Genomic DNA, 57,671 nt, shown 5'->3' on the forward strand with positions numbered 1-57,671 from the left:
ATTTCGGCTCAATCCTTCCTTATGCGGCCTTCCGCTGGTGGGGGCTGGATCGCTCGGAGGCATTGTCGGCCTGGCTAATGCTGGGGGGCGTACTCAACTACGCATGCGCCTACGTCGCCGCCCGTAGTTTGGGGCTGCGTCCTTCCGGCGCGGGAGCGGCGGCATTCGTATTTGCGTTTTCCCTTCCCGTTCTGGCACAGCAGGCGCATGCGCAGTTCGCATTCCGGATGTTCGTCCCTCTGCTGTTCCTAACCTTCTCCCGATGGCTGCAGCACGGCCGCCCCTCATCCCTGGCCTGGAGCTCCCTGCTGTTCGCTGCCCAAGTCTACTGTGCCATTTACACGGGTGTCTTCGCGGCCTACCTACTGCTGGCGATGACGGCCGCTTGGTTGCTGTTGGGGCGTGGCCGAACCCTAGCAGCGCAAGTCCGGGCCAGTTTCGGCAGGAACGAGTTGGGGCGCACGTTGGCCAGCCTTGCCGTCGTGCTCGCGTCTGCCATCGCAGTACTCGCCCTGCTGCGCAGCTATCACGCGGTAACTGAGGTACAGGGGTTCGTCAGGCCGCGCGACGAAATCCTGGGGATGTTGCCGCGGGTGTGGAGCTACCTGATCGCGGACTTCTCACCGCTGACGCGGTTCATCGGCGGCTCGATTGGTGACATCTCGATGCGCCACGAGCACCAGCTCTTCCTGGGCCTGGGCGTCCTGCTGTTCGCCGTCGTGGGGCTGCTCCTCGCCCTGCGGCGCATCGCCGATGCAGAACTGGGCATGCTGGCCGGCTTGGCCACGCTGGTGCTGGTGATCTGCACGCTCAACGTCAGCAATGTGTCGCTCTATCGTGTCTTCCTGCATCTTCCCGGCATTGATTCCATCCGTGCCGTTACACGCGTGATGCTCGTCATGGTGATGCCGATAGGCCTGCTTGCCGGCATCGGATTCCAGCGTGTCCTGCTGCTGGCCTCGCGTCGCGGTACCTGGACGGGCGCCCTGGCCTGTGTGGTTGCCTTTGTGTTGCTGACTGCCGAGTCCGTGACCTTCCAGGCTGGCCATGCGACCTTTGCCCAATGGCAACAACGGCAGGTAGCGTTCGCTGCCCGCGTTCCCGCTTCTGCACGGCAGGGTGACGTCCTATTCGCCGACAGGTCGGCCGAGGCCCCGTATCTTGACGACCTAGATGCCATGATTTACGCGCAGGACCACGGGATGTTCTCCGTGAACGGCTATTCGGGTTACGTGCCGAAGGGCGCGGGCGTGTCGGGCCCCTGTGAGTCGCCCGAAGGGTTTGCGCGCGCGTTCGGCGCCGTCAACGGCCTCGCTGCTCCTGCCATCGAAGCGCTTAGCCACCGCCTAGTACTAGTGCCGCTCGGGGACTGCTCCGGTGGCCGCATGAGCAGGATGTCCGGGCGAGTGGCGTCCGGTGTTGCAGAACACCTGCGCTTGGACATCACTGGCACCACGATCCAGCCGGGTCAGGTTGCGTTCACGCTCACGTTGGCCAATGGCTCGGATGGCGTCCTCTCGACCCGCGAGGTCCTGGGGCGCGACGTGCTGCTGTCGTGGCGGTTCATCCCCGACGGTCGCGACGAACGAGCCGTCGACTGGGATGCACGCCAAGCGCTGGTGTTGGAGTTGGCGCCCGGTGACCAGGCGGAGCTGCACGTCAAGGCGCCCGTCGCATCGGGGAGCTACACCCTGGAGGCGTCGCTGGTCCAAGAGACGATGTTCTGGTTCCACGATGAAGGCATGCGGATCCCGTCAGTCCACGTCGAAGTTCCTTGAATCCATTCTCCCCACAGAAGACACACGGATGAAGATCGCAATTGCAGGTACCGGGTACGTAGGCCTATCCAACGGCGTGTTGCTTGCGCGGAAACATGAGGTTGTCGCTGTCGACATCATGCCCGCTAAGGTAGAAGCGCTCAATGCGCGCAGGTCTCCCATCGCGGACGCCGAGCTGGAACAGGCATTGGCACACGACGCGCTGGATTTCCGCGCGACGCTCGAGCCCCGGGAGGCTTACGAAGGCGCGTCGTTCGTCATCATCGCCACGCCCACCGACTACGACCCCGACACCAATTACTTCAATACCCGTTCGATCGAGTCGGTCATCGCTGACGTGCTGGCCATTAATCCATCGGCCACGATGGTGATCAAGTCCACTATCCCGGTCGGCTACGTGCTCAAGGCACGTGAGAAGTTCGGCGTGGACAACATCATCTTCTCGCCGGAGTTTCTGCGCGAGGGCCGCGCGCTGTACGACAACCTGCACCCGTCCCGCATCATCGTGGGCGAGCGTTCGCCCCGGGCCGAGGCGTTTGCACGCCTGCTCCAAGAGGGCGCCATCAAGCAGGACGTGCCCGTCCTGTTTACTGAACCGACCGAAGCCGAGGCCATCAAGCTCTTCGCCAATACTTACCTTGCCATGCGCGTGTCCTACTTCAACGAGCTGGATAGCTACGCGTTGACGCATGGGCTGGACTCGCGGCAGATCATCGAAGGCATCAGCTTCGATCCACGCATCGGCGGGCACTACAATAATCCATCCTTCGGATACGGTGGCTATTGCCTGCCCAAGGACACCCGGCAGCTTTTGGCCAACTACCAGAGCGTCCCTCAGACGTTGATCCGGGCCATCGTCGATTCGAACACTACGCGGAAGGACTTCATCGCGGCCGATATCCTGCGGCGCAATCCCCAGGTGGTGGGTATCTATCGCCTGATCATGAAGGCCGGTTCGGACAACTTCCGCTCATCCAGCATTCAAGGGATCATGAAGCGCTTGAAGGCTAAGGGCGTTGAGGTGATCGTGCACGAGCCGGAACTTCATGAAGACGCGTTCTTCCGCTCGCGGGTGGTAAACGACCTGGAATCCTTCAAGCAGCAAGCGGACCTGATCATCAGCAACCGGATGGCCGACGCCCTGCTGGATGTGAAGGACAAGGTGTATACCCGCGATCTTTTCGGCGACAACTGAAAAATGATCGAACAAGGCAGGCCGGTGACAGACCGGCCTGCCTTGTTGCTTCAGGCCAGCGCCTCTTCCAGCTCCGGCAGGATCGCAAACAGATCCCCCACAAGGCCGATATCGGCAATCTCGAAGATCGGCGCGTCGCCGTCCTTGTTGATCGCGACAATGGTGCCGGCATCCTTGATGCCGGTCAGGTGCTGGATCGCACCACTGATGCCAACGGCCACGTACAGTTCCGGCGCGATGATCTTGCCGGTCTGGCCGACCTGCAGGTCGCTGGGCACGTAGCCGGCATCGACCGCCGCACGCGAGGCACCGACGGCAGCACCGAGCTTGTCGGCCAGCTGGAAGATGACCTTGAAGTTCTCTTCCGAACCGACGCCACGGCCACCCGAAACCACGCGCTTGGCGCTCTGCAGGTCCGGACGGTCGCTGGCACCGGCGGCCAGGCCGACGAAGCGGGTATGGGTCGGCAGGGCAGCGTCGACGCTGGCTGCTTCAACGGCGGCATTGCCACCTTGGGCGGCTTCCGGCCACGAGGCGGCACGCACGGTGGCGACCACGATCTGGTCGGCCGGGGCTTCCACGGTGATGATCGCGTTGCCGGCGTAGATCGGGCGCTTGAAGGTGTGGCTGCCTTCAACGCTCATCAGGTCGGAGACCTGGTTGACGCCGAGCAGGGCGGCCACGCACGGCATCAGGTCCTTGCCGAAGGTGGTCGACGGGCCGAATACGTGGGTGTAGCCCTTGGCCAGCTGTGCGATCTGCGGCGCCAGCACCTGGGCGATGGCCTGCGCGTTGGCCGCGTTGGCGACGGTCAGGACCTTGGCGACCCCAGCGATCTTCGCGGCTTCAGCGGCGACAGCGGCCGGATCGGCGGCCAGCACCAGCACGTCGATGCTGGCACCGCTGATGGCGGCGGCGGCGCTGACGGTCTTGGCGGTGGCGGCATTGAGCTTGCCGTCGTGGTGCTCGGCGATGACGAGAATCCTGCTCATTACAGCAACCCCTTCTGCTTGAGTGCGGCAACCAGTTCGGCCGCGTCCTTGACCATCACACCCTTGCTGCGCTTGGACGGCGCGGCGTACTGGGTGGTCTTGAAGGTGTCGGCGGCTTCAACGCCGAGGTCGGCCAGCTGCAGGGTCTCCAGCGGCTTGGCCTTGGCCTTCATGATGTCCGGCAGCTTGATGAAGCGCGGCTCGTTCAGGCGCAGATCGGTGGTGACCACGGCCGGCAGATCCACTTCCAGCGTTTCCAGGCCGGCGTCGACTTCACGGGTCACCGTGGCCTTGCCATCGGCAATTTCGAGCTTGCTGGCGAAGGTCGCCTGCGGGCGGCCCCACAGCGTGGCCAGCATCTGGCCGGTCTGGTTGGCGTCGTCGTCGATGGCCTGCTTGCCGAGGATCACCAGATCTGGCTGCTCCTTTTCGATCAGCTTGAGCAGGGTGCGCGACGCGGTCAGCGGCTGGATCGCCTGGTCGGTGACGACGTGGATGGCACGGTTGGCGCCCATGGCCAGGCCGTTGCGCAGGTGCGCCTGGGCGTCGGCCGGGGCGATGGTGGCAACCACGACTTCGCTGGCGATGCCCTTGTCGCGCAGGCGCAGGGCTTCTTCCAGAGCGATTTCATCGAAGGGGTTGGGGGACAGCTTGACGCCGTCGGTGACCACGCCGGAACCGTCCGGCTTGACCTGAATGCGGACGTTGTAGTCCACCACGCGCTTGTACGCGACGAGGATTTTCATCTGGTACGGGGTCCTTCAATAACGGAGAGAACGTCCGGTCCTGGAGCAGCAACCGGTTCGGGGGTGGGACCCCGATTCTAGCTGGCTTGGGGTGACCATGCGAATGCGTATGGTGGGAGCTCCGGCTGTTGCGATGCAGCAATGCAGTCGGCCTGAGTTCACTTGTGTGATCGCGTGTTACCGGAGGCCCGTTGTATCCTTCAACGTTGCATTGTCGTGGCCATGAAGGCCCCGTCCCACGAATCTCGATCAGGAGAACAGGTAGTGCCCACATGGCTTGTCACCGGCGGCGCCGGATTCATTGGCGGTAACTTCGTTCTCGAGGCCGTCGCGCGCGGCGTCAAGGTCATCAACCTCGATGTGCTGACCTACGCCGGCAACCTGAAGACCCTGTCCAGCCTTGATGGCAACCCGAACCACCTGTTCGTGCAGGGCGACATCGGCGACCGTGATCTGGTCGCCCGCCTGCTGGCCGAGCATCAGCCGGACGCGGTCGTGAACTTTGCAGCTGAAAGCCACGTTGACCGCTCCATCGATGGTCCCAGCGCCTTCATCCAGACCAATGTTGTGGGCACCCTGGGCCTGCTGGAAGCGGTCCGCGACTACTGGAAGGCGCTGCCGGCCGAACAGGGCGCGGCGTTCCGTTTCCTGCACGTGTCCACCGACGAGGTGTACGGCACGCTGGGTGAGACCGGCAAATTCAGTGAAACGACCCAGTACGCGCCCAATTCGCCGTACTCGGCGTCCAAGGCTGCGTCGGATCACTTGGTACGTGCGTTCCACCACACCTATGGGCTGCCGGTGCTGACCACCAATTGTTCGAACAATTACGGCCCCTACCACTTCCCCGAGAAGCTGATCCCGCTGGTGATCGCCAAGGCGCTGGCCGGCGAGCCGCTGCCGGTGTACGGCGATGGCAAGCAGGTGCGCGACTGGCTGTTCGTGTCCGACCACTGCGAGGCGATCCGCACCGTGCTGGCCAAAGGCCAGGTCGGCGAGACCTACAACGTCGGCGGCAACTCGGAAAAGCAGAACATCGAAGTGGTGCAGGCCATCTGCGCGCTGCTCGATGCGCGCCGCCCGCGTGAGGATGGCCTGCCGCGCAGCAGCCAGATCACCTACGTCACCGACCGCCCGGGCCATGACCGCCGTTACGCAATCGATGCGTCGAAGCTGAAGAACGACCTGGGCTGGGAACCGGCCTACACCTTCGAGCAGGGCATCGCCTTCACCGTCGACTGGTACCTGGACAACCAGAACTGGGTCAACGGCGTGCTCGACGGCAGCTACCGCCTGCAGCGCATCGGCACTGCAGCCTGAACCCAGGAGACACCATGACCCAGCGCAAGGGCATCATCCTCGCCGGTGGTTCCGGCACCCGCCTTTATCCGATCACCAAGGGCGTCAGCAAGCAGCTGTTGCCGGTGTACGACAAGCCGATGATCTACTACCCGCTCAGCGTGTTGATGCTGGCGGGCATCCGCGAAGTGTTGATCATCAATACCCCGCACGAACAGGCGCTGTTCCAGCAGTTGCTGGGCGACGGCTCTCAGTGGGGCATGGACATCCAGTATGCGGTGCAGCCGAGTCCGGATGGCCTGGCCCAGGCCTACCTGATCGGCCGCGACTTCGTGGCCGGCAAGCCGAGCTGCCTGGTGCTGGGTGACAACATCTTCCACGGTCACGGTTTGCGCGAAGTATTGAAGCGCGCCGATGAGCGCGTGGATGGTTCGACCGTGTTCGGCTACTGGGTAAATGATCCGGAGCGCTACGGCGTGGCCGAGTTCGACACGAGCGGCAAGGTCATCGATCTGGTGGAGAAGCCGGAAAATCCCCGCTCGAACTATGCGGTGACTGGCCTGTACTTCTATGACGGCAAGGCCAGCGATTACGCGGAGGAACTGAAGCCGTCGCCGCGCGGCGAGCTGGAGATCACGGATCTCAACAAGCGCTACCTGGAGGAAGGCAATCTTCACCTGGAAGCGCTCGGCCGTGGCTATGCCTGGCTGGATACCGGCACCCATCAGTCGCTGCTGGAGGCATCCAACTTCATCGAGACCATCCAGACCCGCCAGGGCCTGCAGGTGTGCTGCCCGGAAGAAATCGCGTTCGGTCAGGGCTGGATCAATGCCGAGCAGCTGGAGGCGCTGGCTGCGCCGCTGATCAAGAATGGCTACGGCCAGTACCTGCATAAACTCGCGCTGCGTGGAGTCGTTCCGTGAAAGTGATTGAAACCAAGCTTCCCGGCTGCAAGATCATCGAGCCGGCCGTGTTTGGCGATGCGCGTGGCTATTTTTTCGAAACCTGGAATGCCGAGCGCTTCGCTGCACTGGGCCTGCCGGACCGTTTCGTGCAGAGCAACGTATCGACGTCCGCACAGGGCGTGCTGCGTGGCCTGCATTACCAGTGGCCGCGCCCACAGGGCAAGCTGGTCAGCGTGCTGGAGGGCGAGGTCTATGACGTGGCCGTGGACATCCGTCGTGGCTCGCCGACCTTCGGCCAGTGGGAAGCGGTGGTGCTGAGTGCGGAAAACAGGAAGCAGTTCTGGATTCCGGAAGGCTTCGCGCACGGGTTTGCCGTGCTGTCCGAACGTGCGCTGTTCAGCTACCTGTGCACCGATGTCTACGTCAAGGAGGCGGATGCGGGTATCCGCTGGAACGATGCTGATATCGCGGTGGACTGGCCGGTCAGCGCACCGACCTTGTCGGCCAAGGACGAGAACGCGCCGTTCCTGAAGGACATTGCCGAAGACCGCCTGCCGGTCTACATCCCGTGACGGTGCTGGTGTTCGGCGGCAATGGCCAGGTCGGCCAGGAGCTGCTGCGCGCGCTGGCGCCGCTGGGCAAGGTGGTCGCAACGACCCGCAGCGGGCAACTGCCCGACGGAAGTGGCTGCGAAACCGCCGATTTCGGCCAGCCCGACAGCCTGCCGGCATTGCTGGATCGCCTGCAGCCATCGGTGGTGGTCAACGCGGCCGCCTATACGGCGGTTGATCGTGCCGAGCAGGATGCCGAGGCCGCCTTCGTCGCCAATGCGCAGACGCCGGGCATGATCGCGCGCTGGTGTGCGGCGCACGGCGTGCCGTTCGTGCATTACTCCACCGACTACGTGTTCGATGGACAGGGCAGCGCGCCCTACCGCGAAGACGAGCCGACCGCGCCATTGGGCGTGTACGGCACCAGCAAGCGCGATGGCGAGGATGCGGTTCGCGCGGCCGGCGGTCGTCATCTGATCTTCCGCACGGCGTGGGTGTATGCCTCGCATGGCGCCAATTTCCTGCGCACGATGCTGCGGGTGGGCGCCGAGCGCGACCAGTTGCGTGTGGTGGCCGATCAGATCGGCACGCCGACACCGGCCGCGTTGATTGCCGATGTCACCGTGCAGGCGCTGCAGCATCCGCGCGCGCTGTCGGGAACGTGGCACCTGACGGCGTCGGGGCAGACCAGCTGGCATGGCTTTGCCGAAGCGATTTTCGCTGAAGCGCTGGCGACGGGCGTGCTGGCCAAGGTGCCGTCGGTTGAAGCCATCCCCAGTTCCGAATACCCGACCCCGGCCAAGCGCCCGGCCTGGTCGGTGCTGGACAACCGCAAGCTGCAGCAGGATTTCGGCATCGTGCTGCCGAACTGGCAGGACGGCCTGAAGCGGGTGATGGCGGAGATTGCCTGACCCGGCAGGCGAAGTGCCGACCAACGGTCGGCACCCGCCGCAGGTCGTCGGATCAACTACGCCCGTACGTGTCCTCGAAACGCACGATGTCGTCTTCACCGAGGTAACTGCCGGACTGCACCTCGATCAGCTCCAGCGGCAGCTTGCCCGGGTTGCGCAGGCGATGGGTCACGCCCAGCGGGATGTACGTGCTCTGGTTCTCGCTGAGCAGGATCACCTCGTCGCCGCGGGTCACCTCGGCGGTGCCGCTGACCACGATCCAGTGCTCGGCGCGATGGTGATGCATCTGCAGGCTGAGCGTACCGCCGGGCTTGACGGTGATGCGCTTGACCTGGAAACGCTCGCCGTTGTCGATCGAATCGTAGGCGCCCCACGGGCGGTAGACCTTGCGATGCCAGGTGGCCTCGCTGCGACCGTCGGCCTTCAGCTGCGCCACCACGGTCTTGACCTCCTGCATGCGGTCGGCCTTGCCGACCAGCACCGCGTCGTCGGTCTCGACCACGATCACGTCATCCAGACCGACCAGTGCCACCAGGCGCTGTGCATAGGCATAGGTGTTGCGGCAGTCGATCGCGATCACGTCACCCTGATGCGCATTGCCATCGCCATCCTGATGCGAGACATCGCGCAGGGCTGTCCACGAGCCGACATCGTTCCAGCCGGCGTCCAGCGGAATCACCACGGCGTCTGCGGTTTTTTCCATCACGGCATAGTCGATGGAATCGGAGGGAACGGTTGCGAACGCCTCCTTGTCGAGACGGGTGAAATCCGAATCGCGACGGGCCTGCTGCCAGGCCTGGCGGCTGCCGGCCATCATGTCGGGCTGGAAGCGCTCCAGTTCCTGCAGGTAGCGCGAGGCCTTGATCAGGAACATGCCGCTGTTCCAGTAATACTGACCGCTGCTGACGTAACCGGTGGCGGTCTCAAGGTCGGGCTTTTCGACAAAGCGCTCGACCGCACGCAGGCCCTGCCCAGTGGCGGCCTTGATATAGCCGTAGCCGGTTTCCGGACCGGTCGGCACGATACCGAAGGTCACCAGCTTGCCGGACTCGGCAGCGCTGGCTGCAGCCTGCACGACTGCACGGAATGCAGCCTCATCGGTGATTACATGGTCCGAGGGCAGCACCAGCAGCAGCGCATCGGCGCCGTCGCGGGTGGCCTCCAGGGCTGCGACCGCAATCGCCGGCGCCGTATTGCGGCCAACCGGTTCCAGGATGATGGCAGCCGGCTCGGCGCCGACCTGCTGCAGTTGCTCGGCAGCGACGAAGCGGTGCTCTTCGTTGGCGATCACCAACGGGCCGTGGGTGGCGATGGGCGCGACGCGCTGCCAGGTGGCCTGCAGCATCGTCAGTTCGCCTGCCAGCGGCAGGAACTGCTTCGGATACGCCTCGCGCGACAGTGGCCACAGGCGGGTGCCGGAACCACCGGACAGGATGACGGGCTGGATGTTGCTCATGGTCTTCCTTGATTACTGCTGGAGGAGATGGGAGATTTCGTCGGTGCGCGCCTGCATCAGCGCTGCGTCGCCGCGGGCTTCAACGTTCAGGCGCAGCAGCGGCTCGGTGTTGGAACTGCGCAGGTTGAAGCGCCAGTCGCCGAAATCGGCGCTGATGCCATCGGTATGGTCCAGCGCGGGCGACCGCGCGGCGAAGTGCTCCATCACGCGGGCCACGGCGGCCTTGGCATCGGCCACCTTGAAGTTGATCTCGCCGCTGCAGGGATAGGCCGCCATGCGGTCTTCGACCCAGTCGGCCAGCGAGCGGCCGCTCTCGGAGATCAGCTGCGCGATCAGCAGCCACGGGATCATGCCGGAGTCGGCATAGGCGAATTCGCGGAAGTAGTGGTGTGCGCTCATCTCGCCGCCGTACACCGCATCTTCGGCGCGCATCTTTTCCTTGATGAAAGCGTGGCCGCTCTTGCACAGCACCGGCACGCCACCTGCCTGTTCAACCATTTCCACGGTGTTCCAGACCAGCCGCGGGTCATGCACGATCTTGCCACCGGGATTGCGTGCCAGGATGGCCTTGGCCAGCAGGCCGACCAGATAGTAGCCCTCGATGAAGCGGCCGGTATGGTCGAAGAAGAAGCAGCGGTCAAAGTCACCGTCCCAGGCAATGCCGAAGTCGGCGCCGTGTTCGCGCACCGCATTGGCGGTGGCGGCGCGGTTTTCCGGCAGCAGCGGGTTGGGAATGCCGTTGGGGAAGTTGCCATCGGGTTCGTGACAGATGCGGATGAACTCGAACGGCAGGTGCGGTGCCAGCAGGTCGACGATGGCGCCCGCACCACCGTTGCCGGCATTGACCACCAGCTTCAGCGGCTTGAGCTTGGCGGCGTCGACGTAGCTCAGCAGATGCTGGATATAGGCGCTCTTGTCATGCTGGGCGGTCTGCCCGGCGCGTGGCGGCTGGGCCTCGGACGTATCGACGGCGACCGCATCGGAGATCGCGAACAGGCCGGTATCGGAGCTGATCGGGCGGGCGTTCTCCTTGACCAGCTTCATCCCGTTGTAGTCCATCGGGTTGTGGCTGGCGGTCACCATCACACCGCCGGCTGCGCCGAGGTGATCGGTCTGGAAGTAGACCTCTTCGGTACCGCACAGACCGATGTCGATCACCTCACGACCGGTACCACCCAGGCCTGCGGCCAGTGCATCCTGCAGCGCCGGGCTGGTCAGGCGCACATCGTGGCCGAGGACCACCGGGCCGGGAGCGAGCTGCGCAGCCAGGGCGACGCCGATGCGGCGCGCCAGGTCTTCGTTCAGTTCTTCCGGCACGCGGCCGCGGATATCGTAGGCCTTGAAGGCGGGCAGGGGCATCGATCAGATCCTTTGTGAGCTCAGCGCTCAATTGTAGCCCCAGTCCCGTATGGGAATCGTTTCCATCGGAGAACGCCACCTGACTGGCGCCACGGATCAGGCCTGCGGCGATCGTCGGCCTGGCCGGCCGGTGCGCTTGGCCGGCAGGCCCGGCAACGGCGCCAGCAGCGCCTGGACGTCTTCCTCACTGAAGCGTGGACCCGTGCTGCCGCCGCCTTCCAGAATCGATTCCGCCAGAAGGGCCTTGCGTTCCTGCAGCTCGGCAATCCGTTCTTCGATGCTGCCTGCGGCGATCAGCCGGTAGACGAACACCGGCTGCTGCTGGCCGATGCGATGGGCGCGGTCACTGGCCTGGTTTTCGGCCGCCGGGTTCCACCAGGGATCGAAGTGGATGACGGTGTCTGCAGCAGTCAGGTTCAACCCGACGCCACCGGCCTTCAGGCTGATCAGGAACACGGGTACCTCGCCCTGCATGAAACGCTGCACCGGCGTGGCCCGGTCCTGGGTGTCGCCGGTCAGCGTCACATAGGCCAGCCCGAGCTCCTCCAGCGCCTGCCCGATCCGCGCCAGCATGCCGGTGAACTGTGAGAACACCAGGATCCGCCGGCCTTCCTCGACCATCGACGGCAGCATGTCGCGCAGCAGCTCCAGTTTGGCCGAGCCGGCATTGCGTGCAGGGGCGTCGCCCGGCAGCAGGCGCGGATCGCAGCAGACCTGGCGCAGCTTCAGCAAGGCATCCAGCACCACGATATGGCTGCGCGCCAACCCGCTGCCGCTGATGGCCTCGCGCACCTGCTTTTCCATCGCAGCACGCACGGTTTCATAGAGATCACGCTGGCCACCCTCCATCTCCACCGCGCGGGTAATGAGGGTCTTGGGCGGAAGCTCTGACGCGACCTGGTCCTTGCGACGGCGCAGGATGAAGGGACGCAGACGCTGCGCCAGCAACGTGGCGCGGCGGTGGTCGCTGCCGCGTTCGATCGGATGGCGCCAATGCTGGTTGAACTGTTTCTCGCTGCCGAGCAGGCCGGGCAGCAGGAAATCGAACTGCGTCCACAGTTCGCCCAGATGGTTTTCCAGCGGCGTACCGGTCAGGCACAGGCGATGACGCGCCTGCAGCGTGCGCAGCGTGACGGCCGCACGCGATTTCGGATTCTTCACCTGCTGGGCCTCGTCGAGGATCAGCAGATGGTAGGCATGTGCCTGCAGCGCCTGCTCGTCACGCCACAGCAGGGGATACGTGGTCAGTACAAGATCGTGCTCGGGGATCGCCTCGAACAGTGCTTCACGTGCCGGTCCGTGCAGGGTCAGTACGCGCAGGCCCGGAGTGAAGCGTGCCGCTTCGCTCTGCCAGTTGTGCAGCAGCGAGGTCGGCACCACCAGCAGCGCCGGCTGGTCCAGGCGGCCACTTTCCTTTTCGACCAGCAGATGCGCCAGTGTCTGCAGGGTCTTGCCCAGCCCCATGTCATCGGCCAGCACCCCGCCCAGCCCCTGCTGGCGCAGGTACTGCAGCCACGACAGGCCCTCCAGCTGGTAGGGACGCAGCGTTGCCACCAGCCCCGCCGGTGGCGGCACTTCGCCCAGTGCGGGTGCCTGCATCAGCCGCTGCACCAGCGCCTGGGTATCCTTGCGGCCCCGGAACTGCAGGCGCGCCGTGTCCTGCAGTGCCTGCAGGCGGCCACGGTCAAGCGCTGACAAGCGCAGCGGCGCGCCACGCTGGGCGAACAGGTCCGCCAACAGGGCCATGATCGGCTTCAGTCGCGCGGCCCGCAGTGCCAGGCGGGTGTTGTCGCCTGCCATCAACAGGACGTTCTCGTCGTCGCCGATGGCGTCCAGCTGGCCACGCATCCAGCGGGGATCGGACTGCAGCACCTGCTGCAGCAGCGGAACCATCGATACGTTGCGGCCTTCCACCTGGATGTCCAGACCCAGGTTGAACCAGCCCGCATCCGTCGGGTCCGCCTGGATGTCCAGGTCGATCTCATCCACCCGGGTGATGCGATGGCGGAAATCGTCGTCCGTCTCCACCTTCCAGCCCAAGGCTTCCAGGCGCGGCACGTCATCCAGCAGGAACCGTGTCCAGTCATGGGTGCGCAGCTGGAACTGCGGGCCAGCGCCGTCCAATGGCGCCCGCGGGTCCGTGTCGCGATACAGTCCCACCGTGCGCAGCTGGGCCTCGCGCCGTGATTCCTCAGCCAGGTCACGGGGCAGCAGGGCGAGCTGGCCCTCCGGATCGAGTGCGAACAGGCTCGGATCATCCAGGAACCGCACGTGCTCGTCGTACTCGAAGGCCACGGTCGCGATATCGGCCCATTGCGACGGGTCGCGGCGACCGAGCCATGCCGGCCGGAACTCAATCGTATGCAGGCGCAGCACGGGGATCATCGCGCTGATCTGCAGGGTAGGCAGCGTGTCGCTTGCACCGGGGCGCGGCAGGGCAGGGTCGATCTGTTGCAGCATCTGTGCGACCACCGCTTCTTCGTTGGGTAACAGATTGGGCAGGCTCAGGAAGGCGTCGGCGTCCTCGGCCCTGACATCCAGCAGCAGCGGACCGACCTCGCCGGTGACCGGGTCCAGATAGCACGCACTCCGGCCCAGGACCACGCCTCTGGCGCCGCCCTCCACGCTCAACGCGGGTTCCAGCAGCGTTGCGCCCTGCGTCATGCCAACGGTCCAGCCCAGTTCGCCGCGGCGTGGAGCTCCTGACCGGGCCGGCACGTCGCCGTGCGTACCGCAGGAGACCCAGCCATGGCCGCTGGAGACGATCAACTGCAGGGTGGCCGCGAAGTCGATCCATTCGTCCTTCGTCGCGGGCTGCCGCTGGGTGCGTAGCTGGATCATCACCGCCAGATCAGTCGGCGTGAGATAGGCCGGAGGATCCAGCAGCAGGTCCGCAGTGATATCCATCCACTTGCCCGTGCTGATCGCACCATCGGTCCCGTACTTGACGCGCCGGACCAGCACGGCGGGGTGGTGGTTGTAGGTGGACAGTTCGAAGATGACACCGTTTCGGCGTGGCTGGGCCGGCCGGATCCGCGCGCTCTGCCAACGCGAAAGCTCTGCCAGCAGTTCAGGACGCGGCGGTTGCGTCAGGTCCTGTTCGGTCAGGGGGCTCTCGTCGTCCATGGCAAGCGAATCCAGCATGTACGAGACCAGCACCGCCGCCACATGCTTGCAGGTGCGGCCGACGGGGCAGGAACAGGCACTCTGCAGGCGGCTGCGCGCGGTGCGCGTACTGGCCGTCAGATCGATCTCCACGTAGTAGGGATGCCTGGCCGAACCCTGTACCTCGGCCGTCAGCAGGCCATCGCGGAGTTGCCGGTTGCGCACGCCACCCAGGCACTGCTCGCTTTTCTGCAGTGTCCATTCGTCGATCCAGCGGAACAGGTCTTCGTCTGTGAAGGTCGGCGTCATCGTAGATCGAGGGGCGTAGGCGCTGAAGCACCCTTCTGCGTGGAATCGCCCATTCTACCCAATGCCCGCCTGGTCCTCCGTCAATGCTGCGGCGCATCCAGGCCCTTCGCCGCCCTCCAGCTAGAATGCGGTCATCCTCAACGTGCAGGGTAGTACAGCAATGCAGCAATCGACTTCCACCGGCAAGCGCGGCAAGCGCTTCGCCAGTGCGGCGGAGGCCCTGCAAGGGGTGGTCGCCGATGGCCAGACGCTGGCCGTGGGCGGCTTCGGCCTGTGTGGCATTCCCGAGGCCCTGATCGCCGCGCTGCGTGACAGTGGCGCCAAGGGCCTGACCGTGATCTCCAACAATGCCGGCGTCGATGGTTTCGGCCTGGGCCAGCTGCTGGAAACCCGCCAGATCAAGAAGATGATTTCGTCCTACGTGGGCGAGAACAAGGAATTCGAGCGCCAGTTTCTGGCCGGCGAGCTGGAGCTGGAATTCAACCCGCAGGGCACCCTGGCCGAGCGCCTGCGTGCCGGTGGCGCGGGCATCCCGGCGTTCTTCACTGCCACTGGCTACGGCACGGTGGTGGCCGAGGGCAAGGAAACCCGCGAGTTCGACGGCAAGCACTACGTGATGGAGACCGCGCTGCGTGCCGACGTGGCGCTGGTCAAGGCGTGGAAGGCCGACGAGGCTGGCAATCTGGTGTTCCGCAAGACCGCACGCAACTTCAACCCGGCCTGCGCGATGGCCGGCAAGGTCTGCATCGTGGAAGTTGAAGAGGTGGTGCCGGTCGGCACGATCGATCCCGACCAGGTGCACCTGCCGGGCATCTACGTGCACCGTATCGTGCACAACCCGCATCCTGAAAAGCGTATCGAACAGCGCACCATCCGCGCGGAGGGCAACTGACATGGCGTGGACCCGCGATGAGATGGCGGCACGCGCCGCCCGCGAACTGACCGATGGTGCCTACGTGAACCTGGGCATCGGCCTGCCGACCCTGGTTGCCAACCACATCCCCGAAGGCGTGGATGTGTGGCTGCAGTCGGAAAACGGCCTGCTCGGTATCGGCCCGTTCCCGACCGATGCCGAAGTCGATGCCGACCTGATCAACGCCGGCAAGCAGACCGTGACCGCACGTGCCGGTGCCAGCTACTTCGGCAGCCACGACAGCTTTGCGATGATCCGCGGCGGCCATGTCAACCTGGCCATCCTCGGCGCCATGCAGGTCACCGACAAGGGTGACCTGGCCAACTGGATGGTGCCCGGCAAGATGGTCAAGGGCATGGGCGGCGCGATGGACCTGGTGGCCGGCGTGCAGCGCGTGGTGGTGCTGATGGAGCACACCGCCAAGAACGGCGAGCAGAAGATCCTGCCCGAATGCACGTTGCCGCTGACCGGTGTGGGCGTGGTCGACCGCATCATCACCGATCTGGCCGTGTTCGACGTGACTGACAAGGGCCTGCTGCTGGTGGAAGCCGCGCCGGGTGTCAGCGATGACGAGTTGAAGGAAAAGACGGGCGTGGCGTTCGTTCGCGGTTGAAGGTCTGGGGCGGCCCGGCTCAGGGACGCCCCATTCTCAGGTAGCGCCATGCTTTTCCCTCACGACCTGCCCGATGCCGATGTCCAGCACCTGCCGGGCTGGCTGGCCGCGACCGATGCAGACCGGCTCCTGTCCGTGCTGCAGGCCGAAGTCCTCTGGGAAGTCCACCGCATCCGCATGTTCGGCAACTGGGTGGATTCGCCGCGGCTGAGCTGCTGGATCGGCGATCCGCAGGCGCGCTACCGCTATTCCGGGGCTGAATTCGTGCCGCACCCCTGGCCACCCGCGTTGCAGGCCATGCGTGATCGCCTGCAGGTGGAGGGCCTCGGCCGCTTCAACAGCGTGCTGCTGAACCGCTATCGCGGCGGCGGTGATTACATGGGCTGGCACAGCGATGACGAGCCGGAACTGGGGCCGGCCCCGGTGATTGCTTCGCTGAGCCTGGGCGCGGCGCGGCGCTTCCTGCTGCGCCGGCGCGATGACCCGGCGCGGAAGGCCGAGTATCTGCTCGGCCATGGCGATCTGCTGGTGATGGCCGGTCAGACCCAACAGTTCTATCAGCACGCGCTGCCGAAGATGGCACGCGTGCAGGGGGAGCGGATCAACCTGACGTTCCGCTGGATCACGCCGCGCTGATCGATCAGCGCGCGACGGTCGGCTGGTCGGCCTGTCCGCTGGTCAGCGTCCAGCCCACCACGTCCTGCGCCAGCTGCTGCAGGCCACGTTCGAAGGCGGCGGTGACGGCAGGAACATCGGTGCTGCCGACCGGCTGCGCCTGGCGGAAGGTGCGGTCGGCGACCACGCGCTGGTCGGCGACGTGGATCAGCTTGGCGTTGACCTCGATCACCACCGTCGGCGTGGCCTGTCCCTGGTAGTCCGATTCGAAGCGGCGCACGTCGGTGGACAGCTTGTAGTCGGCGCGGATGCCGGCGGTGCTGCGCGCCACGCCGCGGATGCGGCCGGAATCCTCGAAGCCGCGCAGCAGGGTGTCCTCGATCATGTCGGTGGCCGGCTGCGCCCAGCTGGCGCCCTTGTAGATCTCCAGCTGCGACGGCGTCGGCCGCACGTTGATGCGCGGGCTGTCGACCATGCGCGCGGCGCTGGGTTTGGCCAGTACCAGCTGCCAGCTGGCCTGTGGCCACGCCGGGTCCGCCTTGACCTGCACGGACGGCGAGTACAGCGTCACTGCGGTTTTCTCGCTGCTGCCAAGGATGGAGCAGCCGCCCAGCAGGGTGACCATCGAAGCGGCCAGCAGCAGGCGCGGAAGGGTGGTCGGGCTCATTTGGGTTCGAACTCCTTCGGTGCGTCGCGGCCCAGCAGGTAGCGCGCGGGGTTGTTCTCGAGGCGGTCGCTGACCCGGCGCAGGTCGCGGATCAGGCCGCGCAGTTCGGTCAGCGTCGGGCCGAGCTGGCCGAGGCCATCGTTGGCGAAGCTGTTGATGGCAGCGCGGTTCTCGCCAAGGATCGAATCGGCGTTGCCTGCGGCCGAATCAAGCTTGGCCAGAGTGCCGTCGAGCTTGTCGATGATGCCCGGCAGCTGCTGCACCAGGTTCTTGTCCAGGCGCTCGATGGTGCCGTTGGTGGTCTTCAGCGTGGTGTCCAGGCTGCGGGCGGCGTCGCGCGCGCTGAGCAGCAGCGCCTGCGTGCCCTGGTCACGGTCGGCCAGACCACCGCTGATGGTTTCCAGGTTGGCCAGTGTCGCGTTGATCGAAGCCACGTTGCGGTCGCTGAGAATCTGGTCCATGCGCTCGACGATGCGGTTGGCGACGTCGGTGATGTTCTGCAGCGCGGAGGGCGTGGTCGGGATGATCGGCGCCGGGTCCTTGTTGACCGTGGTCAGCGCCGGCGACTGCGGCGTGCCACCGCTGAGCTGGATGATCGACGGGCCGGTCAGGCTGGTGATCGCCAGCTTGGCGCGGGTATCGGTCTTGACCGGCGTGTTGGAGTTCAGGCGGATGCGCGCGACCACCTGGCGCGGGTCGTCCGGTACCAGGTTCAGTTCGGTGATCGAGCCCACCGCGATGCCGTTGTACTGCACCGGGCTGCCCACCGACAGCCCGGTCACCGCTTCGCGGAACACCACGCGGTATTCCTGCCAGGTGCGGTCGGAAGAGTACTTGGCGGCCCACAGGCCGAAGGCCAGCAGGGCCAGGCCGGTGATCAGGGTGAACGCGCCGATCAGCACGTAGTTGGCTTTGGTTTCCATGGCTCAGGCACTCTCGATCTGTTCGCCACGCGCGGCGCGCGCGCGGGGTCCGTGGAAGTATTCCTGGATCCACGGATGATCCAGTTTCTCGATGTCAGGCAAGGGTGCGTTGGCCACCACCCTGCGGTCGGCGATCACCGCGACCCGGTCGCAGATCGCGTACAGCGTGTCCAGGTCGTGGGTGATCAGGAACACGGTCAGCCCCAGCGCTTCCTGCAGGGTCTTGATCAGGCGGTCGAATGCAGCCGCACCGATCGGGTCGAGGCCTGCGGTCGGTTCGTCCAGGAACAGCAGCGGCGGATCCAGCGCCAGCGCTCGGGCCAGGCCGGCGCGCTTGCGCATGCCACCGGACAACTGCGAGGGCAGCTTGTTGATCGCATCGGCGGGCAGGCCGGCCAGCTTCACCTTCAGCAGCGCCAGCTCGTAGTGCCAGCGCTCGGGCAGTTCGCGATGGTGCTCCTTCAGTGGCACCTGCACGTTCTCGCCCACGGTCAGCGAGGAGAACAGGGCGCCGTCCTGGAACAGCACGCCGGTGTTGCGCTCGATGTGCAGGCGGCTCTCAGCATCGTCGGCACGCGCGTCGCGGCCGAGCACTTGGATCTGCCCGGCATCGGGCACGCGCAGGCCGAGGATCGAACGCATCAGCACCGATTTGCCGGTACCCGAACCACCCACCACGCCCAGGATCTCGCCGCGGCGCACGTCCAGGTCCAGGTCCTCATGCACGGTCTGGCTGCCGAAACGGTTGACCAGCCCGCGCACGCGGATGGCCAGCTCGTGGCCGTTGTCGTCCTGCATGGGAACTTCTTCGGGGGTCGGATGCGTGCTCATGTCACCAGTCCATGTGCATGAACCACAACGCCGCGAAGGCGTCGATGATGATCACCAGCGAGATGGTCTGCACCACGCTGGAGGTGGTGCGTTCGCCGACCGACTGCGCCGTGCCTTCGACCTTCAGGCCTTCCAGGCAGCCGATCAGGCCGATCACCAGCGCGAACACCGGCGCCTTCGACAGGCCGACCAGCATGTGGCGCACTTCCATCGTCTCGTGCATGCGTGCGATGTACATCTGCGGCGGAATATCCAGGTCGAACGCACCCACCGTGATGCCGCCGGCCAGGCCGGCGACCATGGCGATGAAGGTCAGCAGGGGCAGGGTGACCAGCAGGGCCAGCAGCCGTGGCAGCACCAGCAGGTCGATCGGGTCCAGGCCCAGAGTGCGCATCGCATCGATTTCCTCGCGCGCCTTCATCGCACCGATCTGCGCGGTGAAGGCGCTGGCGGTGCGGCCGGCCAGCACGATCGCGGTCAGCAGTACCGCGAATTCGCGCAGGAAGGCAATGTTGACCAGTTCGACCACATAGATCTCGGCGCCGAAGTCGCGCAGGATGGTCGAGCCGAGGAAGGCGATCACCGCGCCAACCAGGTAGGACAGCAGTGCCACCAGCGGTACCGCATCCAGCCCGACCTGCTCCATCTGGTGCACGGTGGCGGTCAGGCGGAAACGGCGGGGTTCCTTGACCAGGCGCGCGGCCTTGACCAGGTTCTCGCCGAGGAAACTACACAGCGCCTTGATGTTGTGGCCGGTGGCATGGACGCTGACACCCAGCCGTTCCAGTGCAGCCAGCACGCCGAAGTCGCGCTTGGGCTTGGGCCGGTCGTCGGCCACTTCCTCGATGGTGCACACCAGCGCCTGGTGGTCCGGGCGGAACTTCAGTGCGTCCTCGCCGAGGTCGGCACGGTGGGCTACGCGCAGCACCTGCAGCACGCCGGCCGAATCCATCTTCTCGATGGCGGTGGCATCGATGCCGGTCAGCGTGTCGGGAACGCCGCGCAGGACTTCGGCCGCGGCCAGCGCGGTCTTCAAGGTCCAGGTGCCGGACAGGCGGATCACGCCCGGGTCATGGGCATCCTGTTCGAGCTGGGGGGCGTGGTTCGGGGTCACTTGGGCCATTCGGGTCGCAGCATAACCGTTCTGTATTGGGCATCGCGTCGAACTCGGATGAATTTCTCCGGTAAGGCCCAGCCTAGGTAATACTACGGCGCATGTCCGCAGACGCTCACACGATCCCCACGCCCCAGGCCACCTACGCGCAGCGCGTGGCCTTCGTTTCCGAGATCGCCGGACGCCTGCACAGCTACGGCACAACGGCCCAGCGCCTGGAAACGGCAGTGGTGGCACTGGCCCGCCAGCTCGATCTGGATTGTGAACCGTGGTCGAATCCCACCGGTATCATCCTCAGCTTCAGCGACCCTGCGCAGGCGATCGGCTCCAGTGACATCACCCGCGTGATCCGCCTGGCCCCCGGCGAGAACGACCTGCACAAGCTCAGCGTGGCCGATCATATCGCCGAGGAAGTGGCCAACGGGCGGATGAGCATCGCCCAGGGCCACACCGCGCTGCGCCAGCTGGACAAGGATCCGGGCCGGCGCGGCAAGCTGCGCACCATCCTTTCGTTCACCCTCGGCGCGGCCGGCGTGGCCGGCATGTGGAAGCTGCCGTGGCTGGACATTGCCACCGCCGGTGTCATCGGCCTGATGATCGGCCTGCTCGGCATGGTCACCGACCGTCGCCCGGCCACCCGCGAAGCCGCCGAGGCACTGGCTGCGCTGCTGGCCGGCCTGGTCGCCACCCTGGTGGCGTCCTTCATCGGCGCGCTCAACCTCAACACGGTGATCATCGCCTCGCTGGTGGTGCTGCTGCCCGGCATGTCGCTGACGAATGCGGTCAATGAGCTGGCCAGCCAGCACTGGGTGTCGGGTACCGCGCGCTTTGCCGGTGCGCTGACCACCATCATGAAGCTCAGCGTCGGCGCGATGATCGCGGTGACCCTGGCCGATGTGCTCGGCCTCGATCCGGTGATCCGCGCCACGCGGCCGCAGGGGCCGTGGGTGGAGTGGGGCTCACTGCTGACCGCGGCGTTTGCCTTCGCGATGCTGTTCAAGGCCAACCGCCGCGATTATCCGTGGGTGATCGCGGCCTCGGTCGCTGGTTATGCGATCTCCAAGTTCGGTGGCCACGCCTGGGGAGCGCCGGCTGGCATCTTCCTGTCGGCGATGCTGCTGACCGCCGGTGGCAATCTGTTCGGCCGCCTCGTCGGCCGCCCGGGCGCAATCATCCGCCTGCCCGGCATCATCATGATGGTGCCCGGCAGCACCAGCCTGCGCGGCGTGCTGACCCTGGTCCAGCAGCAGGACGTGGGCGCCGGCCAGAGCGTGTTCCTCACCGTGCTCAACGTGGTGATGGCGCTGGTCGCTGGCCTGCTGTTCGGCAACCTGCTGATGCCGGCCCGCAAAACCCTGTAATCGCCCTCTGGGCTGCTTCCTGTGGGTGTGGACCGTTGGTCCACACACCTTTCCTTTCCGGGGAATGAAAAAACGCCGGCTTTCGCCGGCGTTTTTCATTGCATCCCGATCCGGCCTCAGGCCTTCTTGATCAGGAAATCTTCCGGCTTCTTGTTGCCCTTGGCGGTCAGCTCGGCCATCCAGCGCGGCTGCTTGCCACGGCCGGTCCAGGTTTCCTTCGGATTGGCCGGGTTGCGGTACTTCGGCGCAACCTTGCCCAGCTTGCGGCCAGCGGTCTTCGACGGTGCCTTGGCAACCTTGGCCACCTTGCGCGCGCGCGGGGCCGGGGCGTCGCCGAACAGTTCCTCGATGGTGTAACCCTCGGTCTTGGCCAGCTTGGTCAGCTGTGCCCGGACCTTGGTGATCGGCCGGCGCTTGGCGACGATGGTCTGCTGTTTCTTGGCGGTGCGGATCAGGGCGCCCAGCTCGCGTGCCGACAGGCCGGTCAGGTCAATGCTCATTTACGGTTACTCCGGAAACTAATAAGTGGACGGGACGAGCCAGTCCCTGGCGTCGCGGGACAGAATAAAGATGAATTAATCGCAGCACAAATGCAGACCGGTCATGGCCTGGCAGCATCCCGGCTGCATTGCGTCGATTTTGACCGGATTATGTCCGCTGCAATATTGCTCAAATGGGCGTCAGGCAAAAAAAGACCGGGGCATGCCCCGGTCTTTTCCTGATCAACCCTGCAGGCGCTGAAGCAGGGTGGCCTTGTCCAGGCTTTCCGCTTCGCTGGCGCGGCGCGAACGGTACTCGTAGGTGCCGGCGGCCAGGCCACGTTCGCTGACCACCACGCGGTGCGGGATGCCGATCAGTTCCATGTCGGCGAACATCGCGCCCGGGCGCAGGCCACGGTCGTCGAGTGCCGCGTCCAGGCCCGCATCGCGCAGCTCCTGCAGCAGGTTGGCCGCGGCGTCGGCCACGGCGGCGTCGCCCTTCGGATTGATCACGCATACCACCACCTGCCACGGCGCCATCGCGTCCGGCCAGATGATGCCGGCATCGTCATGGTTCTGTTCGATCGCGGCAGCCACCACGCGCGAGATACCGATGCCATAGCAGCCCATCGCCATCACCGCGGCCTTGCCGTTCTCGTCCAGAACGGTGGCATCCAGCGCTTCGGCATACTTGCGGCCGAGCTGGAACACGTGGCCGACTTCGATGCCACGGGCGATCTTCAGTTCACCACCGTCCAGCGCGCGGTCACCGGCACGCACGTTGCGGATGTCGGCCACTTCCGGTTCCGGCAGGTCGCGGCCCCAGTTGACGCCAGCCAGGTGGAAACCGGCTTCGTTGGCGCCGACGACGAAGTCGGACATCGCCGCCACTTCGCGATCGGCCACCACGCGGATGGCCTTGGCCGGGGCGACCGGGCCGAGGAAGCCCGGCACGCTGCCCAGGTGCTCGGCGATTTCCGCCTCACTGGCGAAGCGCTGTTCGTCCAGGCCGGCAACCTTGGCCAGCTTGATCTCGTTGACCTCATGGTCGCCGCGTACCAGCAGCAGCACGAACTGCTGTGCCTTGCCTTCGCCGGCGATCAGCGCCACCGATTTCACCGTGCGCTGCAGGTCGATGCCGAGCAGCGCCGCGACATCCTCGCAGGTCTTCTGGGTGGGGGTATCGACCTTGCGCATGGCTTCGCTGGCGGCCGCACGCGGTGCCGGATCGGCAGCGATCGCCGCTTCCATGTTGGCCGCGTAGTCCGAACCGGTGGAGAACACCAGCGCGTCTTCGCCGGAATCGGCGATGACGTGGAATTCCTGAGAGGCATCACCGCCGATCGCGCCGGAGTCGGCCTGCACCATGCGGAAATCCAGGCCGAGGCGGGTGAAGATACGGCTGTAGGCCGACTTCATGTTCTCGTACTCGCGCACCAGGCACTCATCGTGCAGGTGGAACGAATAGGCGTCCTTCATCAGGAACTCGCGCGAACGCATCACGCCGAAGCGCGGACGGATCTCGTCGCGGAACTTGGTCTGCACCTGGTAGAAGTTGACCGGCAGCTGCTTGTAGCTGGACAGCTCGCTGCGCGCGAAGTCGCAGGCGGCTTCTTCGGCGGTCGGGCTGTAGCAGAACACCTGGTCCTTGCGGTCCTTGATCTTCAGCAGCTGCGGGCCGAACTTCTGCCAGCGCCCGGTCTGCTCCCACAGTTCCTTCGGCTGGATGGTCGGGATCTGGAATTCCACGGCACCGGCGCGGTCCATTTCCTCGCGCACGATGCGCTCGACCTTGCGCAGCACGCGCAGGCCCAGCGGCGACCAGGTGTACAGGCCCGATGCCAGCTTGCGGATCATGCCCGCGCGCAGCATCAGCCGGTGGCTGGTCAGCTCGGCGTCGCTGGGGGTTTCCTTGGTGGTGTGCAGGTGGAACTGGGAGAGGCGCATCGTCGGCTTCGGATAACGGCAGAGACGCCTATTCTGCCAGCCCGGCCGGGGGGAGGGGTATCGGCAGGGCTGCGCCCTGCACCCGCCTCAAGCAACGTCAACTGCAACTGCAACTGCAACAGCGGGCTTCCCGTGGGATGGCGGGGGGGGCGGTTGCGGGGGACGCCGTAAATACGTCCCTGTGGCTCGGTCGCGCCATCCATGGCGCTCACGCCCTCGCAACCGGACCCACCCCGCCTTCGACAGTTTTCCGCGATCTGTCGCCCTTTTGTAGGGCCGAGCCATGCTCGGCTGCTGTTCGATCAATTCTCGAACTATTCGATTTCCATGGAGATTCATCCACGCATGGCGTGGATCTACTGACCACCGGGAATCTGTCGGGGGTGGGGCGGTGTCGGATTGCGGGGTGTCAGCCGCATGGATGCGGCTGCCAAGCCTACAGGGACGTACTTGCGGCGTCCCCGCACTCCGACACCGCCCCGCCATTCCACGGAATGCCCGCTTTTGACGTTGCCCTTGCTACCGCCTCTGTCGGTGCAGGGCTGCAAGCCCTGCCGATAACCCTCACTCCGCCGGGCAGTAGGCCTTGATGGCGGCTTCAGCCAATCCCTTCTGCGCGCTGCGCTGCTCCGGAGCCAACGGGGTATCGGCCTTGCCATCACCATCGGTGTCCTGCATCACCTGGCCGCCGCCCTCCAGCAGGGCCAGGTTGGCGCGGGCGGTGCTGCACTGCTCGGGCACCGGCGCGGCCGGGGTCTCGGCGCTGGCCGCCGCCTGGGGACTGCGCGCCTGCGCCCGGGTCTCGAACTTCCTGCCCGCCGGCGGGGTCTCCGAATACTGGGTCACGCCATTGGCGTCCTTCCATTTATAGACCGGGCCGGCCACGGCGTTGGCACTGGCCAACAACAGCAGGCATCCAAGGCAGGACAGGGCACGCATGGCAAACTCCACGGAATGGGCGTAGAACGCCGATTGCAGCATTGGCGCCGAGCACTGGCAAGTCGATTAAACTGGATTCCATGGACCCGATCACACCGCCGCCGCGTTCGCGCACGATTTACCTGCTGCCCAACCTGTTCACCACCGCCGGCCTGTTTGCCGGCTTCTACGCGATCATCGCCGCGGCCAACGGGGACTTCGTCAACGCCAGCATCGCCGTGTTCGTGGCGGCGGTGATGGATGGCCTGGATGGGCGCGTGGCGCGCCTGACCGGCACCAGCAGCGAATTCGGCGTGCAGTACGACTCGCTGGCCGACCTGGTCAGCTTCGGCATGGCCCCGGCGCTGGTGATGTACCACTGGTCGCTGTCGTGGCTGAAGTTCGACGACCCGCTGCTGGGTCGCGTCGGCTGGGCCGTGGCCTTCCTGTATGCCGCCTGCGCGGCGCTGCGCCTGGCCCGCTTCAATACCCAGGTAGCGGTGGTCGACAAGCGCTGGTTCGTCGGCCTTGCCAGCCCGGCCGCGGCCGGCCTGATGATGTCCTTCGTCTGGGCGTTCGCCGATGGCAACCTGGGCTGGGACGGCAACCAGCTGCGCTACGTGGCGCTGGCGGTGACGATCATCGCGGCGCTGCTGATGGTCAGCCGCATCCGCTTCTGGAGCTTCAAGGGCGGCGGCGCCAAGGGCACCCGCTCCGACCGCGTGCCGTTCCTGGTACTGGCCCTGGTGCCAGTGGCGATCGCCATTGCGGTCATCGACCTGCCGCGCGTGCTGTTCGCGGTGGGCATCCTGTACGCCTTGTCGGGCCCGGTGATGTGGGCCGTGCAGCGCCTGAGCAAGAAGCCCGAGGCCGCGTGAGCGAGGACCTGCCCGTGCTGTGGTCACCGGCCCAGCAGGCCTGGCTGCAGGCCATGGGCTACACCGTCTATCACGACGGCCAGCTGGCCGCCGAGCTGGATGCCGCGCTGCAGCTGAGCGTGGCCGAAGCCGAGGCGGCTGCCACACCAGCGGCGGAGCAGGCGCGGGCGTCGACCGCACCCGCGCGCGAACCTCTGGCTGCGGCCGCACCGGTTTCCCGCCAGGAACGCCCGGCGCCAGCGCGTCGCGAGACCCCGATCAGCGCACCGGACACCGCGCCCGCGGCTGCCCGGCCGCTGCCTGGCGGCAATGCCCGGCAGCCGGTGGTGCGCCTGCCGGATCGCCTGCAGATCGCCTTGCTGCGCGCGTCCGGCTGCAATCCCAATGATCCGGCCACGCAGGCGCTGATGGACAGCTGGCCGCTGGACCAGCTGCGTCAGGACCCGGCCGCCAAGCGCGCGCTGTGGCCGCAGCTGCGCGCCCTGCGCAAGCGGGGCGCGCCATGAGTGCGGTCAGCCAGCCCGGTCCGGTCAGCCTGCGCGCGCTGCGCGAGAGCGACCTCAACGCGGTGATGGCGATTGAAGTACGCGGCTATCCGTTTCCCTGGACCCGCGGCATCTTCGTCGACTGCCTGCGTGCGGGCTATCCGGGCCTGGCCATGGAGCGCGATGGCCAGTTGATCGGCTATGGCGTACTCAGCATCGCGGCCGACGAAGCCCATGTGCTGAACGTCTGCATCGACCCGCTGACGCAGTCGCGTGGGCTCGGGCGCCAGCTGCTGCGCGCGCTGGTACAGCTGGCCGGCGACCGGGGTGCGCAGCGTGTGTTCCTGGAAGTGCGTCCGTCCAACACACCCGCGCTGGCCTTGTACCACAGAGAAGGCTTCAACGAGATCGGTCGCCGCCCGCGTTACTACCCGGCCGCACAGGGCCGCGAAGACGCGGTGGTGATGGCGATCGAACTGGTCGACGGCGACCTGCAGGCGATGCCGCCGCTGTAACGGAGAAGGGGGGCCGGCCAGCGGCCGGCACTACCGATGGATCTCCGCTGTCATCGACACATCACCTACCGTGGTAGGTGCCAGCCTTGGTTGGCACGCTTTCCTCACGCCAGCCGCAGTGCCAACACACCCCCGACGATCAACGCCGCCGCCAGCCAGCGCGCGCGCGGAATCCGTTCGCGCAGCAGGAACACCGAGATCAGCAACGCGAACAGGATCGACGATTCGCGCAACGCCGAGACCATCGCCACCGGCGCCTGGGTCATTGCCCACAACGCCATCGCATACGAGGTGGTGGTGCCGACGCCACCGGCCAGCCCCAGCGGCCAGTGCTGCCGCGCATAGTCCAGCACCGCGCCGCGGCGCGTGTACAGCGCCCACAGTGGCAGTGGAATGCCCGACAGCAGGAACAGCCACAACGTATAGCTGAGTGCGCTGCCGGACTGACGCGCGCCCTGCGCATCGACCAGCGTGTAGGTGGCGATCATCGCCGCGGTCAGCAGCGGCAGGCGCAGCTGACCGCCACGCGCGCCCAGCGCCATGCACAGGATGCCGGTGCTGACCAGCACCACGCCCAGCCACGCCGCAGGCGGCAGCTGCTCACCGAGCAGAGTGCCCGCCAGCGCGACCAGGATCGGCGCGCTGCCACGCATCAGCGGGTAGGCCAGGCTCATGTCGACCTGCTGGTAACAGCGTGCGACCAGGCCGTAGTAGGTCACCTGCAGCAGCACCGACGCGCCCAGCCACGGCCAGCTGTGCGCGGCGGGAAATGGCAGGAAGGGCAGGCCGGCAGCCGACAGCAGCGCGGCACTGCCGGTCACCAGTACGGTGCCGAGGAACTTGTCCGGCCCGCGCTTGACGATTGCGTTCCAGCTGGCATGCAGCGCGGCAGCGGCGAGAACCAGCAGGAAGATGGAAAGCGGCATCCAGCGATGATGCCATGCGCGGGAAATGTAGAGTCGAGCCATGCTCGACTGCTGTCATGAGTCGAGCACGGCTCGACTCTACAAAAGGAAACGCCGGGCAGTACCCGGCGTTTCCCTGCACTTACAGCTTCGCGCGCTGCTCGCGCAGGCCGGCCAGCTGGGTGTTCCAGTCGACCAAGCGCACGCGTTCCTGCTCGACCACCGCCGGGGGCACCTTGTCGGTGAACTTGGCGAGCTTGGTTTCGCTCTTCTCCTGCTCGCCTTCCACGCGCTTGATCTCCTTGTCCAGGCGCGCACGCTCGGCGTCGAGATCAACCAGGCCTTCCAGCGGCACCAGCAGCTTCAGCTCACCGACAATCGCGGCGGCAGCCGGCGGTGCACTTTCGCCTTCAGCCAGCCACTGGATGCTGTCCAGCTTGAGCAGGAACGACAGCGAGGCGCTGAAACGTTCGATGCGCACGCGGTCCTGCTCCAGACCGGCCTGCAGGCGCAGCGGCACCAGCTTGGACGGGGCCACGTTCAGCTCACTGCGCACGCGGCGCACGGCACTGATCACGGCCTTCAGCCATTCCACGTCGGCCTCGGCCTGGGCGAAATCGCCTTCGAACTCGGCGGCGGTCGGGTACGGACGCAGCGACAGCGTGGTTTCGGCCAAGCCCAGGCGCGGGGCCAGTTGCTGCCACAGCTGTTCGGTGATGAACGGCGTGAGCGGGTGCAGCAGGCGCAGCAGCGCTTCCAGCACGTACAGCAGAGTGTGGCGGGTGCTTTCGGCGTCGGCGGCATCGGCACCATTCAGTGCCGGCTTGCTCAGCTCCAGGAACCAGTCGCAGAACTCGTTCCAGGCGAACTCGTACAGGCACTGCGCCAGCAGGTCGAAGCGGTAGTTGGCGTAGTGGCCCTGCGCCTCGGTGGACACCGCCGCCAGGCGCGCAAGGATCCAGCGCTCGGCATCGGTGCGCGGCGTCGGCACGCCGGTGAACGTTGCACCCTCGGTGTTCATCAGGGTGAAGCGGCTGGCGTTCCACAGCTTGTTGCAGAAGTTCTTGTAGCCCTCGGCGCGGTTCATGTCGAACTTGATGTCGCGGCCGTGGGTGGCCAGCGCGGCGATGGTGAAGCGCAGCGCATCGGCACCGTGGGCAGCAATGCCGTCCGGGAATTCCTTGCGGGTGGCCTTCTCGATCTTCTCCACCATCTTCGGCTGCATCAGGCCGCCGGTGCGCTTGGCGACCAGATCGTCGATGGTGATGCCGTCGATGATGTCCAGCGGATCGAGCACGTTGCCCTTGCTCTTGGACATCTTCTGGCCCTGGCCGTCGCGGATCAGGCCGGTGAAGTAGACGTCCTTGAACGGGATCTTCCCGACCAGGTTGTCGGTGGCCATGATCATGCGCGCCACCCAGAAGAAGATGATGTCGAAGCCAGTGATCAGCACCGACGACGGCAGGTAGCGGTCGAAGCCGCGCTCGGCCATGGCCTGCTCGTTGGGCCAGCCCAGGGTGGAGAACGGCCATAGCTGCGAGGAGAACCAGGTCTCCAGCACGTCGCTTTCCTGGTTCAGCACCACGTCGCTGCCCAGGTTGTGCTTCGCCCGCACTTCCTCTTCGCTGCGACCGACGTAGCAGCTGCCGGTGGCTTCGTCGAACCACGCCGGAATGCGGTGGCCCCACCACAGCTGGCGGCTGATGCACCAGTCCTGGATGTTGTTCATCCAGTGGCGGTAGGTGTTGATCCAGTTCGGCGGCACGAAGGAAATGCTTCCATCCTCGACCAGTTCCAGGCCGCGCTTGGCCAGGTCGTCCATCTTCACGAACCACTGGTCGGTCAGGTACGGCTCGATCACCTGGCCGGTACGGTCGCCGCGCGGCACCTGCAGCTTGTGCGCCTTGGTCTCGACCAGGATGCCCAGGTCTTCCAGCTCGGCCAGCACGGCCTTGCGCGCGGCGTAGCGGTCCAGACCCTGGAAACGCTCCGGCGCGTTCTCGTTCAGCGCCGCCACCGGGGTGAACAGGTTGATCATCGGCAGGCTGTGGCGCACGCCCACTTCATAGTCGTTGAAATCGTGCGCCGGGGTGACCTTGACCACGCCGGTGCCGAAGGCACGGTCCACGTAGTCGTCGGCGATCACCGGGACGCGGCGGCCGGTCAGCGGCAGCACCACGCTCTTGCCGATCAGATGTGCATAGCGCTCGTCTTCCGGGTGCACCATCACCGCGGTATCGCCCAGCAGGGTTTCCGGGCGGGTGGTGGCGACGACCAGGTAGTCGCGGGTTTCGCGCAGGGTTTCCACGCCGTCGGCATCGCGCTCGACGTGTTCGTAGCTCAGGCCCTCATCCAGCGTGTAGGCGATCGACCACAGGAAGCCGTCTTCCTCGGCGCTCTCCACCTCCAGGTCGGAAATGGCGGTCTTCAGCACCGGGTCCCAGTTGACCAGGCGCTGGCCGCGGTAGATCAGGCCCTGCTCGTACCAGCGCACGAAGGCCTCGTTGACCGCCGCCGACGGCTGCGGGTCCATGGTGAAGGTGCTGCGCGACCAGTCGGCGGAGGTGCCGAGGCGGCGCATCTGGCGTTCGATGGTGTCGCCGGACTGCTGCTTCCACTCCCAGACCTTGCCGATGAAGCCTTCGCGGCCCAGCGAATCGCGGGTCTCGCCCTTGCCTTCCAGCGCCAGGTTGCGGCTGACCACCATTTCGGTGGCGATGCCGGCATGATCGGTACCGACCTGCCACAGCGTGTCGTAGCCACGCATGCGGTGGTAGCGCACCAGCGCGTCCATCAGGGTCTGCTGGAAGGCGTGGCCCATGTGCAGGGTGCCGGTCACGTTCGGCGGCGGCAGCAGGATGGTGTAAGGCTCGCCCGTGCCGGACGGCTTGAAGTGGCCGGCCTTCTCCCAGGCCTCGTAGAGGTCGGTCTCGAAGGACTTCGGGTCGTAACTGGAGGCGAGTTGGGTCATGCGGGGGAACCGGTAATCAAGGCGGAAGGGAGATCAGCGCGGCCCGAGGGCGCGCCGGATCTTCTGGTCGGTGTGGTACTGGCTGACCGCGTAGGCGGCCCAGATGGCGGCGGGCAGCCAGCCGATCAGGGTGATCTGCAGGATCAGGCAGACAATGCCGGCAAACGGCCGGCCGATGGTGAAGAAGGACAGCCAGGGAAGAATCAGGGCGATCAACAGGCGCATCAAGGGGTCCTCGCTGGACTTACATGTCGTGCTTGTTCAGGTCGTAACCGGCGGTCTTGTACTGGCGCCAGCGTTCGCGCAGCGGTTCGCGCGCTTCCGGGTCGGCCGGAACCACTTCCAGCACGCGCTCGCACTCGCCCAGCCAGGGTTCATCGCGCAGGTTGATCACCAGCGGGCGCGCCGGTGCCTCGGTGCCCGGCACGGCGATCAGCACCAGGGCTTCTTCCTCGTCCATGTCCTCGCCGGCGATCTGGTGCGGGATGTAGGCATCGTTGTCGAACGCCCACAGCAGTTCGTCCAGCTCCTCGGCCTGGGCCTGGTCGCGGGCCAGCACCAGGGTGAACAACCCGGCGTCGTTGGCCTTGCGCGCCAGCTCGCAGACCAGGCGCAACGGCTCGGTCAGGAAGCGGGGCTTGGCGATCAGGTAGAAGTCGGCGCGGGGCATGGCAGGGTCCGGGTCAGGCAGGGGCCCGGCAGTGCCGGGCGAGGCCCTGGCCGGCGGGCGCCGGCCAGGGTCGGGTACGGCATCAGGCGCGGGCGGCCTGGTCCAGCAGCCACTGGCTCAGCAGGCCGACCGGGCGGCCGGTGGCCATGCCACGCTTGCCTTCATCGCTGGCCACGCCGGCGATGTCCAGGTGGGCCCAGCGCTGGCCTTCGGCGAAGCGCGACAGGAAGCAGCCAGCGGTGATCGCGCCGGCCCAGCGGCCGCCGATGTTGTAGACGTCGGCGAAGGTCGAATCCAGCATCGGCTGGTACTCGTCCCACAGCGGCAGGCGCCAGGCGCGGTCGAACACCTGCTCGCCGGCGGCCAGCAGCTCGTTGGCCAGGTCGTCGTGCTTGCTCATCAGGCCGGCGGTCTGGTGGCCGAGGGCGACCATGCAGGCACCGGTCAGGGTGGCGACGTCGACCAGCGCGGCCGGCTCGAAGCGCTGCGCGTAGGTCAGCGCGTCGCACAGGATCAGGCGGCCTTCGGCGTCGGTGTTGCCCACTTCGATGGTCTTGCCCGACATCGAGGTGATCACGTCGGACGGGCGGTAGGCGTTGCCATCGATGGCGTTTTCCACCGCCGGCACCACCACCACCAGGTTCAGCGGCAGCTTGGCCTTGACCGCAGCGACGAAGGTGCCGATGACGTTGGCGCCACCGCACATGTCGTACTTCATCTCTTCGATGCCGCCCTGGGTCTTCAGGTTGACGCCACCGGTATCGAAGGTGATGCCCTTGCCGACCAGCACGTACGGCTTGGCGTCGCCGCCATTGTTCCACTTCAGTACGACCAGGCGCGGGCGGTTGGCCGAACCACGGGCCACGGCCAGCAGCGAGCCCATGCCCAGCGCTTCCATCTGGTGCTCGTCGAGGATCTCGGCTTCGGCACCGTCGTGCTCGCCGGCGAACTTCACGCCGACCTCGGCCAGATGGGCCGGGGTGCAGTAGTTCGGCGGCAGGTTGCCCAGCTCGCGGGCGAACTCGACACCGGCGGCGATGGCCTGGCCCTGGGCCAGGGCCTGCGCGTCGTCACCGGCGATGGCCAGCTGGGCCAGGCCGGCGTCGTCGGCCTTCTTCTTGCCCAGGGTGGCGGTGTAGCGGTACGCGGCATGATCGGCGGCGATCACCGCCTGGCGGATCGCCCAAGCCGCGTCGCGGTCCTTCACCGCCACTTCGGACAGGGTGAACAGTGCGCTGCGGGCAGCACCGGCCTTCAGCGCGCGCACGGCGTCGCCGACGGCCTTCAGGTACTGCGGCACGCCGAAACGGGCGACTTCGCCGAGGCCGACCACCAGCACGCGCGGGGCGGTCACGCCCGGCAGGTCATGCAGCAGGGTGGTGGCGCCGGTCTTGCCGGACAGGTCGCCGCGCTGGGCCAGGGCGGCCAGGCGGCCACCGCTGGCGGCGTCCAGGGTCTGTGCGGCCGGGGTCAGGGTATGGTCGGCATACGCGCCAACCACCAGGCAATCGACGGTGGCGGCGGCCGGAGCAACGTGGTTCAGGGTGAATTCGAGGGCCATTGAGCAGATTCCATTGGCGAGTCCGTACAATCGCAGGCCGTTTACGCCCAGACAGTAGACTGGGCGGCACCGCGAACGAACCCCAGAGTTTAAACCACCGCCCCATGCTGAAGCTCGACCGATACCTGCTGGGCGATTTCGTCCAGAGTTTCCTGGCTACCCTGATCGTCCTGCTGGTGGTCAGCGTGGGCGGCGTGCTGGTGGACATCCTCGGCAACATCGCCGACGGGCGCCTGCCGGCCAAGCTGCTGTTCTCGCAGCTGGGCCTGCAGTTCATCGCCTACCTGCCGCTGATCCTGCCGCTGGCGCTGATGCTGGGCCTGCTGCTGGCCATCGCGCGCCTGTACCGCGACTCGGAAATGGCAGTGATCACCGCCATTGGTGTCGGCCCCAAGCGACTGCTGCGGCCACTGCTGATGCTGGTGGTGCCGGTGGTGGCCCTGGTGGGCGCCTGCTCGCTGTGGCTGGGCCCGTGGGCCGGCCGGGTGGCCGAGCAGATGATCATCGAGGCCAACCGCAGCGTGCTGATGGCCGGTCTGGAGCCGGGCCGCTTCACCCCCCTGCCCAACGGCGGCGTGGTCTACCTGTCCTCGATCTCGCCCGATGGCACCCAGCTGGGCAAGGTGTTCCTGCAGCGCCAGAAGGATGACCGCCTGGAGGTGGTGTCGGCCAATGGCGGCCGCATGTTCTTCGAAGGTACCCGCCAGCGCTTCCTGGAGCTGGATGACGGCCACCAGGTGGAAGGGCCGGTGGCCGGTGGCCTGGACTACCGCCTGGCGACCTTCGCCCGCAATGACGTGGCCCTGCCCGATGGCGCGCAGACCCGCACCGAGGATGACCCGGAACTGATGCCGACCCTGCAGCTGATCGGCGATGAGCGTCCGCAGGCGCAGGCGCAGCTGCACCGCCGCCTGGCGCCGCCGCTGATCGCGCTGGCGTTCGCCCTGCTGACCGTGCCGCTGGGCCGCAGCTCGCCGCGCCAGCAGCGCTACGGCCGCATGATGCTGGCGCTGATGGCCTACATGGTCGGTACCAATCTGATGTTCATCGGCAGCGGCTGGATCGCCAACGGCAAGATCCCCCCAGCGCTCGGCCTGTGGTGGTTGACCCTGCCGTTGCTGGCGCTGGCAATCTGGATGTATGCACGTGATGGCCGCCTGGGCCGCCCGAAGGGAGCCCGCGCATGAGGCTGCGCCCGATGCGTTTCGACCTGTACCTGGGCCGGTCGGTGTTCACCACGGTGCTGCTGACCTGGGCCGTGCTGGTCGGCCTGGACGTGGTGATGGCGTTCTCCGGCGAGTTCAAGGACATCGGCAAGAATGGCTACACGCTGGGCCATGCCGCCGCCTGGGTGCTGTACACGGTGCCACGCCGCGCCTACACCATGTTCCCCACCGCCGCGGTGATCGGTGCACTGATGGGCCTGGGCCAGCTGGCGGCGACCTCGGAGCTGACCGCGCTGCGAGCGCTGGGCCTGTCGCGCAAGCGCCTGAGCGTTTCGGTGGCGATCGCGCTGTCGCTGCTGACCGCGGTGATGGTGTTCAGCGCGGAGACCCTGGGCCCCTGGGGCCAGGACCGCGCCGATGCGTTGAAGTCCAGCGCCAAGTGGGGGCGGGATATCGCCACCAGCCGCTACTCGGGCCTGTGGGCACGCGAGGGCGATACCTTCCTCAACGCGCAGAGCGGCGAGGAGCAGCTGGTCGGCGACAAGGGCACGCGCCTGATCCTGCGAGACGTGCGCCTGTACCGCATCGCCGAGAACGGGGGCATCGCCTCATTGACCCATGCCGACACCGCCGAGCATGACAAGGATGGCTGGGTGCTGACAGGGGTACGTCGCGATACCTTCGGCGAGCGCTCGGCGACCCGCCAGGAAATCGCGCGCGAACCGTGGAATTCGAAGCTGGATGCGGCCGCATTGGCCACCGGCATCGCCAAGCCGCGCAACCTCAGCCTCGCCGAACTGAGCACCAGCATCACCTACCGGCAGCGCAACGGGCTGGACGCGCGTGACTTCGAGGACGTGTACTGGAGCCGCTGGTTCTACCCGTTGAACGTGCTGGCGCTGTGCCTGGCGGCGGTGCCGTTCGCGTTCGGCTCGCTGCGCAGCGGCGGCATGGGCAAGCGCCTGTTCCTGGGCATCCTGTTCGCGCTGGGCTTCTGGCTGCTGCAGCTGTTCTTCGGGCGCATGGCCGGCGCGCTGAAGTTCGATTACCGCATTGCCTATGCGCTGCCACCGATCGTGATGCTGGCAGTGTCCGGATTGCTGTTCCGGCGCAAATCAGGTTGATTCCCAGGGAGCCGGGCAAGGCCCGGCTGTTTCCGTTTCACTTCAAGGACGAACATGAGCTTCCAACGCTTTCTGCCGTACATCGCGGCCGTGCTGCTTTCTGCCGGCTGCAGCCGGTCCACCGTCGACTTCGAGATCGACAACCCGACGGATGCACCGCTGACCTTGTCGGTCGACCAGCAGGTGCATACCCTGCCGCCGCACACCTCCATGCCCCTGGTCCTGGAGCCGGGCCAGTACCGGCTGCAGAGCGAGAAGATCGGCAGCGTACGCATGGTTGTCTACGCCGACGGGATCGGCGGGCTGATCAACCCGGCCATGGCCGAGTACGTGATCGTCACCGAGCAGTACGTCACCAGCAAAACCAATACCGGCAACCTGGCGTCGAAGATCGAACTGAACGATGTGGAGATCGAGGGTCCCTACGTGAAGGCGACCGGCTTCTTCATTCCGCGCCGTTGGGACGCAGGACTGAAGGGCGAACTGCCTGACACGGTGGTCTCCAGCAGCCCGGATACCTCGTCCGACTACCGGACCAAGCTCTACAACGTGCCTGGCTTCTTCGAATACCTGGATGCCGGGGACGAGCTGAAGGAGGCTTTCGGGCCGGATGGCTACCGGCCGCCGGCAGCATCGGTGGCTTTCACTGCCGCCCAGCTGCCGCCGCTTCCGGCGGCCTATGAGGCCCAGGGCAAACCGATGCGCGAGCTGTACGCGCAGTACCTTGCCGCAACCGATGCAGGCGAGCAGAAGCGCCTGAAGAAGGCCAGCCTGAAACTGTGGCAGGAGTTCGTGAAGACCCGTGCGCAGTTGAGCGGACAGTCGCCGGCGGCTGACGATGTGCAGGCCAATGCGTTTGCGTCCGCCTTTTTCGACCTCTGGACGCAGCCGGCGGTGATCCTGCCGGATCCGGCACCTGCTGGCTGATCGCTGCGTTGATCGTGTGGAGCCGAGCCCATGCTCGGCTCTACACGTGGTGCATCACCGCTTCGGCATGCGCATCAGGCGGGTGCCGCTGGCGCGGTCGTGCCAGGTCAGGCGGTCGCGGTCGACCCATGCCCACCAGAACCCCAGTCCACCCAGCAGCAGCGACAGTGAGCCCACCGCGAAGCGCAGCCACAGTTGGCCGCGCCGCAGCGGCGTGCCATCGCTCGATTGCAGTTTCAGCCGCCACGGTCGCATGCCCAGCGTCTGTCCGCCACGGCGCCAGCTGGCCGTGGCGTACCACCCCGTGATTCCCCAGCACACCGCCCACAGCAGCCATTGCCAGGCACTGAACGGTGCGATGTTCTCGCGCTGCGCGTGGCCGCTGAAGGTGTAGGCGAGGGTGAACAGCGTGCCGGCCAGCATCCACAGCGCCAGCACCGGCAGTGCGTCGTAGACCATCGCCAGCACGCGCCAGGCCAACAAGGCACGTGGGCGGGGCATTTCGGTAGCGGCCGCAGGGGCCGTGTCGGTGGCGGGGCGGGACATGCGCCGAGCATACGCAAAGCTGGCCGCGTCCGCAGTGGCCCTCGTATCCTGCACCCATGGCCCTTGTTTCCACCCCCGCCGAACGCCGCCAGCTGGTGCAGCAACTGCCCGAGCTGCGCGCCGACGACAGCGCGCGCATCCAGCGCTTCCTCGATGCGATCTGGGCCGAGAACGGCCTGGCCCGCGCCACCCTCGACAGCTACCGGCGCGACCTGGAAGGGCTGGCGCGCTGGATGGATGGACGCGACGGTGGCCTGGCCGGCATCGAGCGCCCGGGGTTGTTCGATTACCTGGCCTGGCGCACCCGGCATGGCTGGTCACCGCGCAGCAATGCGCGCCTGCTGTCGGCGCTGCGCGCGTTCTTCGCCGATGGCGTGCGCCGTGGTGAACGCAGCGAGGACCCCAGTGCCCTGCTGGACCCGCCGAAGCTGCCGCGGCTGTTGCCGAAGGCGTTGGCCGAAAGCCAGATCGACGCACTGCTGGCGGCGCCGGACATCGACAGTCCGCTGGGCCTGCGCGACCGTGCCATGCTGGAGCTGATGTATGCGGCCGGCCTGCGCGTGAGCGAGCTGGTGCTGCTACCGGCCACGGCAGTCAACCTGCGCCAGGGCGTGCTGAGGGTCACGGGCAAGGGCAGCAAGGAGCGGCTGGTGCCGCTGGGCGAGGAATCGCAGCACTGGCTGGAGCGCTATCTGCAGGCGTCGCGCCCGCAGCTGGTCGGCAAGGGCAAGGTGCAGGCGCTGGCCGATGGGCAGACCCCATTGTTTGTCGAGCCGACGCTGCATGCGCTGACCCGCCAGGCGTTCTGGCATCTGGTCAAGCGCCACGCGCAGGTGGCCGGTATCGATCCGGTGCGGATCAGCCCGCATGGCCTGCGCCACAGCTTCGCCACGCATCTGCTCAACCGCGGCGCCGACCTGCGCGCGCTGCAGATGCTGCTCGGCCACAGCTCGCTGTCGACCACCCAGATCTACACCCTGGTGGCCCGCGAACACCTGCAGAAGCTGCACGCGCGCCACCATCCGCGCGGCTGAGCAGCGGCCTGAACCCCGGCCTCGGACGGTGGGCGGTGTCGCGGCCCGGTAGCGGCGGCTGTGTCAGAATCCGGGGTCTTCTTCTGTCGCGGACCGCTCCATGCTCCGATTTGCCATCGCCGCCGTGTTCGGTGCGCTCAGCCTGACCGCCTGCGCCCAGCCGGCTCCGCCGGCCGCCAAGGCACCCGCCGCGGCCGCGGCCAAGGCCGTCCCGGCCGCCAACGCTTCGGCCGACCAGGCCGTACGCGCCGTGCTGACCGCCCTGAATCCCGGCTTCCAGGTGGACTACATCGGCGCTGCGCCGTTCCCCGGCTTCCGCGAGGTCGTGGTCTCCGGCCAGTTGCTGTACGTGTCCGACGATGGCCGCTACCTGTTCCAGTCGCAGCCCTACGACACGCGTGCCAAGGGCCCGGCCAACAGCGAAGGCCTGCTCGGCTACCGCCGCGATCTGCTGGCCAAGGCCAACCACGGCGACCGCATCGTATTCGCTGCGCCCAACGCCAAGTACACCATCAGCGTGTTCACCGACATCGAGTGCGGCTACTGCCGCAAGCTGCATCAGGACATCGCGGAGCTCAACCGCAACGGCATCTCGGTCGAGTACCTGGCATTCCCGCGCATGGGCCTGGGCAGCAAGGACTACACCGACATGATTTCGGTCTGGTGTGCAGCGGATCGCCGCCAGGCCCTGACCAACGCCAAGCGCGGTGGCAGTGTGCCGGCCAAGAACTGCACCAACCCGGTGGCGATGCAGTACGCGCTGGGCCAGCAGTTGGGCGTGAACGGCACGCCGGCGATCTTCGCGCCGGATGGCACCCAGCTGGGCGGTTACCTGCCGCCGGCGCAGCTGCGTGCGGCGCTGGAAAAGCTGTCGGCCAAGCGCTGATCGCCGCCGACCTCTACAGGTGGGAGGCCGGGGATGCGTGCCGCATCCCCGGCTTTTTTCTTACTTCAGGCCATCACTGACCGCCTTGGTCAGCGTGCCCTGTGCATCGTCACCACTGAACTCCCAGACGAACGCGCCGCCCAGGCCCTGGGTCTTCACGTAACCCATCTTGCGGGTGATGTTGGCCGGGGTGTCGAAGCTCCACAGCGTGCTGCCGTTGTAGATCCAGGTGGCACCGGCGGTGTTGTCGGTGTAGCTCGGCCACGCCAGGTTCTTCAGCACCTTCCAGTCCTCGATGCCGGCTTCATACGTGCCCGGGGCAGCGCCGGTCGCGGTCTGGTACAGGCCGTTGTTGGCGTTGGCCACACCGGTCCAGCCACGCCCGTAGTAGCCGATGCCCAGGTTGAGCTTGGCGGCAGGCACGCCACGGCTGATGAAGGCCTCGATGGCGTCGTTGCTGTTGTAGAGCTTCTGGTCGCCGGTGGACGGATCATTCGGCGAATCGAACAGCGCCGACTGGTGATTGGTCTTCGCATCCCACGCGCCGTGGAAGTCGTAGGTCATCACGTTGATGTAGTCCAGGTACGGGTGGTACGCGGCCGGATCGGTGACGCGGATCTTGTCGATGCCGGCACCCACCGCCACCGTCAGCAGCAGGCCCGGACGCACCGCATCGAGCTGGCGGCGGAACTCGGCCATCAGCGCGGTGAAGTTGGCGTTGTCCTCCGGCTTGCCGCATTCGATGCCACACGCCACCGGGTATTCCCAGTCGACGTCGATGCCGTCGAACACACCCAGTGCGGCACCGGCGCCACCGGCACCGTCGGTCACCGGCAGGTTGCCCTTGATGTAGGCGTCGATGCACGAGGCGACGAAGGCCTGGCGGTTTTCCGGGCGCGCCGCGCTGGAGAAACCACGCGACCAGGTCCAGCCACCCAGCGAGATCAGCACCTTCATGCCCGGGTACTTGGCCTTGAGCTGCTTGAGCTGGTTCCAGTTGCCACGCAACGGCTGGTCCCAAGTATCGGCACTGCCGCTGACGCTCTCGGCGGCACTGAAGGCCTTGGTGTAGTCGGCGAAGGCATCGCCACCGGCACCGCTGTTCGGATCCGACGGCTGGGTGATGCCCACTTCGCAACGGTTGTTGCGCACGTTGCCGAACGCGTAGTTGATGTGGGTCAGGCGTGCGGCCGAGCCACTGCTGTCGATGTTCTTGACCCGGTAATTGCGGCCGTAGATGCCCCACTGGGTGAAGTAACCGATCACCCGCTTGCCGGTGGTGCCGCCGTCGCCGGCCAGCGTAGTGGCGCTGATCTCGGTGCCCTGGGCCGAGGCGTTGCCGGCGTTGTCGCGGGCACGAACCCGGTAGCGGTAGGTGGTGGAGGCAGTCAGCCCGCCATCGATGTAGCTGGCGCTGGACGGTGAACCGACCAGGCTGCCGTTGCGGTACACGTCGTAGCCGGCCACGCCGCTGCCACCGGTGTTGTCGGTGGACGGGCTCCAGCTGAGCGCGATGCTGTTGGCGGTGCGGGTGCCGACCGCCAGCCCGCCCGGCACGCTCGGTGCGGTGGTATCGCCACCGGCGGCATTGACGGTGATGGTGATGGTCGCGGTGCTGGTGGTGGCGTTGTTGTTGTCGGTCGCGACTGCACGCAGGGTGTGGCTGCCGGCGCTGGCATTGGCCCAGCTGGCCGCGTACGGCGCACTGGTGGCCACGCCCAGCGTGCTGCCATCGCGGAAGAACTCGACCTTGGCGACGCTGCCGTCCGGATCACTGGCGTTGGCGGTCACGTTGACCGTGCTGCCGGCGCTGAAGGTGGCGCCGTTGGCCGGCGAGGTCAGGCTGACCACCGGCGGCTGGTTGCTGCCGCTGCCATCGCAGGCACCGAGGTTGGTGTAGTAGGGCGCACCGGCCGGATGGTCCGGCGGCGCGTTCCAGATGTCCTGGTTCGCCCGATAGAGGACGCCTCCTTTCTGCAGGGTATCGCCGGCCCGGTAGATCTTGGCCTGGTCCCACTGGGCCACGCCGGCACAGCTGGCGGCCTGCGCCAGGCCGGGCAGGGCGGCGGTACCGGCGGCCAGGGCAAGCAGCCAGGCCAGGCGGCGGGGACGACAGCTTCGGGTCGAACGTTCGGCACTGCGCACAATCGGGTCGTACATGGGTAAGTCTCCGATCAAAGGGCGCGCGGGCCCCGATGGCGCCGCGCGTGACGCAGGTCCGGGCGTCGCCCGGGAAGGCGACGGAGGGGGCGGACGGAGGTACCTGGGAGGCCGGGGAGAGAGTCCGGCACCAGGTAGGGACAACGTTGTCATCAATCGTGTGGTCAATCCGTGAGCGAGTGCATGGTTCGGGGATTTGGCGGAGAGCGGCGCTGGTGCGCGGTCGGCGGCCATCGGCGGAGCCCCCTCGTGGCTGGGGCTTTCCGCGAACAGCGGATTTCTGGGGGGTGGCCGTGCGGGTGGGCTGCGCAGGGGACGCCGTGAATCCATCCCTGGAGGCTCGGGCGCGCCATCCATGGCGCTTACGCCCCTGCGCAGCCCACCCGCCCGGCCACGGACAGGTTCCTGCGCGGCCAGCCACGGAAGACAGAACAAAAAATCAAAAGCAGAAGCCGATCGCTTCGCTCTTCAATGCCTGACTTCTGAGATTTCCCTGGTTGCCGGCCAGCGGCCGGCATTACCGGGGAGCATCCACGCATGGCGTGGATCTACTGCAGATCTCGGAAATCTGTCGAAGGCGGGGTGGGTCCGGTTGCGGGGGCGTGAGCCGCATGGATGCGGCGATCGAGCCTCCATGGACGGATTCACGGCGTCCCCCGCAACCGGACCCACCCCGCCATCCCACGGGAACCCCGCTTTTGCTTTGGCAGTTGCCGTTGCCTTGGCCTCGGCGGGTGCCGGGCGCCGCCCGGCCAAAGCCCTTCCCCCGCTTCCGGTACAATGTCGGGCCCGTTTCCCAACTACGGTTCCCCGGACATGATGGTCCTCGAGGGCGCGCCCGCCCTGTCGCCGTTCCGCCGCGAACGTCTTGAATCCCGCCTGCAGTCCATCGCTCCCTCCCTGCGTATCAGCGGTGCCTGGCACGTCTACTTCGTGCAGCCCGAAGGCAGCGCCGCCCCCGACCTGACCACCCTGTGCCGCATCCTCGAAGCCGCGCCGCAGGCCGAGGCCGTGGCCGACGGCGCGGTCAGCCGCATCGTGGTGCCGCGCCTGGGCACGCTGTCGCCGTGGTCGAGCAAGGCCACCGAACTGGTCCGTGGTGCCGGGCAGCCGGTCAGCCGGGTCGAGCGTGGCCTGCGCATCGACGTGCAGGGGTGGCCGGCCGATGCCGCCGCCCAGCAGGCGCTGGTCAAGGCGCTGCACGACCCGATGACGCAGTCGGTGCTGGAGACCGTGGAACAGGGCCGGGCGCTGTTCTCGGCGCCGGCCCGCGGTGAACTGGAACGCGTGCCGGTGGACCAGCTGGAGGCTGCCAACCAGCGCCTCGGCCTGGCCATGGCCCAGGACGAGATCGACTACCTGCGCGAACGCTTCACCGCGCTCGGCCGCGCGCCGTCCGACGTCGAGCTGATGATGTTCGCGCAGGCCAACTCCGAGCACTGCCGGCACAAGATCTTCAACGCCAGCTGGACCATCGACGGCCAGGAGCAGGACCGCTCGCTGTTCCGGATGATCAAGAACACCCACCAGCAGACCCCGCAGCACACGCTCAGCGCGTACAGCGACAACGCCGCGGTGATCGAAGGCCATCCGGCGTCGCGTTACCGCCCGGATCCGGCCAGCGGCGAATACCGCCGCGAGCCGCAGGTGCCCAGCGCGTTCCAGATCAAGGTGGAAACGCATAACCATCCGACCGCGATCGCGCCGTTCCCGGGTGCCTCGACCGGCAACGGTGGCGAGATCCGCGACGAAGGCGCGACCGGCCGCGGCGGCAAGCCGAAGGCGGGCCTGTCCGGGTTCTCGGTCTCGCACCTGCGCATTCCGGAGCTGCCGCAGCCGTGGGAAGCGCCGCGCGCGCTGAACCCGCGCATGGCACCGGCGCTGGAAATCATGACCGACGGCCCGCTTGGCGGCGCTGCGTTCAACAACGAGTTCGGCCGCCCGAACCTGCTCGGCTACTTCCGCAGCTTCGAGCTGCCGGAAGGCGCCGATCTGGTGCGCGCGTACGACAAGCCGATCATGCTGGCCGGTGGCCTCGGCGCGATCGACCGCGTGCAGGTCGACAAGATCCAGCTGCAGGCCGGTGATGCGGTCATTGTGCTCGGCGGTCCGGCGATGCTGATCGGCCTGGGCGGCGGTGCCGCCAGTTCGGTGGCCTCCGGCGAGAGCGCCGAGGACCTGGACTTCGCCAGCGTGCAGCGCGACAACCCGGAAATGGAACGCCGCTGCCAGGAGGTCATCGACCGCTGCGTGGCGATGGGCGCCAACAACCCGATCAAATTCTTCCACGACGTTGGTGCCGGTGGCCTGTCCAATGCCATCCCCGAACTGCTGCACGACTCCAAGGTCGGCGGTGTCATCGACCTGGGCAAGGTGCCCACCGATGATCCGTCGCTGTCGCCGATGCAGCTGTGGTGCAACGAGTCGCAGGAACGCTACGTGCTGGGCGTGGCCCAGGAGCGCCTGGCCGAGTTCGCCGCACTGTGTGCCCGCGAGCGCTGCCCGTTCGCCGCGGTTGGCGTGGCGACTGCCGAGGAACACCTGGTGGTGGCCTACGGTGCGGTGCCGGGCCACACCCCGGCCGATGCGCCGATCGACCTGCCGATGGATGTGCTGTTCGGCAAGCCGCCGAAGATGCACCGCGACACCGCGCATCCGTCGGCCCCGCGCTGGCCGGCGCTGAAGACCGGCGGCCTGGACCTGCAGGAAGCCGGCCTTCGCGTGCTCGCGCACCCGACGGTGGCGTCAAAGAATTTCCTGGTCACCATCGGTGACCGCAGCGTCGGTGGCCTGACCGCACGCGAACAGATGGTCGGCCCGTGGCAGCTGCCGGTGGCCGACGTGGCGATCACCCTGGCCGACTTCGAAGGCGTGTCCGGTGAAGCGATGTCGATCGGCGAGCGCACCCCGCTGGCCCTGCTCGACGCCGCTGCTTCGGCACGCATGGCGGTGGGCGAAGCGTTGACCAACCTGTGCGCGGCCCCGGTCGATGCGCTGGATGAGATCAAGCTGTCGGCGAACTGGATGGCCGCGGCCGGCCACCCGGGCGAAGACGCGCTGCTGTACGACGCAGTGAAGGCGGTGGGCATGGAACTGTGCCCGCAGCTGGACATCAGCATCCCGGTGGGCAAGGACTCGCTGTCGATGCAGGCGCAGTGGCACGACCAGGGCGAAGCGCACAAGAGCGTGTCGCCGGTGTCACTGGTGATCTCGGCGTTTGCGCCGGTGGCCGACGTGCGCCAGCAGCTGACGCCGCTGCTCGACCGCGACGTGGAAAGCGAGCTGTGGCTGATCGGCCTGGGCGCCGGCAAGCAGCGCCTGGGCGGTTCGATCCTGGCCCAGGTGCATGCCGACCACGGCGAACTGCCGGCTTTCGCCGGTGCCGCTCCGGACCTGGACGACCCGCAGCGCCTGCGTGGCTTCTTCGAACTGATCCGCGATGCGCGCCAGTCCGGGCTGCTGCTGGCCTACCACGACCGCAGCGACGGCGGTGCCTTCGCTGCGCTGTGCGAAATGGCCTTCACCTCGCGCCTGGGCCTGGACATCACCCTCGATGCCTGGGGCGATGATCCGTTCCGCAGCCTGTTCAATGAAGAACTGGGTGCGGTGGTGCAGATCGCGCGCGAAGACCGTGCTGCGTTCGCCGATCTGGTCGAACGCCACGCACTGACCGAATGCGCACAGCGCATCGCCAAGCCGACCACCGCGCCGGTGGTGCGCGTGTCGCTGGGCGGCGAGAACCTGGCCGAGTGGCGCTGGGACGCGCTGTTCGACGCCTGGTGGTCGGTCACCCACGCGATGCAGAAGCGCCGCGACAACCCGGCCAACGCCGACGCCGAGCGCGAGATTGCGCGTTCCTTCACGGCGCCGGGCCTGAAGCCCAAGCTCAGCTTCGACCTCAACGAAGACGTGGCGGCGCCGTTCATCAGCACCGGTGCGCGCCCGCGCGTGGCCGTGCTGCGCGAGCAGGGCGTGAACGGCCAGATTGAAATGGCCAACGCCTTCGAACGTGCCGGCTTCCGCGCGTTCGACGTGCATATGAGCGACCTGATCGAAGGCCGCGTGGCCCTGCAGGACTTCACCGGCCTGGTCGCCTGTGGTGGCTTCAGCTACGGCGACGTGCTCGGTGCCGGCCGTGGCTGGGCCACCTCGATCCTGGAGCGCAGTGCGCTGCGTGATGCCTTCGCCGCATTCTTCGCGCGCGAGGACAGCTTCGCGCTGGGCGTGTGCAATGGCTGCCAGATGATGAGCCAGCTGAAGGGCATCATTCCGGGGGCCGAGCACTGGCCGCAGTTCCGCCGCAACGCCAGCGAGCAGTTCGAAGCCCGTACCGCGCTGCTGGAGGTGGTGGAATCGCCGTCGATCCTGCTGCGTGGCATGGCCGGATCACGCCTGCAGGTGGCGGTGGCGCATGGTGAAGGCCAGGCGGTGTTCGACAACGCCGTTGACCAGGCCGCCGCACGCGTCTCGCTGCGCTACATCGACGGCAATGGCAACGTCGCCAGCCAGTACCCGCTGAACCCGAACGGTTCGCCGGACGGCATCACCGGCCTGACCAGCAGTGACGGCCGCGTCACCATCATGATGCCGCACCCGGAACGCACCCCGCGCGCGCTCAACCTGAGCTGGGCTCCGACCGAGTGGCAGGGTGACTCGCCGTGGATGCGCATGTTCCGCAACGCGCGGGTGTGGTGCGGCTGATCGCACTGCATCGCGCAGGCCTCAATGCCATCGCGTATGGAAAAACCCGCCGTTGATCGGCGGGTTTTTCTTTGCGCGCTTGAAACTCCAGTCGCGACCGCTAGTTACATGCATTTTCATGCGTCGAGGAATCGTCACGCATGTATAACAAAATACTTTCATAAACACGTGAAATAGTGATGTGCTTCACGGCAATAGGATTTGCTGTGTCAAAGTCTTGACGATCTGCAAAGTTGCCGTTAACACTTGAGCCCCGTTTCAGAATCATTCATTTCGCAGTAACCGCTTGGCGCACGCGCTCGGTTTTCTGTCGCTGCGCGCCGTTCGGCAATACCCCGCAGTAAATCACGCGAATAAACGCCCCCAGGGGACGTTGGGCCGGAAAGCCCAGCGGTGGCGTTGCTTTGCCCAAAACCAGTCCAATCAGGAGCCGTACCGATGAATCGGATTTATCGCAAGGTCTGGAACAAAGCATTGGGTCAGTTGGTGGTGGCCTCGGAACTGGCCTCCTCCGACAGCGGCGGCGGGGTCGTCGACCAGCGCCGCGATGCGACACAGGCCACGCCCGCACTGTTGGCAGTGGCACTGGGCCTGGCAATGGGGTTGGGCATGAGCGGCAGCGCCGCAGCACAGTCGGTGCAGATCGGCGGCAGCGCCACCTGCGTTGCATTCAGCGGCAAGCTGCTCGAAAAGTGCCTGATCGAAGGCTCGGCCACGGCCAAGGGCAGCAACGCGGTGGCGATCGGCAGCAACAGCAATGCCAGTGCCGCCAACAGCGTTGCGCTGGGCGCTGGCTCCAAGGCCACGCGGGCCAACACCGTGTCCGTCGGCGATGCCGGCAAGGAACGGCAGATCGCCAACGTTGCGGCGGGCACCCAGGCGACCGATGCGGTGAACAAGGCGCAGTTGGACGCGCAGGCGCGCGCCACCCAGGCTGCGCTGGCCGACGTTGCCGCAGATGGCAACCGCTATTTCAAGGCCGATGGCGCAGGCGATGACAGCGACGCGGCGAAGATCGACGGGCAGGGCGCAGTCGCGGCCGGTGCCGGCGCGCAGTCGCTGGCCAATGCCACCACTGCCATCGGTACCCAGGCCATTGCCGCGGGCCTGGGCGCAAGCGCGTTCGGCCAGGGCGCCTTGGCAATCGGCGATGCCAGCGTGGTGGTCGGGCAGAGCGCTGCGGCCTTCGGTCTTGGCGACACCGCGGTTGGCGCAAGCGCGACCGCCGCCAGCGAGAACGGCGCGGCCACCGCACTGGGTGCGCTGTCCGAAGCGACTGCCGATGGCGCCACGGCTGTGGGCGGCGGTGCCGTGGCGATGGGCCCGGGCAGCACCGCATTGGGCCGCGGCGCTACCGCCGCCAACGAAGCGTCGATTGCGGTGGGTGCATTCAGCACCGCCGTTGGTGAATACAGCACCGCGCTGGGCTCGAATTCCGCTGCGGTTGCCACCGGCAGCGTGGCGCTCGGCGCGGGCTCGCTGGCCGACCGCGTCGATACCGTGTCCGTTGGTGCCGCCGAATACGGGCTGACCCGGCAGATCACCAGCGTGGCCGCAGGCACCGAAGACAACGATGCAGTCAATGTCGGTCAGCTGAAGGACGTCGCCGCCGTGGCCGATTCCACCGCCAAGCGCTTCCAGGCCAATGGCAGCAGCAACAGCGATGCCGGTGCACTGGCCGAGGGCGACGAGGCGCTGGCGGCCGGCGAGGCCGCCAATGCCATCGGCAACGGCACCACTGCAGTCGGTGCCGGCGCCACCGCCGTCGCGCAGAACGCCACTGCCGTTGGCAACAACGCGCTGGCCTCGGGCCAGAACAGTGCCGCGTTCGGCAACAACGCGCAGGCCAACGGTCCGGGCAGCGTTGCCGTGGGTGGCGCTGCGGTGGATGCCGACGGCAACCCGCTGATCACCAGCGGCGGCGTGCCGGTGGAAACCGGCGCAACCAGCGCAGGCGTCGGCGGCACTGCGGTCGGCGCCAGTGCCGAAGCCAGTGGTTTTGCGGCGTCGTCCTACGGCGTCGGCGCCTATGCGGCCGGTGCGCAGGCGTCGGCCTTCGGCGCCGTGGCCAATGCCATCGGCGATTATTCCACCGCGCTGGGTACGCAGAGCAACGCGACGGGCACCAGCAGCGTCGCCATCGGTGGTCCGGCTGACCTGATCCCCGGCCTGGGCTTCTTCGTGCAGACCCAGGCCAGTGGCGAAGCCGCCACCGCCGTCGGTGCCGGTGCCATCGCCAGTGGCGACCGTGCCGTGGCCAACGGCAGCCTCAGCGAAGCCTCCGGCGCCGAAGCGACCGCGGTCGGCTACTTCGCCTATGCACCGGGCGAGAACGCCAGTGCCCTCGGCGCGCAGACCTGGGCGAGCGGTGCGCAGAGCACGGCCGTGGGTTACTACGCCACCGCACGCGGCGCGAACAGTGTGGCACTCGGCGCGAATTCCGAAGCGGTGCGCGCCAACAGCGTGGCCGTCGGCAGCGCCGGCAACGAGCGGCAGATCACCAGTGTTGCTGCAGGCAGCGAAGCCACCGATGCGGTGAACAAAGCCCAGCTCGACGCCGTGGCCAGCACTGCCGACACCACCGCGCGTTTCTTCCAGGCACAGCCGGAGGCGGGCAGTGATGCTGGCGCACTGGCTGATGGCGAAGGCTCCATCGCTGTGGGTTCGTCGAGCAATGCGATCGGCGCAGGTGCCATTGCACATGGTGCTGCCGCGTCGGCCATCGGCGATGACAGCGTGGCCGTGGGCCGCAACAGCGCGGCCACCGGTAATGGCGGTGTCGCCATCGGTGGCCTCGGCCAGGCCTACGACGAGTTCAACCAGCCGATCATCGGTGCCGATGGCACGGCGCAGCAGGTGGGCACCACCGCTGTTGCCGATGCCACCGCAGTCGGCAGCGGCGCGCAGGCCACCGGGGCTGCCAGCAGCGCCTTCGGCAACGCGGCCAAGGCCAGTGGTGACAACAGCTTCGCCGCAGGCGGCAAGTCGCGCGCCACCGGCAGCTATGCGGTTGCGGTCGGCGACAGCGCATTCGCCAGCAGCGATGACAGCACTGCAGTAGGCGGTTACAGCTGGGCGACTGCCAGTGGCGCAGCAGCATTCGGTTCGGGTGCATGGGCCACTGCCACCAATGCCTCGGCGTTCGGCAACGCGGCCTGGGCCAGTGGCAGCGGCGCAACGTCCATCGGTTACAACAGCTGGGCCAACGGCGCCAGCTCCACAGCGGTCGGCCGTGGTGCCTTCGGCTATGGCGACAACAGCGTGGCGCTGGGCTTCCAGGCGCTGGGCAACAGCATCAACAGCATCGCCATCGGCACCAACACGGTAGCCGGTGGTGAAAGCGCGATCGCGCTGGGTGCGGGCAGCAATGCCAGCGCCAGCAATACGGTCGCGCTGGGTGCCGGTTCGGTCGCCAACCGAGCGCGCACGGTGTCGGTGGGCAGCGCCGGCAACGAACGCCAGGTCACCAACGTCGCCGCCGGCACCCAGGCCACCGATGCGGTGAACAAGGCGCAGCTGGATGCGGTGGCGACCACGGCCACCACCACCAGCCGCTTCTTCCAGGCCAGCGGCAACGGTGATGACGTAGCCGGTGCGCTGGTGGAAGGTGACAACGCACTGGCGGCCGGTGATGCCGCCAACGCCATCGGCAATGGCGCCACCGCACTGGGTAGCGGCGCCAACGCGCTGGCCAGCAACGCACAGGCGCTGGGCTTCAATGCGTTGGCGACCGCAGCCAACGCCAGCGCTGTTGGTGCCAACGCACAGGCCACGGGCGAGTACGCCACCGCGCATGGCGCGGAAAGCGAAGCCAGCGGCGAGCAGAGCGCGGCGTTCGGTGCGGCCAGCATCGCCAGCGGCGCCGGTAGCACTGCCAATGGCGTGCTGTCCGAAGCGTCCGGCGAAGAGGCCGTGGCCGTGGGCTACTTCAGCAATGCCAGTGGTGACGCGGCCACCGCTGTCGGTAGCGAGAGCGTAGCCAGTGGTACGGCGTCGGCGGCCTTCGGTATCGGTGCCGAAGCCAGCGGCGGTTACAGCACCGCCATCGGTGGCTACGCGCAGGCCTCGGCGTTCAATGCCACCGCGTTCGGCAACTTCGCCAACGCCTCCGGCTCCAACAGCGTGGCAGTGGGTGGCGACTCGGAAGCGTCCGGCGCCTACAGCACCGCCACCGGCCAGGGCAGCCTGGCCACCGGCACCAACAGTGTCGCCGTTGGCGGCTCGCTGTTCGGTCTGCTGGCCACCGAGGCATCGGGCAACTACTCCACTGCGGTGGGTGGTGGCGCCTGGTCGGGGGGCATCAACAGCACCGCACTGGGCAACGCCGCCGAATCGCGTGGTGCCAACAGCGTGGCGCTGGGTGCGGACTCGATTGCCGACCGTGACAACACCGTATCGGTGGGCGGCGGTGGCAATACCCGCCAGATCACCAATGTGGCCGACGGCATCCAGGGCAATGATGCGGTCAACAGGAATCAGCTCGATGCCGTAGCCGCGGCAGCGGAAAAGACCAGCCGGCAGTTCCAGGCCAGTGGCAATGCCGATGGCGAAACCGGGGCGCTGGTCGAGGGTGACAACGCGCTGGCGGCCGGTGACGCGGCCAATGCGATCGGCAACGGTGCCACCGCGCTTGGCAGTGGTGCCAATGCGCTGGCCGCCAACGCCACCGCCGTGGGCATCGATGCGCTGGCCACCGGTAGCAACGCGGCTGCCCTGGGCAGCACGGCACAGGCCACCGGCGAAGACAGCCTGGCGCTCGGTACCGGCGCCAGCGCCAGTGAACTGGGCGCCACAGCCACCGGTGCGCGTGCGCAGGCCAGTGGTGCGTACAGCACCGCCAGCGGCGCCGAAGCCAATGCCAGCGGCACCCAGGCATTGGCCAGCGGCTTCCGCAGCGCCGCGTCCGCCGATGGCACTACCGCTGTCGGCGGTTATGCCGAAGCCAGCGGTCGGCTCGGCACGGCACTGGGCTACGGTTCGGCGGCCAGTGGCGCCAACACCACGGCGGTCGGCTTCGGTGCCGCCGCCGCCGGTACCGGTGCAGTAGCGGTCGGTCAGTCCAGCGAAGCCAGTGGCGAAGAAAGCGTGGCGATCGGTGGCAGCACCTTCTTCGGCCTGATCCCGTCGCGTGCCAGTGGCACCGGTGCCGCGGCATTCGGTGCGGGCGCGTGGGCCACCGAAGACTACGCCACGGCGATCGGCTGGAATTCGTGGGCGGCGGGCAGCAGCGCCACCGCGCTGGGTGCCAACGCCACCGCCAATGGCAACAACAGCGTCGCGCTCGGCGCCGGATCCAAGGCCGACCGTGACAACACTGTGGCCGTCGGCAAGGCGGGCGGTGAGCGCCAGGTCACCCATGTCGCAGGCGGTACCGAAGCCACCGATGCGGTGAACAAAGGCCAGTTGGATGCAGTCGCCAGCGTCGCCGACAAGACCAGCCGGCAGTTCCAGGCCAGCGGCAATGCCGATGGCGAGGCCGGTGCCCTGGTGGACGGTGACAACGCACTGGCCGCCGGCAACGCGGCCAACGCCATCGGCAACGGCGCCACCGCGCTGGGCAGTGGTGCCAATGCCATGGCCGGCAATGCCACGGCCGTGGGCTTCGATGCGCTCGCCACCGGCAACAATGCGGCGGCGCTCGGCAACGCGGCGCAGGCTGCTGGTGTCGACAGCGTAGCCGTGGGCAGTGGCGCCAGCGCCAGCGAACTCGGCGCCAGTGCTACCGGCGCCGGCGCCCAGGCCAAGGGCGCTTACAGCACTGCCAGCGGCGCGCAGGCCACGGCCAGCGGCACCCAGTCGCAGGCCAGTGGTTTCCGCGCCAATGCTTCGGCCGACGGCGCTTCGGCGCTGGGCAGCTATGCCGAAGCCAGTGGTCGCCTTGGCACTGCAGTGGGTTACGGCAGCAAGGCCACCGGCGCCAATGCCACTGCGGTGGGTGTCAGTGCCAACGCGTCGGCGGCCGGCAGCATCGCACTGGGCGCAGGCTCGGTGGCCGACCGTGCCAACACCGTGTCGGTGGGCAGCAGCACCAGTGATCGTCAGATCACCCGCGTCGCCGCCGGTACCGAGCGCACCGATGCGGTCAATCGCGGCCAGCTTGATGCGGTCGCCGCAACCGCTGATGGCACGGCGCGTTACGTCAAGGCCACCGGCGCAGGTATCGCCAGCGCCAGCGGCAGTGATGCCGCCGCGATCGGTTCGGCGGCCAGCGCCAGCGGCGCACGCAGCAATGCACTGGGTGCCAATGCGATGGCGATCGGCAATGGTGCACTTGCGCTGGGTACCAGCGCCGGCGCATCCGGTGCCAACTCGGTGGCACTGGGCGCAGGTTCGCGTGCGCTCGATGCCAACGTGGTGTCGGTCGGCGGTGGCAACGGCACCGAGGGTCCGGCCACGCGCCGCATCGTCAATGTGGCCGATGGCCGCATCGCCGCCGGCAGCAGCGATGCCATCACCGGCTCCCAGCTCAACGTCACCAACCAGCGGGTGGGTGCGGTGGAAACGCGCGTGGGCGATTTCGATTCGCGCATCGCCACCGTGGAAACCACCGCGGCCAGCGCGGTCGGCTACGACGACGCCAGCCGTGACCGCCTGACCCTGTCCGGCTTCCAGGGCACCACCATCGACAACGTCGGTGCCGGCAGCATCGCTGCGGGCAGTCGCCAGGCGATCAACGGCGGCCAGCTGTTCCAGTCGCTCAGCGATGCCGCCAGCTTCCTCGGCGGTGGTGCCAGCGTCGGCATGCAGGGGGTGTTCGTGGCCCCGAACTACGTGATCCAGGGCGCCACCTACAGCAACGTCGGCGATGCGCTCGGCGCGCTGGACCGCAAGGTCAGCGAGATCGACCGCAGAACCGCCGGTGGCTCGCGTGCCGGGACTGCCAACCTGCGCGCGATGAGTGCCTCGCTGGATGAGAGCCCGCTGGCAAGCACCGCTGATGCACCTGCAACGGCCGACGCGGCACCGGCCAGCACCGCGCGTGTGCAGGGCACGCCGACCGCTGCTGCCGCCGGTGCCGGGATTCCGGTTGGCACTCCCGCGACGGGCTTCAATGCCGTCGCCATGGGCGAGGGCGCCGTCGCCAGTGGCGCTTCGTCCACGGCCATCGGCCAGGGCGCCAATGCCACTGCGGCAAATGCCGTGGCGCTGGGCCAGGGCTCGGTTGCCGATCGTGCCAACACGGTCTCGGTGGGCAGTGAAGGCAACGAGCGCCAGGTCACCAATGTGGCGGCGGGTACCACGGCCACCGATGCGGTCAACAAGGGCCAGCTCGACCGTGGCATGGCCACGGCCAACAGCTACACCGACAGCCGCGTCCAGGCCGTCGCCGACAGCTTCGATGTGTTCAAGGGCGAGATCGACGGACGCCTGCGCCACATGGATCGCCGCATCGACCGCCAGGGTGCGATGAGCGCGGCGATGCTCAACATGGCCACCAGTGCCGCCGGTATCCGCACCCAGAACCGGGTCGGCGTCGGCATTGGTTTCCAGGGCGGCGAGTCGGCGTTGTCGCTGGGCTACCAGCGTGCGATCAGCGATCGCGCCACGGTGACCTTCGGCGGTGCTTTCAGCAGCGACGACAGCTCGGTTGGCGTCGGTGCCGGCTTCGGCTGGTAAGCCACTCCATCGCGCCGGCGGCCACCCACGCCGGCGCAGCACCTGCAGTGAGGGCCTGGGGGGAGGTCACGGCAATCCCGGCTGGGCCGGCCGGGAGTCGTCAAGGAATGATGGCCGCAGTGTTGGTTCGATCCATGACCCAGAAGAGGAATTCGACGTGATCAAGAAGCAGAACCTTCGCATCAATGTGCTTGCCGCCGCCGTGCTGTCGATGACGGCCGTCGGTGCCGTCCACGCCGCCGGCCTGCCGACCCGCGAACCGGTGCGCCAGGCCAGCACCGCCCAGCCGGGCACCGAGCGCATCATCGTCAAGTACCGGGCCGGCGCTGCCGCCGCCACCGACCGCTCGGCGAAGCTGTCCACCGTGCAGTCGGCGCTGACCCGGGCCAGCCTGTCCGGCGGTACCTCACGTGCCAGTACCCTCGGCCCGCAGGTGGTACGCAAGCTCGCTACCGGTGCGGACCTGATCCGCGTGCAGGGCCGCCTGGCCCCGGCCGAACTGCAGCGTGTGCTGAAGGAACTGCAGGCCGACCCGTCGGTGCAGTACGCCGAAGCCGACGTGAAGCTGCGCCGCACCGAACTGCGTGCCGGCAACGTACAGCCGGCGCTGGTGCCGAACGATCCCTTCTACCAGCAGAACCAGTGGCATCTGCACAATGCGGTCGGCGGCATCAACGCACCGGCGGCATGGGATGTCTCGCAGGGTGAGGGCATCGTGGTGGCGGTGATCGATACCGGCATCCTGCCGCAGCATCCGGACCTGGTCGGCAACCTGCTGGAGGGTTACGACTTCATCAGCGATGCGGAGACCTCGCGGCGCCCGACCAACGATCGTGTGCCGGGTGCGCAGGACTACGGTGACTGGGTCGAGAACGACAACGAGTGCTATGACGGCTCGCTGGCCGAGGACAGTTCCTGGCACGGCACCCACGTCGCTGGCACCGTGGCCGAGCAGACCAACAACGGCGTCGGCATGGCCGGTGTCGCCTACAAGGCCAAGGTGCTGCCGGTACGTGTGCTGGGCAAGTGCGGCGGCTACCTGTCCGACATCGCCGACGCGGTGGTCTGGGCATCGGGTGGCACGGTGACCGGCATCCCGGCCAACACCAACCCGGCCGAGATCATCAACATGAGCCTGGGCGGCAGCGGTACCTGCGGCAGCACCTACCAGGACGCCATCAACGGCGCGATCTCGCGTGGCACCACGGTGGTGGTCGCGGCGGGCAATGAAGCCGACAACGCATCCAAGTACCGTCCGGCCAGCTGCGAAGGCGTGGTGACCGTGGGTGCCACGCGCATCACCGGCGGCATCACCTACTACTCCAACTACGGCACCCGCGTGGACCTGTCCGGTCCGGGTGGCGGCGGCAGTGTCGACGGCAACCCGGGTGGCTACATCTGGCAGACCGGCTCCAATGCGGCGACCACGCCGGAATCGGGCACGCCGGGCTACATGGGCATGGGCGGTACCTCGATGGCCTCGCCGCATGTGGCCGCCGTTGCTGCACTGGTGCAGAGCGCACTGATCGCCAAGGGCAAGGATCCGCTGACCCCGGCCGCGATGCGTACCCTGCTGAAGGAAACCGCACGTCCGTTCCCGGTCGCCATCCCGGCAGCCACGCCGATCGGTACCGGCATCCTCGATGCCAAGGCCGCGCTGGCCAAGGCACTGGAAGAACCGTGCACCGAGAACTGCGGGCCGGTGGCCACGCCGCTGACCAACAAGGCCGCCGTCGGTGGCCTGTCCGGTGCGGCCGGCAGCAGCAAGCTCTACAGCTTCGAAGCGGCTGCCGGCAAGCAGTTCAGCGTGATCACCTACGGTGGCACCGGCAACGTTTCGGTCTACGTGGCTGAAGGCCGTGAGCCCAGTGCCAGCGACAACGACGCCAAGTCGACCCGTCCGGGCACCTCCGAGACGGTGCGGGTGACCAAGCCGGTGGCGGCCACCTACTACATCAAGGTGGTGGGTGAAGCGGCCTACAACGGGGTGAGCATTCTCGCCACGCAGTAAGCTTGAACTGTCGTAGTTGAATGGCCGAAGCCCGTCATCCCATGTGACGGGCTTCGTCTTTTTACGAAAGGTGGCGCAGGGGCGGCGGAAATCATGGCTTAACTGTTAAAGTCGAGCCGATTGACAGGAGAGTCATGTGAACGCGCTTGCTGCTACCGCCGCTGCCGACGACGCTGAAGGCCGCATCCTGGATGCGCTGCTGGCGCGCGGCCGGCTGAAGGAAGGCGATCTGGCACGTGCGCGGCCGCTGCACGCAGAGGCCGGCGGCAGCCTGCTGGGCCTGCTGGTGCGGCTGGGGCTGGTCTCCGAGCGTGACCAGGCCCAGGCCAGCGCCGAAGTGCTGGGGCTGCCGCTGCTGGAAGGCAAACAGCTGCCGGAAGCACCGCCACAAGGGCTGGCGGAAGGCTTGCCGTTGTCGCTGCGCTTCCTCAAGCAGTTCCATGTCTGCCCGCTGGCGCTGGATGAACAGGGGGTCCGGCTGTGGCTGGCCGATGCCCATGATCCTTATCCGCAGCAGGCCGTGCAGCTGGCACTGGGTGTACCGGTGACACCGGTGCTGGGCATGCGCGCAGAAATTGATGACCTGGTCGAACGCTGGTTCGGCCAGGGCCGCAGCGCGATGGGCGCGATCGTCGAAACCGCCGATGGCGAGGGCGGTGCGGTCGATGACATCGAGCATCTGCGTGACCTCGCCTCGGAAGCGCCGGTGATCCGCCTGGTCAACCTGGTGATCCAGCGTGCAGTGGAGCTGCGCGCTTCGGACATCCATGTCGAACCGTTCGAAAGCCGGTTGAAGGTGCGTTACCGCGTCGATGGCGTGCTGGTGGAAGGCGAAAGCCCGCCGGCCAACCTCACTGCTGCGGTGATCAGCCGCATCAAGATCATGGCCCGGCTCAACATCGCCGAGCGCCGCCTGCCGCAGGACGGCCGCATCATGCTGCGCGTGCAGGGCAAGGAGCTGGACCTGCGCGTGAGCACGGTGCCGACCGCGCACGGCGAAAGCGTGGTGATGCGATTGCTGGACCGCGAAACGGTGGTGTTCGATTTCCATCGTCTCGGTTTCACTGACGCCTTCCTGCCGCAGTTCCGCAAGGTGCTGGAACAGCCGCACGGCATCCTGCTGGTGACCGGCCCGACCGGTTCAGGCAAGACCACCACGCTGTACACCGCGCTGAGCCAGCTGAACACTGCCGACGTCAAGATCATCACGGTCGAAGACCCGGTGGAATACCAGATCGAAGGCATCAACCAGATCCAGGCCAAGCCGCAGATCGGCCTGGACTTCGCCAACGCCCTGCGCAGCATCGTGCGCCAGGACCCGGACATCATCATGATCGGCGAAATGCGCGACCTGGAAACCGCGCGCATCGCGATCCAGTCGGCGCTGACCGGCCACCTGGTGCTGTCCACCCTGCATACCAACAACGCAGCCGGCGGCATCACCCGCCTGCTCGACATGGGCGTGGAAGACTACCTGCTTACCTCCACCATCAACGGCATCCTGGCCCAGCGCCTGGTGCGTCGGCTGGAGCCGACCCATGCCGAGCGCTATGAAGCCTCGCCGGAGGAGATCGAACGCTTCGAGCTGCGCCGCCTGCAGCCGGAAGGACCGATCCACCTGTACCGCCCGAAGCCCTCCGCGCTGGCGCCGACCGGTTACCTCGGCCGGACCACCATCATGGAATTCCTGGTGATGAACGACGCGCTGCGGCGCGCGGTGATGCGCCGCGACGGCATGGGCGAGATCGAACGCATTGCCCGCGAAGCCGGTATGCGCACGATGTACGAAGATGGTCTGTCCAAGGCCCTCAGTGGTCAGACGACCATCGAGGAAGTGCTGCGTGTCACCGAGGAAAGCTGATGCGCGCAGGACGCCGGGGCTGACATGCCGACCTACCGTTACAAGGCACTGAATCCGCACGGCGAGATCTTCGACGGGCAGATGGAAGCGGCAAGCGAGGCCGAGCTGGTCGCGCGCCTGCAGGACCAGGGCCATCTGCCGATGGAGACCCAGCTGGCCGATGGCGGTGCGATCGGTGGCAGTACCTGGCGCAACCTGTTCCGCCAACGGCCGCTGCAGGGTGCGGCATTGCTGCAGTTCACCCAGCAGCTGGCGACACTGCTCGGTGCAGGCCAGCCGCTGGATCGCGCGCTGTCGATCCTGCTCGGGTTGCCCGAAGACGAACGCTCGCGCCGCGCGATCACCGACATCCGCGATGTGGTGCGCGGTGGCGCGCCGCTGTCGACCGCACTGGAGCGCCAGCATGGGTTGTTCTCGCGCCTGTACGTGAACATGGTGCGGGCCGGTGAAGCCGGCGGCAGCCTGCACGAAACCCTGCAGCGCCTGGCCGACTACCTCGAACGCAGCCGCGCGTTGCAGGGCAAGGTGATCAACGCGCTGGTGTACCCGGCCATCCTGCTGGTGGTGGTGGGTGGCGCGCTGCTGTTCCTGCTCGGCTACGTGGTGCCGCAGTTCGCGCAGATGTACGAAAGCCTGGATGTGGCGCTGCCGTGGTTCACCAACGCG

The 57,671-nt window shown here is 67.1% G+C and carries 42 protein-coding genes (2 of these 42 running past the window's edge); 23 read left to right on the top strand and 19 right to left on the bottom strand.

Annotation, left to right across the window (positions count from 1 at the left end; genetic code table 11):
* On the top strand, nucleotides 1-1,778 hold the 3' portion of the coding sequence (locus ACMZ91_RS11980; protein ID WP_049461352.1) for a putative glycosyltransferase family protein. Its footprint begins 256 nt before the window's first position; 1,778 of the gene's 2,034 nt are visible here — the last part of the coding sequence; its start codon lies off the left edge, out of view; it ends in the stop codon at nucleotides 1,776-1,778.
* A 28-nt stretch (nucleotides 1,779-1,806) separates the two neighbouring features.
* A complete protein-coding gene (locus tag ACMZ91_RS11985; protein WP_049461354.1) occupies nucleotides 1,807-2,973 on the top strand; it encodes a nucleotide sugar dehydrogenase in 1,167 nt (388 codons plus the stop codon).
* 50 nt (nucleotides 2,974-3,023) lie between these two features.
* Here ACMZ91_RS11985 and ACMZ91_RS11990 read toward each other — a convergent pair whose 3' ends face one another.
* On the bottom strand, nucleotides 3,024-3,965 hold the full coding sequence (locus tag ACMZ91_RS11990) for an electron transfer flavoprotein subunit alpha/FixB family protein (protein ID WP_049461356.1): 942 nt from the start codon (nucleotides 3,963-3,965) through the stop codon (nucleotides 3,024-3,026).
* Nucleotides 3,965-4,711, bottom strand: a complete 747-nt coding sequence (locus ACMZ91_RS11995) for an electron transfer flavoprotein subunit beta/FixA family protein (protein ID WP_012509979.1) — start codon at nucleotides 4,709-4,711, stop codon at nucleotides 3,965-3,967. The genes ACMZ91_RS11990 and ACMZ91_RS11995 overlap by 1 nt, the downstream gene beginning before the upstream one ends.
* Before the next feature lie 264 nt (nucleotides 4,712-4,975).
* On the opposite strand from ACMZ91_RS11995, the gene rfbB reads away from it, so the two are divergent.
* The 4 genes from rfbB to rfbD are packed head-to-tail and all read left to right on the top strand — an operon-like array spanning nucleotide 4,976 to nucleotide 8,377.
* Nucleotides 4,976-6,031 carry a dTDP-glucose 4,6-dehydratase gene (gene rfbB / locus ACMZ91_RS12000; RefSeq protein ID WP_049461358.1) on the top strand — a complete coding sequence of 352 codons (1,056 nt, stop codon included), beginning with the start codon at nucleotides 4,976-4,978 and terminating at the stop codon, nucleotides 6,029-6,031.
* Between the two features lie 14 nt (nucleotides 6,032-6,045).
* On the top strand, nucleotides 6,046-6,933 hold the full coding sequence (rfbA, locus tag ACMZ91_RS12005) for a glucose-1-phosphate thymidylyltransferase RfbA (RefSeq protein ID WP_049461360.1): 888 nt from the start codon (nucleotides 6,046-6,048) through the stop codon (nucleotides 6,931-6,933).
* On the top strand, nucleotides 6,930-7,487 hold the full coding sequence (gene rfbC / locus ACMZ91_RS12010; RefSeq protein ID WP_049461362.1) for a dTDP-4-dehydrorhamnose 3,5-epimerase: 558 nt from the start codon (nucleotides 6,930-6,932) through the stop codon (nucleotides 7,485-7,487). The genes rfbA and rfbC overlap by 4 nt, the downstream gene beginning before the upstream one ends.
* Nucleotides 7,484-8,377: a dTDP-4-dehydrorhamnose reductase gene (gene rfbD / locus ACMZ91_RS12015; RefSeq protein WP_049461364.1), complete on the top strand. Its 894-nt coding sequence runs from the start codon at nucleotides 7,484-7,486 to the stop codon at nucleotides 8,375-8,377. The genes rfbC and rfbD overlap by 4 nt, the downstream gene beginning before the upstream one ends.
* Nucleotides 8,378-8,429: 52 nt before the next feature.
* Here the strand turns inward: rfbD and ACMZ91_RS12020 are convergent, their stop codons facing one another.
* From ACMZ91_RS12020 to ACMZ91_RS12030, 3 genes are all read right to left on the bottom strand, one after another.
* Nucleotides 8,430-9,833: a mannose-1-phosphate guanylyltransferase/mannose-6-phosphate isomerase gene (locus tag ACMZ91_RS12020; RefSeq protein ID WP_049461366.1), complete on the bottom strand. Its 1,404-nt coding sequence runs from the start codon at nucleotides 9,831-9,833 to the stop codon at nucleotides 8,430-8,432.
* Between the two features lie 12 nt (nucleotides 9,834-9,845).
* On the bottom strand, nucleotides 9,846-11,192 hold the full coding sequence (locus ACMZ91_RS12025) for a phosphohexomutase domain-containing protein (RefSeq protein ID WP_049461368.1): 1,347 nt from the start codon (nucleotides 11,190-11,192) through the stop codon (nucleotides 9,846-9,848).
* Between the two features lie 96 nt (nucleotides 11,193-11,288).
* Complete coding sequence (locus ACMZ91_RS12030; RefSeq protein ID WP_049461370.1) at nucleotides 11,289-14,606, bottom strand: DEAD/DEAH box helicase; 3,318 nt, start codon at nucleotides 14,604-14,606, stop codon at nucleotides 11,289-11,291.
* A 160-nt stretch (nucleotides 14,607-14,766) separates the two neighbouring features.
* On the opposite strand from ACMZ91_RS12030, the gene ACMZ91_RS12035 reads away from it, so the two are divergent.
* The 3 genes from ACMZ91_RS12035 to ACMZ91_RS12045 are packed head-to-tail and all read left to right on the top strand — an operon-like array spanning nucleotide 14,767 to nucleotide 16,768.
* On the top strand, nucleotides 14,767-15,498 hold the full coding sequence (locus ACMZ91_RS12035) for a CoA transferase subunit A (protein WP_049461372.1): 732 nt from the start codon (nucleotides 14,767-14,769) through the stop codon (nucleotides 15,496-15,498).
* A 1-nt stretch (nucleotide 15,499) separates the two neighbouring features.
* A complete protein-coding gene (locus ACMZ91_RS12040; RefSeq protein WP_049461374.1) occupies nucleotides 15,500-16,132 on the top strand; it encodes a CoA transferase subunit B in 633 nt (210 codons plus the stop codon).
* 48 nt (nucleotides 16,133-16,180) lie between these two features.
* Nucleotides 16,181-16,768 carry an alpha-ketoglutarate-dependent dioxygenase AlkB family protein gene (locus tag ACMZ91_RS12045; protein WP_049461376.1) on the top strand — a complete coding sequence of 196 codons (588 nt, stop codon included), beginning with the start codon at nucleotides 16,181-16,183 and terminating at the stop codon, nucleotides 16,766-16,768.
* Between the two features lie 4 nt (nucleotides 16,769-16,772).
* Here ACMZ91_RS12045 and ACMZ91_RS12050 read toward each other — a convergent pair whose 3' ends face one another.
* Genes ACMZ91_RS12050 through ACMZ91_RS12065 form a run of 4 tightly spaced genes read right to left on the bottom strand, consistent with a single transcriptional unit; the run spans nucleotide 16,773 to nucleotide 20,291 of the window.
* The gene (locus tag ACMZ91_RS12050) at nucleotides 16,773-17,414 is read right to left on the bottom strand and encodes an ABC-type transport auxiliary lipoprotein family protein (RefSeq protein ID WP_049424921.1); all 642 of its coding nucleotides are present in this window, start codon (nucleotides 17,412-17,414) and stop codon (nucleotides 16,773-16,775) included.
* Nucleotides 17,411-18,337, bottom strand: coding sequence for an MlaD family protein (locus ACMZ91_RS12055; RefSeq protein ID WP_014035909.1), 927 nt, complete (start codon nucleotides 18,335-18,337; stop codon nucleotides 17,411-17,413). Before ACMZ91_RS12055 ends, ACMZ91_RS12050 begins: the two co-directional genes overlap by 4 nt.
* Nucleotides 18,338-18,340: 3 nt before the next feature.
* Nucleotides 18,341-19,168, bottom strand: coding sequence for an ABC transporter ATP-binding protein (locus tag ACMZ91_RS12060; RefSeq protein ID WP_049461378.1), 828 nt, complete (start codon nucleotides 19,166-19,168; stop codon nucleotides 18,341-18,343).
* 1 nt (nucleotide 19,169) lies between these two features.
* The gene (locus ACMZ91_RS12065; RefSeq protein ID WP_032127999.1) at nucleotides 19,170-20,291 is read right to left on the bottom strand and encodes an ABC transporter permease; all 1,122 of its coding nucleotides are present in this window, start codon (nucleotides 20,289-20,291) and stop codon (nucleotides 19,170-19,172) included.
* Between the two features lie 92 nt (nucleotides 20,292-20,383).
* Here ACMZ91_RS12065 and ACMZ91_RS12070 point away from each other — a divergent pair, with 92 nt between their 5' ends.
* Nucleotides 20,384-21,643, top strand: a complete 1,260-nt coding sequence (locus tag ACMZ91_RS12070; RefSeq protein WP_049398420.1) for a threonine/serine exporter family protein — start codon at nucleotides 20,384-20,386, stop codon at nucleotides 21,641-21,643.
* A gap of 116 nt (nucleotides 21,644-21,759) precedes the next feature.
* On the opposite strand, the gene ACMZ91_RS12075 is transcribed toward ACMZ91_RS12070, so the two are convergent.
* The 3 genes from ACMZ91_RS12075 to ACMZ91_RS12085 all read right to left on the bottom strand — a co-directional run bounded on the left by ACMZ91_RS12075 (nucleotide 21,760) and on the right by ACMZ91_RS12085 (nucleotide 25,008).
* A complete protein-coding gene (locus ACMZ91_RS12075) occupies nucleotides 21,760-22,143 on the bottom strand; it encodes an H-NS histone family protein (protein ID WP_005415203.1) in 384 nt (127 codons plus the stop codon).
* A gap of 222 nt (nucleotides 22,144-22,365) precedes the next feature.
* Entirely contained in the window at nucleotides 22,366-24,069 is a 1,704-nt protein-coding gene (locus ACMZ91_RS12080; RefSeq protein ID WP_032128001.1) for a proline--tRNA ligase, read from the bottom strand.
* A gap of 564 nt (nucleotides 24,070-24,633) precedes the next feature.
* Nucleotides 24,634-25,008 (bottom strand): DUF4124 domain-containing protein, encoded by a 375-nt coding sequence (locus tag ACMZ91_RS12085; RefSeq protein ID WP_049461832.1) that lies wholly within the window; start codon nucleotides 25,006-25,008, stop codon nucleotides 24,634-24,636.
* 80 nt (nucleotides 25,009-25,088) lie between these two features.
* Here ACMZ91_RS12085 and pssA point away from each other — a divergent pair, with 80 nt between their 5' ends.
* The 3 genes from pssA to rimI are packed head-to-tail and all read left to right on the top strand — an operon-like array spanning nucleotide 25,089 to nucleotide 26,865.
* Entirely contained in the window at nucleotides 25,089-25,865 is a 777-nt protein-coding gene (pssA, locus tag ACMZ91_RS12090; RefSeq protein WP_049461822.1) for a CDP-diacylglycerol--serine O-phosphatidyltransferase, read from the top strand.
* Nucleotides 25,862-26,371, top strand: coding sequence for a hypothetical protein (locus ACMZ91_RS12095; RefSeq protein ID WP_049461823.1), 510 nt, complete (start codon nucleotides 25,862-25,864; stop codon nucleotides 26,369-26,371). The genes pssA and ACMZ91_RS12095 overlap by 4 nt, the downstream gene beginning before the upstream one ends.
* Entirely contained in the window at nucleotides 26,368-26,865 is a 498-nt protein-coding gene (gene rimI, locus ACMZ91_RS12100; RefSeq protein ID WP_049461824.1) for a ribosomal protein S18-alanine N-acetyltransferase, read from the top strand. Before ACMZ91_RS12095 ends, rimI begins: the two co-directional genes overlap by 4 nt.
* Before the next feature lie 104 nt (nucleotides 26,866-26,969).
* Here rimI and ACMZ91_RS12105 read toward each other — a convergent pair whose 3' ends face one another.
* The 5 genes from ACMZ91_RS12105 to ACMZ91_RS12125 form a co-directional block, all read right to left on the bottom strand.
* Entirely contained in the window at nucleotides 26,970-27,791 is an 822-nt protein-coding gene (locus tag ACMZ91_RS12105) for an EamA family transporter (protein ID WP_049461825.1), read from the bottom strand.
* A 121-nt stretch (nucleotides 27,792-27,912) separates the two neighbouring features.
* The gene (locus ACMZ91_RS12110) at nucleotides 27,913-30,741 is read right to left on the bottom strand and encodes a valine--tRNA ligase (protein ID WP_049461826.1); all 2,829 of its coding nucleotides are present in this window, start codon (nucleotides 30,739-30,741) and stop codon (nucleotides 27,913-27,915) included.
* Between the two features lie 33 nt (nucleotides 30,742-30,774).
* Entirely contained in the window at nucleotides 30,775-30,966 is a 192-nt protein-coding gene (locus ACMZ91_RS12115) for a YqaE/Pmp3 family membrane protein (protein ID WP_012510005.1), read from the bottom strand.
* Nucleotides 30,967-30,985: 19 nt separating this feature from the next.
* Nucleotides 30,986-31,411 carry a DNA polymerase III subunit chi gene (locus ACMZ91_RS12120; protein ID WP_032128006.1) on the bottom strand — a complete coding sequence of 142 codons (426 nt, stop codon included), beginning with the start codon at nucleotides 31,409-31,411 and terminating at the stop codon, nucleotides 30,986-30,988.
* An 82-nt stretch (nucleotides 31,412-31,493) separates the two neighbouring features.
* The gene (locus ACMZ91_RS12125; protein WP_049461827.1) at nucleotides 31,494-32,972 is read right to left on the bottom strand and encodes a leucyl aminopeptidase; all 1,479 of its coding nucleotides are present in this window, start codon (nucleotides 32,970-32,972) and stop codon (nucleotides 31,494-31,496) included.
* Between the two features lie 104 nt (nucleotides 32,973-33,076).
* Here ACMZ91_RS12125 and lptF point away from each other — a divergent pair, with 104 nt between their 5' ends.
* Genes lptF through ACMZ91_RS12140 form a run of 3 tightly spaced genes read left to right on the top strand, consistent with a single transcriptional unit; the run spans nucleotide 33,077 to nucleotide 36,189 of the window.
* Nucleotides 33,077-34,159: an LPS export ABC transporter permease LptF gene (gene lptF / locus ACMZ91_RS12130; protein WP_032128008.1), complete on the top strand. Its 1,083-nt coding sequence runs from the start codon at nucleotides 33,077-33,079 to the stop codon at nucleotides 34,157-34,159.
* The gene (lptG, locus tag ACMZ91_RS12135; RefSeq protein WP_032128009.1) at nucleotides 34,156-35,262 is read left to right on the top strand and encodes an LPS export ABC transporter permease LptG; all 1,107 of its coding nucleotides are present in this window, start codon (nucleotides 34,156-34,158) and stop codon (nucleotides 35,260-35,262) included. Before lptF ends, lptG begins: the two co-directional genes overlap by 4 nt.
* Before the next feature lie 54 nt (nucleotides 35,263-35,316).
* Nucleotides 35,317-36,189 carry a hypothetical protein gene (locus ACMZ91_RS12140; RefSeq protein WP_049461828.1) on the top strand — a complete coding sequence of 291 codons (873 nt, stop codon included), beginning with the start codon at nucleotides 35,317-35,319 and terminating at the stop codon, nucleotides 36,187-36,189.
* A 54-nt stretch (nucleotides 36,190-36,243) separates the two neighbouring features.
* On the opposite strand, the gene ACMZ91_RS12145 is transcribed toward ACMZ91_RS12140, so the two are convergent.
* Nucleotides 36,244-36,735: an RDD family protein gene (locus ACMZ91_RS12145; RefSeq protein ID WP_049461829.1), complete on the bottom strand. Its 492-nt coding sequence runs from the start codon at nucleotides 36,733-36,735 to the stop codon at nucleotides 36,244-36,246.
* Between the two features lie 56 nt (nucleotides 36,736-36,791).
* Between ACMZ91_RS12145 and xerD the strand changes: the two genes are divergently transcribed.
* Both xerD and ACMZ91_RS12155 read left to right on the top strand, forming a co-directional pair.
* On the top strand, nucleotides 36,792-37,769 hold the full coding sequence (gene xerD, locus ACMZ91_RS12150) for a site-specific tyrosine recombinase XerD (RefSeq protein ID WP_032128012.1): 978 nt from the start codon (nucleotides 36,792-36,794) through the stop codon (nucleotides 37,767-37,769).
* Nucleotides 37,770-37,869: 100 nt separating this feature from the next.
* Complete coding sequence (locus ACMZ91_RS12155) at nucleotides 37,870-38,655, top strand: DsbC family protein (RefSeq protein ID WP_049461830.1); 786 nt, start codon at nucleotides 37,870-37,872, stop codon at nucleotides 38,653-38,655.
* Nucleotides 38,656-38,715: 60 nt separating this feature from the next.
* Here the strand turns inward: ACMZ91_RS12155 and ACMZ91_RS12160 are convergent, their stop codons facing one another.
* Entirely contained in the window at nucleotides 38,716-40,815 is a 2,100-nt protein-coding gene (locus ACMZ91_RS12160) for a glycosyl hydrolase family 18 protein (protein WP_049461831.1), read from the bottom strand.
* Between the two features lie 816 nt (nucleotides 40,816-41,631).
* Here ACMZ91_RS12160 and purL point away from each other — a divergent pair.
* The 5 genes from purL to xpsF all read left to right on the top strand — a co-directional run.
* Nucleotides 41,632-45,516 carry a phosphoribosylformylglycinamidine synthase gene (gene purL / locus ACMZ91_RS12165; protein ID WP_414578254.1) on the top strand — a complete coding sequence of 1,295 codons (3,885 nt, stop codon included), beginning with the start codon at nucleotides 41,632-41,634 and terminating at the stop codon, nucleotides 45,514-45,516.
* Nucleotides 45,517-45,954: 438 nt separating this feature from the next.
* Nucleotides 45,955-53,133, top strand: coding sequence for an ESPR-type extended signal peptide-containing protein (locus tag ACMZ91_RS12170; protein ID WP_049461662.1), 7,179 nt, complete (start codon nucleotides 45,955-45,957; stop codon nucleotides 53,131-53,133).
* 157 nt (nucleotides 53,134-53,290) lie between these two features.
* Nucleotides 53,291-55,144 carry a S8 family peptidase gene (locus ACMZ91_RS12175; RefSeq protein WP_049461663.1) on the top strand — a complete coding sequence of 618 codons (1,854 nt, stop codon included), beginning with the start codon at nucleotides 53,291-53,293 and terminating at the stop codon, nucleotides 55,142-55,144.
* Between the two features lie 136 nt (nucleotides 55,145-55,280).
* The gene (gspE, locus tag ACMZ91_RS12180; protein ID WP_049424954.1) at nucleotides 55,281-57,005 is read left to right on the top strand and encodes a type II secretion system ATPase GspE; all 1,725 of its coding nucleotides are present in this window, start codon (nucleotides 55,281-55,283) and stop codon (nucleotides 57,003-57,005) included.
* A gap of 24 nt (nucleotides 57,006-57,029) precedes the next feature.
* Nucleotides 57,030-57,671, top strand: partial view of a type II secretion system protein XpsF gene (gene xpsF, locus ACMZ91_RS12185; protein WP_032130133.1) — the 5' portion only. Its footprint extends 579 nt past the window's final position; only the first 642 of its 1,221 coding nucleotides appear in the window; it begins with the start codon at nucleotides 57,030-57,032; its stop codon lies off the right edge, out of view.

The sequence above is a fragment of the Stenotrophomonas sp. FR024 genome, assembly GCF_047500745.2.
In the GTDB taxonomy this organism is placed as follows: domain Bacteria; phylum Pseudomonadota; class Gammaproteobacteria; order Xanthomonadales; family Xanthomonadaceae; genus Stenotrophomonas; species Stenotrophomonas maltophilia_A.

What these genes read in the sequence shown, in the direction of transcription:
- pssA (WP_049461822.1), top strand. Translation starts at nt 25,089, where the DNA reads ATGGACCCGATCACACCGCCGCCGCGTTCGCGCACGATTTACCTGCTG.
- ACMZ91_RS12060 (WP_049461378.1), bottom strand. Translation starts at nt 19,168, where the DNA reads ATGAGCACGCATCCGACCCCCGAAGAAGTTCCCATGCAGGACGACAAC.
- ACMZ91_RS12025 (WP_049461368.1), bottom strand. Translation starts at nt 11,192, where the DNA reads ATGCCCCTGCCCGCCTTCAAGGCCTACGATATCCGCGGCCGCGTGCCG.
- ACMZ91_RS12160 (WP_049461831.1), bottom strand. Translation starts at nt 40,815, where the DNA reads ATGTACGACCCGATTGTGCGCAGTGCCGAACGTTCGACCCGAAGCTGT.
- ACMZ91_RS12140 (WP_049461828.1), top strand. Translation starts at nt 35,317, where the DNA reads ATGAGCTTCCAACGCTTTCTGCCGTACATCGCGGCCGTGCTGCTTTCT.
- ACMZ91_RS12145 (WP_049461829.1), bottom strand. Translation starts at nt 36,735, where the DNA reads ATGTCCCGCCCCGCCACCGACACGGCCCCTGCGGCCGCTACCGAAATG.
- ACMZ91_RS12110 (WP_049461826.1), bottom strand. Translation starts at nt 30,741, where the DNA reads ATGACCCAACTCGCCTCCAGTTACGACCCGAAGTCCTTCGAGACCGAC.
- ACMZ91_RS12115 (WP_012510005.1), bottom strand. Translation starts at nt 30,966, where the DNA reads ATGCGCCTGTTGATCGCCCTGATTCTTCCCTGGCTGTCCTTCTTCACC.
- rimI (WP_049461824.1), top strand. Translation starts at nt 26,368, where the DNA reads ATGAGTGCGGTCAGCCAGCCCGGTCCGGTCAGCCTGCGCGCGCTGCGC.
- ACMZ91_RS11985 (WP_049461354.1), top strand. Translation starts at nt 1,807, where the DNA reads ATGAAGATCGCAATTGCAGGTACCGGGTACGTAGGCCTATCCAACGGC.
- lptF (WP_032128008.1), top strand. Translation starts at nt 33,077, where the DNA reads ATGCTGAAGCTCGACCGATACCTGCTGGGCGATTTCGTCCAGAGTTTC.
- ACMZ91_RS12080 (WP_032128001.1), bottom strand. Translation starts at nt 24,069, where the DNA reads ATGCGCCTCTCCCAGTTCCACCTGCACACCACCAAGGAAACCCCCAGC.
- ACMZ91_RS12105 (WP_049461825.1), bottom strand. Translation starts at nt 27,791, where the DNA reads ATGCCGCTTTCCATCTTCCTGCTGGTTCTCGCCGCTGCCGCGCTGCAT.
- ACMZ91_RS12055 (WP_014035909.1), bottom strand. Translation starts at nt 18,337, where the DNA reads ATGGAAACCAAAGCCAACTACGTGCTGATCGGCGCGTTCACCCTGATC.
- ACMZ91_RS12070 (WP_049398420.1), top strand. Translation starts at nt 20,384, where the DNA reads ATGTCCGCAGACGCTCACACGATCCCCACGCCCCAGGCCACCTACGCG.
- ACMZ91_RS12020 (WP_049461366.1), bottom strand. Translation starts at nt 9,833, where the DNA reads ATGAGCAACATCCAGCCCGTCATCCTGTCCGGTGGTTCCGGCACCCGC.
- ACMZ91_RS12050 (WP_049424921.1), bottom strand. Translation starts at nt 17,414, where the DNA reads ATGAGCCCGACCACCCTTCCGCGCCTGCTGCTGGCCGCTTCGATGGTC.
- ACMZ91_RS12065 (WP_032127999.1), bottom strand. Translation starts at nt 20,291, where the DNA reads ATGGCCCAAGTGACCCCGAACCACGCCCCCCAGCTCGAACAGGATGCC.
- ACMZ91_RS12155 (WP_049461830.1), top strand. Translation starts at nt 37,870, where the DNA reads ATGCTCCGATTTGCCATCGCCGCCGTGTTCGGTGCGCTCAGCCTGACC.
- ACMZ91_RS12085 (WP_049461832.1), bottom strand. Translation starts at nt 25,008, where the DNA reads ATGCGTGCCCTGTCCTGCCTTGGATGCCTGCTGTTGTTGGCCAGTGCC.
- xerD (WP_032128012.1), top strand. Translation starts at nt 36,792, where the DNA reads ATGGCCCTTGTTTCCACCCCCGCCGAACGCCGCCAGCTGGTGCAGCAA.
- ACMZ91_RS12035 (WP_049461372.1), top strand. Translation starts at nt 14,767, where the DNA reads ATGCAGCAATCGACTTCCACCGGCAAGCGCGGCAAGCGCTTCGCCAGT.
- rfbA (WP_049461360.1), top strand. Translation starts at nt 6,046, where the DNA reads ATGACCCAGCGCAAGGGCATCATCCTCGCCGGTGGTTCCGGCACCCGC.
- ACMZ91_RS12075 (WP_005415203.1), bottom strand. Translation starts at nt 22,143, where the DNA reads ATGAGCATTGACCTGACCGGCCTGTCGGCACGCGAGCTGGGCGCCCTG.
- ACMZ91_RS12040 (WP_049461374.1), top strand. Translation starts at nt 15,500, where the DNA reads ATGGCGTGGACCCGCGATGAGATGGCGGCACGCGCCGCCCGCGAACTG.
- ACMZ91_RS12045 (WP_049461376.1), top strand. Translation starts at nt 16,181, where the DNA reads ATGCTTTTCCCTCACGACCTGCCCGATGCCGATGTCCAGCACCTGCCG.
- ACMZ91_RS12120 (WP_032128006.1), bottom strand. Translation starts at nt 31,411, where the DNA reads ATGCCCCGCGCCGACTTCTACCTGATCGCCAAGCCCCGCTTCCTGACC.
- ACMZ91_RS11990 (WP_049461356.1), bottom strand. Translation starts at nt 3,965, where the DNA reads ATGAGCAGGATTCTCGTCATCGCCGAGCACCACGACGGCAAGCTCAAT.
- purL (WP_414578254.1), top strand. Translation starts at nt 41,632, where the DNA reads ATGATGGTCCTCGAGGGCGCGCCCGCCCTGTCGCCGTTCCGCCGCGAA.
- lptG (WP_032128009.1), top strand. Translation starts at nt 34,156, where the DNA reads ATGAGGCTGCGCCCGATGCGTTTCGACCTGTACCTGGGCCGGTCGGTG.
- ACMZ91_RS12030 (WP_049461370.1), bottom strand. Translation starts at nt 14,606, where the DNA reads ATGACGCCGACCTTCACAGACGAAGACCTGTTCCGCTGGATCGACGAA.
- ACMZ91_RS11995 (WP_012509979.1), bottom strand. Translation starts at nt 4,711, where the DNA reads ATGAAAATCCTCGTCGCGTACAAGCGCGTGGTGGACTACAACGTCCGC.
- ACMZ91_RS12125 (WP_049461827.1), bottom strand. Translation starts at nt 32,972, where the DNA reads ATGGCCCTCGAATTCACCCTGAACCACGTTGCTCCGGCCGCCGCCACC.
- ACMZ91_RS12170 (WP_049461662.1), top strand. Translation starts at nt 45,955, where the DNA reads ATGAATCGGATTTATCGCAAGGTCTGGAACAAAGCATTGGGTCAGTTG.